Origin of the sequence: Amycolatopsis solani, from assembly GCF_033441515.1 — a bacterium.
GTDB classification, from domain to species: Bacteria; Actinomycetota; Actinomycetes; order Mycobacteriales; family Pseudonocardiaceae; genus Amycolatopsis; species Amycolatopsis solani.
Genome location: NZ_JAWQJT010000001.1, coordinates 4,260,588 through 4,316,073, shown reverse-complemented (window position 1 = coordinate 4,316,073; position 55,486 = coordinate 4,260,588). Strand labels below are relative to the sequence as shown.

General features: G+C 70.7%; 58 protein-coding genes and 1 tRNA gene (2 of these 59 only partly in view). 20 read left to right on the top strand and 39 right to left on the bottom strand.

What is annotated here, in order from left to right; genetic code table 11:
- Both SD460_RS20025 and SD460_RS20020 read right to left on the bottom strand, forming a co-directional pair.
- Nucleotides 1-1,936, bottom strand: partial view of a heavy metal translocating P-type ATPase gene (locus SD460_RS20025; protein ID WP_290056100.1) — the 5' portion only. The gene continues 269 nt to the left of window position 1, outside the view; the window shows 1,936 of its 2,205 coding nt (coding positions 1-1,936); it begins with the start codon at nucleotides 1,934-1,936; its stop codon lies off the left edge, out of view.
- Between the two features lie 18 nt (nucleotides 1,937-1,954).
- Nucleotides 1,955-2,794, bottom strand: coding sequence for a DUF8832 domain-containing protein (locus SD460_RS20020; protein WP_290056099.1), 840 nt, complete (start codon nucleotides 2,792-2,794; stop codon nucleotides 1,955-1,957).
- A 226-nt stretch (nucleotides 2,795-3,020) separates the two neighbouring features.
- Between SD460_RS20020 and SD460_RS20015 the strand changes: the two genes are divergently transcribed.
- Nucleotides 3,021-3,470: a DUF1931 family protein gene (locus SD460_RS20015; protein ID WP_290056098.1), complete on the top strand. Its 450-nt coding sequence runs from the start codon at nucleotides 3,021-3,023 to the stop codon at nucleotides 3,468-3,470.
- Here SD460_RS20015 and SD460_RS20010 read toward each other — a convergent pair.
- The 8 genes from SD460_RS20010 to SD460_RS19975 all read right to left on the bottom strand — a co-directional run bounded on the left by SD460_RS20010 (nucleotide 3,463) and on the right by SD460_RS19975 (nucleotide 10,021).
- On the bottom strand, nucleotides 3,463-4,254 hold the full coding sequence (locus SD460_RS20010; protein WP_318306501.1) for a 2-keto-4-pentenoate hydratase: 792 nt from the start codon (nucleotides 4,252-4,254) through the stop codon (nucleotides 3,463-3,465). The two genes, SD460_RS20015 and SD460_RS20010, sit on opposite strands and share 8 nt — an antisense overlap.
- A gap of 45 nt (nucleotides 4,255-4,299) precedes the next feature.
- A complete protein-coding gene (locus SD460_RS20005) occupies nucleotides 4,300-4,851 on the bottom strand; it encodes a flavin reductase family protein (protein WP_318306500.1) in 552 nt (183 codons plus the stop codon).
- 23 nt (nucleotides 4,852-4,874) lie between these two features.
- Complete coding sequence (locus SD460_RS20000; RefSeq protein WP_318306499.1) at nucleotides 4,875-6,662, bottom strand: electron transfer flavoprotein; 1,788 nt, start codon at nucleotides 6,660-6,662, stop codon at nucleotides 4,875-4,877.
- Complete coding sequence (locus SD460_RS19995; protein WP_290057902.1) at nucleotides 6,659-6,916, bottom strand: rubredoxin; 258 nt, start codon at nucleotides 6,914-6,916, stop codon at nucleotides 6,659-6,661. The genes SD460_RS20000 and SD460_RS19995 overlap by 4 nt, the downstream gene beginning before the upstream one ends.
- An 85-nt stretch (nucleotides 6,917-7,001) precedes the next feature.
- A complete protein-coding gene (hcaB, locus tag SD460_RS19990) occupies nucleotides 7,002-7,817 on the bottom strand; it encodes a 3-(cis-5,6-dihydroxycyclohexa-1,3-dien-1-yl)propanoate dehydrogenase (RefSeq protein ID WP_290057903.1) in 816 nt (271 codons plus the stop codon).
- A 5-nt stretch (nucleotides 7,818-7,822) separates the two neighbouring features.
- The gene (locus SD460_RS19985) at nucleotides 7,823-8,095 is read right to left on the bottom strand and encodes a dihydrodiol dehydrogenase (protein WP_290057904.1); all 273 of its coding nucleotides are present in this window, start codon (nucleotides 8,093-8,095) and stop codon (nucleotides 7,823-7,825) included.
- Between the two features lie 13 nt (nucleotides 8,096-8,108).
- Nucleotides 8,109-8,627 carry an aromatic-ring-hydroxylating dioxygenase subunit beta gene (locus SD460_RS19980; protein ID WP_290057905.1) on the bottom strand — a complete coding sequence of 173 codons (519 nt, stop codon included), beginning with the start codon at nucleotides 8,625-8,627 and terminating at the stop codon, nucleotides 8,109-8,111.
- A gap of 5 nt (nucleotides 8,628-8,632) precedes the next feature.
- Nucleotides 8,633-10,021: an aromatic ring-hydroxylating dioxygenase subunit alpha gene (locus SD460_RS19975; protein WP_290057906.1), complete on the bottom strand. Its 1,389-nt coding sequence runs from the start codon at nucleotides 10,019-10,021 to the stop codon at nucleotides 8,633-8,635.
- Nucleotides 10,022-10,189: 168 nt separating this feature from the next.
- Between SD460_RS19975 and SD460_RS19970 the strand changes: the two genes are divergently transcribed.
- The 8 genes from SD460_RS19970 to SD460_RS19935 all read left to right on the top strand — a co-directional run bounded on the left by SD460_RS19970 (nucleotide 10,190) and on the right by SD460_RS19935 (nucleotide 17,133).
- Nucleotides 10,190-10,588 carry an SCP2 sterol-binding domain-containing protein gene (locus SD460_RS19970; RefSeq protein ID WP_290057907.1) on the top strand — a complete coding sequence of 133 codons (399 nt, stop codon included), beginning with the start codon at nucleotides 10,190-10,192 and terminating at the stop codon, nucleotides 10,586-10,588.
- 224 nt (nucleotides 10,589-10,812) lie between these two features.
- The gene (locus SD460_RS19965) at nucleotides 10,813-11,442 is read left to right on the top strand and encodes a GntR family transcriptional regulator (RefSeq protein WP_290057908.1); all 630 of its coding nucleotides are present in this window, start codon (nucleotides 10,813-10,815) and stop codon (nucleotides 11,440-11,442) included.
- A 140-nt stretch (nucleotides 11,443-11,582) separates the two neighbouring features.
- A complete protein-coding gene (locus SD460_RS19960) occupies nucleotides 11,583-12,440 on the top strand; it encodes an alpha/beta fold hydrolase (RefSeq protein WP_290057909.1) in 858 nt (285 codons plus the stop codon).
- Nucleotides 12,440-13,918, top strand: a complete 1,479-nt coding sequence (locus SD460_RS19955; protein WP_290057910.1) for a 4-hydroxyphenylacetate 3-hydroxylase family protein — start codon at nucleotides 12,440-12,442, stop codon at nucleotides 13,916-13,918. Before SD460_RS19960 ends, SD460_RS19955 begins: the two co-directional genes overlap by 1 nt.
- Nucleotides 13,915-14,679 carry an SDR family oxidoreductase gene (locus tag SD460_RS19950; protein WP_318306498.1) on the top strand — a complete coding sequence of 255 codons (765 nt, stop codon included), beginning with the start codon at nucleotides 13,915-13,917 and terminating at the stop codon, nucleotides 14,677-14,679. The genes SD460_RS19955 and SD460_RS19950 overlap by 4 nt, the downstream gene beginning before the upstream one ends.
- A 10-nt stretch (nucleotides 14,680-14,689) precedes the next feature.
- Complete coding sequence (locus tag SD460_RS19945) at nucleotides 14,690-15,166, top strand: cupin domain-containing protein (RefSeq protein WP_290057912.1); 477 nt, start codon at nucleotides 14,690-14,692, stop codon at nucleotides 15,164-15,166.
- A gap of 7 nt (nucleotides 15,167-15,173) precedes the next feature.
- On the top strand, nucleotides 15,174-16,049 hold the full coding sequence (locus tag SD460_RS19940) for a VOC family protein (RefSeq protein WP_318306497.1): 876 nt from the start codon (nucleotides 15,174-15,176) through the stop codon (nucleotides 16,047-16,049).
- Nucleotides 16,050-16,143: 94 nt separating this feature from the next.
- Nucleotides 16,144-17,133 carry a dihydrodipicolinate synthase family protein gene (locus tag SD460_RS19935; RefSeq protein ID WP_290057914.1) on the top strand — a complete coding sequence of 330 codons (990 nt, stop codon included), beginning with the start codon at nucleotides 16,144-16,146 and terminating at the stop codon, nucleotides 17,131-17,133.
- Nucleotides 17,134-17,236: 103 nt separating this feature from the next.
- On the opposite strand, the gene SD460_RS19930 is transcribed toward SD460_RS19935, so the two are convergent.
- A complete protein-coding gene (locus tag SD460_RS19930) occupies nucleotides 17,237-18,364 on the bottom strand; it encodes a lytic transglycosylase domain-containing protein (protein ID WP_318306496.1) in 1,128 nt (375 codons plus the stop codon).
- Nucleotides 18,365-18,468: 104 nt separating this feature from the next.
- Between SD460_RS19930 and SD460_RS19925 the strand changes: the two genes are divergently transcribed.
- A complete protein-coding gene (locus SD460_RS19925) occupies nucleotides 18,469-19,413 on the top strand; it encodes a 3-carboxyethylcatechol 2,3-dioxygenase (RefSeq protein ID WP_290063103.1) in 945 nt (314 codons plus the stop codon).
- Nucleotides 19,414-19,504: 91 nt separating this feature from the next.
- Nucleotides 19,505-20,647: a LuxR C-terminal-related transcriptional regulator gene (locus SD460_RS19920; RefSeq protein ID WP_318306495.1), complete on the top strand. Its 1,143-nt coding sequence runs from the start codon at nucleotides 19,505-19,507 to the stop codon at nucleotides 20,645-20,647.
- 60 nt (nucleotides 20,648-20,707) lie between these two features.
- Here SD460_RS19920 and SD460_RS19915 read toward each other — a convergent pair whose 3' ends face one another.
- The 14 genes from SD460_RS19915 to SD460_RS19850 form a co-directional block, all read right to left on the bottom strand.
- Nucleotides 20,708-20,917 (bottom strand): hypothetical protein, encoded by a 210-nt coding sequence (locus tag SD460_RS19915; protein ID WP_195007574.1) that lies wholly within the window; start codon nucleotides 20,915-20,917, stop codon nucleotides 20,708-20,710.
- Nucleotides 20,914-22,032, bottom strand: a complete 1,119-nt coding sequence (locus tag SD460_RS19910; protein ID WP_290059688.1) for a peptidylprolyl isomerase — start codon at nucleotides 22,030-22,032, stop codon at nucleotides 20,914-20,916. The genes SD460_RS19915 and SD460_RS19910 overlap by 4 nt, the downstream gene beginning before the upstream one ends.
- Nucleotides 22,029-24,296, bottom strand: a complete 2,268-nt coding sequence (locus tag SD460_RS19905; protein ID WP_318306494.1) for an MMPL family transporter — start codon at nucleotides 24,294-24,296, stop codon at nucleotides 22,029-22,031. The genes SD460_RS19910 and SD460_RS19905 overlap by 4 nt, the downstream gene beginning before the upstream one ends.
- Nucleotides 24,293-25,591, bottom strand: a complete 1,299-nt coding sequence (locus SD460_RS19900) for an MlaD family protein (RefSeq protein WP_290059690.1) — start codon at nucleotides 25,589-25,591, stop codon at nucleotides 24,293-24,295. Before SD460_RS19900 ends, SD460_RS19905 begins: the two co-directional genes overlap by 4 nt.
- Nucleotides 25,592-25,605: 14 nt before the next feature.
- A complete protein-coding gene (locus tag SD460_RS19895) occupies nucleotides 25,606-26,865 on the bottom strand; it encodes an MlaD family protein (RefSeq protein WP_290059691.1) in 1,260 nt (419 codons plus the stop codon).
- A complete protein-coding gene (locus SD460_RS19890; RefSeq protein WP_290059693.1) occupies nucleotides 26,862-28,196 on the bottom strand; it encodes an MlaD family protein in 1,335 nt (444 codons plus the stop codon). The genes SD460_RS19895 and SD460_RS19890 overlap by 4 nt, the downstream gene beginning before the upstream one ends.
- Nucleotides 28,193-29,470 (bottom strand): MlaD family protein, encoded by a 1,278-nt coding sequence (locus tag SD460_RS19885; protein WP_318306493.1) that lies wholly within the window; start codon nucleotides 29,468-29,470, stop codon nucleotides 28,193-28,195. Before SD460_RS19885 ends, SD460_RS19890 begins: the two co-directional genes overlap by 4 nt.
- On the bottom strand, nucleotides 29,470-30,828 hold the full coding sequence (locus tag SD460_RS19880) for an MlaD family protein (protein WP_290059695.1): 1,359 nt from the start codon (nucleotides 30,826-30,828) through the stop codon (nucleotides 29,470-29,472). Before SD460_RS19880 ends, SD460_RS19885 begins: the two co-directional genes overlap by 1 nt.
- Entirely contained in the window at nucleotides 30,825-32,036 is a 1,212-nt protein-coding gene (locus tag SD460_RS19875; protein WP_290059697.1) for an MlaD family protein, read from the bottom strand. Before SD460_RS19875 ends, SD460_RS19880 begins: the two co-directional genes overlap by 4 nt.
- A 22-nt stretch (nucleotides 32,037-32,058) precedes the next feature.
- Nucleotides 32,059-32,862, bottom strand: coding sequence for an ABC transporter ATP-binding protein (locus SD460_RS19870; protein WP_290059700.1), 804 nt, complete (start codon nucleotides 32,860-32,862; stop codon nucleotides 32,059-32,061).
- 13 nt (nucleotides 32,863-32,875) lie between these two features.
- Nucleotides 32,876-33,715 (bottom strand): ABC transporter permease, encoded by an 840-nt coding sequence (locus tag SD460_RS19865; RefSeq protein WP_290059702.1) that lies wholly within the window; start codon nucleotides 33,713-33,715, stop codon nucleotides 32,876-32,878.
- Between the two features lie 11 nt (nucleotides 33,716-33,726).
- Nucleotides 33,727-34,539 (bottom strand): MlaE family ABC transporter permease, encoded by an 813-nt coding sequence (locus SD460_RS19860; protein WP_290059704.1) that lies wholly within the window; start codon nucleotides 34,537-34,539, stop codon nucleotides 33,727-33,729.
- Complete coding sequence (locus SD460_RS19855; RefSeq protein ID WP_290059706.1) at nucleotides 34,536-34,907, bottom strand: hypothetical protein; 372 nt, start codon at nucleotides 34,905-34,907, stop codon at nucleotides 34,536-34,538. Before SD460_RS19855 ends, SD460_RS19860 begins: the two co-directional genes overlap by 4 nt.
- A gap of 214 nt (nucleotides 34,908-35,121) precedes the next feature.
- Nucleotides 35,122-35,793: a response regulator transcription factor gene (locus SD460_RS19850; RefSeq protein WP_290059708.1), complete on the bottom strand. Its 672-nt coding sequence runs from the start codon at nucleotides 35,791-35,793 to the stop codon at nucleotides 35,122-35,124.
- A 54-nt stretch (nucleotides 35,794-35,847) separates the two neighbouring features.
- On the opposite strand from SD460_RS19850, the gene SD460_RS19845 reads away from it, so the two are divergent.
- Together SD460_RS19845 and SD460_RS19840 are read left to right on the top strand one after the other, a co-directional pair.
- Nucleotides 35,848-37,122, top strand: coding sequence for a sensor histidine kinase (locus SD460_RS19845; protein ID WP_318306492.1), 1,275 nt, complete (start codon nucleotides 35,848-35,850; stop codon nucleotides 37,120-37,122).
- A 112-nt stretch (nucleotides 37,123-37,234) separates the two neighbouring features.
- Nucleotides 37,235-38,230, top strand: coding sequence for a R2-like ligand-binding oxidase (locus SD460_RS19840; protein ID WP_290059712.1), 996 nt, complete (start codon nucleotides 37,235-37,237; stop codon nucleotides 38,228-38,230).
- A gap of 72 nt (nucleotides 38,231-38,302) precedes the next feature.
- Here SD460_RS19840 and SD460_RS19835 read toward each other — a convergent pair whose 3' ends face one another.
- The 3 genes from SD460_RS19835 to SD460_RS19825 all read right to left on the bottom strand — a co-directional run bounded on the left by SD460_RS19835 (nucleotide 38,303) and on the right by SD460_RS19825 (nucleotide 40,032).
- Nucleotides 38,303-38,602, bottom strand: a complete 300-nt coding sequence (locus tag SD460_RS19835; protein ID WP_290059714.1) for a hypothetical protein — start codon at nucleotides 38,600-38,602, stop codon at nucleotides 38,303-38,305.
- Nucleotides 38,603-39,237: 635 nt separating this feature from the next.
- On the bottom strand, nucleotides 39,238-39,588 hold the full coding sequence (locus tag SD460_RS19830; RefSeq protein ID WP_290062246.1) for a hypothetical protein: 351 nt from the start codon (nucleotides 39,586-39,588) through the stop codon (nucleotides 39,238-39,240).
- A 15-nt stretch (nucleotides 39,589-39,603) separates the two neighbouring features.
- Entirely contained in the window at nucleotides 39,604-40,032 is a 429-nt protein-coding gene (locus SD460_RS19825) for a hypothetical protein (protein ID WP_318306491.1), read from the bottom strand.
- A 447-nt stretch (nucleotides 40,033-40,479) separates the two neighbouring features.
- On the opposite strand from SD460_RS19825, the gene SD460_RS19820 reads away from it, so the two are divergent.
- The 3 genes from SD460_RS19820 (at nucleotide 40,480) to SD460_RS19810 (ending at nucleotide 43,499) form a co-directional block, all read left to right on the top strand.
- Nucleotides 40,480-41,589 carry a Shedu immune nuclease family protein gene (locus SD460_RS19820; protein ID WP_290062244.1) on the top strand — a complete coding sequence of 370 codons (1,110 nt, stop codon included), beginning with the start codon at nucleotides 40,480-40,482 and terminating at the stop codon, nucleotides 41,587-41,589.
- Between the two features lie 124 nt (nucleotides 41,590-41,713).
- Nucleotides 41,714-42,253: a hypothetical protein gene (locus tag SD460_RS19815; RefSeq protein ID WP_290062243.1), complete on the top strand. Its 540-nt coding sequence runs from the start codon at nucleotides 41,714-41,716 to the stop codon at nucleotides 42,251-42,253.
- 76 nt (nucleotides 42,254-42,329) lie between these two features.
- On the top strand, nucleotides 42,330-43,499 hold the full coding sequence (locus SD460_RS19810) for a restriction endonuclease (RefSeq protein WP_290062242.1): 1,170 nt from the start codon (nucleotides 42,330-42,332) through the stop codon (nucleotides 43,497-43,499).
- A 22-nt stretch (nucleotides 43,500-43,521) separates the two neighbouring features.
- Here the strand turns inward: SD460_RS19810 and SD460_RS19805 are convergent, their stop codons facing one another.
- The 3 genes from SD460_RS19805 to SD460_RS19795 form a co-directional block, all read right to left on the bottom strand.
- Nucleotides 43,522-43,728: a hypothetical protein gene (locus SD460_RS19805; protein WP_290062241.1), complete on the bottom strand. Its 207-nt coding sequence runs from the start codon at nucleotides 43,726-43,728 to the stop codon at nucleotides 43,522-43,524.
- A gap of 175 nt (nucleotides 43,729-43,903) precedes the next feature.
- A complete protein-coding gene (locus SD460_RS19800; protein ID WP_290062240.1) occupies nucleotides 43,904-44,518 on the bottom strand; it encodes a hypothetical protein in 615 nt (204 codons plus the stop codon).
- A gap of 268 nt (nucleotides 44,519-44,786) precedes the next feature.
- A tRNA-Asn gene (locus SD460_RS19795) sits at nucleotides 44,787-44,859 on the bottom strand.
- A 167-nt stretch (nucleotides 44,860-45,026) separates the two neighbouring features.
- On the opposite strand from SD460_RS19795, the gene SD460_RS19790 reads away from it, so the two are divergent.
- Nucleotides 45,027-45,197: a hypothetical protein gene (locus tag SD460_RS19790; RefSeq protein ID WP_166641722.1), complete on the top strand. Its 171-nt coding sequence runs from the start codon at nucleotides 45,027-45,029 to the stop codon at nucleotides 45,195-45,197.
- On the opposite strand, the gene SD460_RS19785 is transcribed toward SD460_RS19790, so the two are convergent.
- The 3 genes from SD460_RS19785 to dnaG are packed head-to-tail and all read right to left on the bottom strand — an operon-like array spanning nucleotide 45,194 to nucleotide 48,436.
- Nucleotides 45,194-45,955: a trans-aconitate 2-methyltransferase gene (locus tag SD460_RS19785; RefSeq protein ID WP_290062239.1), complete on the bottom strand. Its 762-nt coding sequence runs from the start codon at nucleotides 45,953-45,955 to the stop codon at nucleotides 45,194-45,196. The two genes, SD460_RS19790 and SD460_RS19785, sit on opposite strands and share 4 nt — an antisense overlap.
- Before the next feature lie 47 nt (nucleotides 45,956-46,002).
- Entirely contained in the window at nucleotides 46,003-46,524 is a 522-nt protein-coding gene (locus SD460_RS19780) for a hypothetical protein (protein WP_318306490.1), read from the bottom strand.
- 1 nt (nucleotide 46,525) lies between these two features.
- Nucleotides 46,526-48,436, bottom strand: a complete 1,911-nt coding sequence (gene dnaG, locus SD460_RS19775; RefSeq protein WP_498371869.1) for a DNA primase — start codon at nucleotides 48,434-48,436, stop codon at nucleotides 46,526-46,528.
- Between the two features lie 41 nt (nucleotides 48,437-48,477).
- On the opposite strand from dnaG, the gene SD460_RS19770 reads away from it, so the two are divergent.
- The gene (locus SD460_RS19770) at nucleotides 48,478-49,431 is read left to right on the top strand and encodes a sigma-70 family RNA polymerase sigma factor (RefSeq protein ID WP_290059258.1); all 954 of its coding nucleotides are present in this window, start codon (nucleotides 48,478-48,480) and stop codon (nucleotides 49,429-49,431) included.
- Here the strand turns inward: SD460_RS19770 and SD460_RS19765 are convergent.
- The 3 genes from SD460_RS19765 to SD460_RS19755 all read right to left on the bottom strand — a co-directional run bounded on the left by SD460_RS19765 (nucleotide 49,403) and on the right by SD460_RS19755 (nucleotide 52,182).
- Nucleotides 49,403-50,173 carry a hypothetical protein gene (locus SD460_RS19765; RefSeq protein ID WP_318306488.1) on the bottom strand — a complete coding sequence of 257 codons (771 nt, stop codon included), beginning with the start codon at nucleotides 50,171-50,173 and terminating at the stop codon, nucleotides 49,403-49,405. The genes SD460_RS19770 and SD460_RS19765 overlap by 29 nt on opposite strands.
- A gap of 62 nt (nucleotides 50,174-50,235) precedes the next feature.
- Complete coding sequence (locus SD460_RS19760) at nucleotides 50,236-50,802, bottom strand: carboxymuconolactone decarboxylase family protein (protein WP_290059260.1); 567 nt, start codon at nucleotides 50,800-50,802, stop codon at nucleotides 50,236-50,238.
- A gap of 21 nt (nucleotides 50,803-50,823) precedes the next feature.
- A complete protein-coding gene (locus tag SD460_RS19755) occupies nucleotides 50,824-52,182 on the bottom strand; it encodes an MFS transporter (protein WP_318306487.1) in 1,359 nt (452 codons plus the stop codon).
- Between the two features lie 24 nt (nucleotides 52,183-52,206).
- Here SD460_RS19755 and SD460_RS19750 point away from each other — a divergent pair, with 24 nt between their 5' ends.
- Together SD460_RS19750 and SD460_RS19745 are read left to right on the top strand one after the other, a co-directional pair.
- A complete protein-coding gene (locus SD460_RS19750; RefSeq protein ID WP_290059262.1) occupies nucleotides 52,207-52,656 on the top strand; it encodes a MarR family winged helix-turn-helix transcriptional regulator in 450 nt (149 codons plus the stop codon).
- A 72-nt stretch (nucleotides 52,657-52,728) separates the two neighbouring features.
- The gene (locus SD460_RS19745) at nucleotides 52,729-54,132 is read left to right on the top strand and encodes a serine/threonine-protein kinase (RefSeq protein WP_318306486.1); all 1,404 of its coding nucleotides are present in this window, start codon (nucleotides 52,729-52,731) and stop codon (nucleotides 54,130-54,132) included.
- Between the two features lies 1 nt (nucleotide 54,133).
- On the opposite strand, the gene SD460_RS19740 is transcribed toward SD460_RS19745, so the two are convergent.
- Both SD460_RS19740 and SD460_RS19735 read right to left on the bottom strand, forming a co-directional pair.
- Nucleotides 54,134-54,673 carry a DinB family protein gene (locus SD460_RS19740; protein ID WP_290059264.1) on the bottom strand — a complete coding sequence of 180 codons (540 nt, stop codon included), beginning with the start codon at nucleotides 54,671-54,673 and terminating at the stop codon, nucleotides 54,134-54,136.
- Between the two features lie 72 nt (nucleotides 54,674-54,745).
- Nucleotides 54,746-55,486: the 3' portion of a glycosyl transferase gene (locus SD460_RS19735; protein ID WP_318306485.1), read on the bottom strand. Its footprint extends 1,071 nt past the window's final position; the window shows 741 of its 1,812 coding nt (coding positions 1,072-1,812); its start codon lies beyond the right edge, outside the window — the gene reads right to left on this strand; it ends in the stop codon at nucleotides 54,746-54,748.

Sequence of the window (55,486 nt, the reverse complement as noted above, 5' to 3'; positions counted from 1 at the left end):
CGACGTCCGTCCCGGAGCCCATGGCCAGCCCGAGGTCGGCCTGCGCCAGCGCCGGTGCGTCGTTCACGCCGTCGCCGACCATGGCGACGACCTTGCCCTCGTCCTGCAGCCGCTTGACGACGTCGAGCTTGTCCGCGGGCAGCACCTCGGCGATCACCTCGTCGATGCCGACTTCCGCCGCCACCGCCCGGGCCACGGCCGCGTTGTCACCGGTCAGCAACACCGGCGTCAGCCCCAGCGCCCGCAGCCGGCCGATCGCTTCGGCCGACGTCGGCTTGACCGCGTCGGCGACCACCAGCACCCCTCGCGCGGCGCCGTCCCAGGCCACCGCGACCGCGGTGTGCCCGCGTTCCTCGGCCGCCGCCTTCGCCGCGGCGAGGTCCGCGGGAAGTGGCTGACTCCAGTCCTCCAGCAGGGCCGGGCGGCCGACCAGCACCGCGTGCCCGTCGACGATCCCCCGCACGCCAAGGCCTTCGACGTTCGTGAAGTCCTCGACCGCGGGCAGGTCCCGGGCTCCGCGGGTGATCGCGGCGGCGATCGGGTGCTCGGACGCGTCCTCGAGCGCGCCGGCCAGCCGCAGCAGCTCGGCCTCGTCGACGCCCTCGGCGACGTGCACGGCGGTGAGCGTCATCCGCCCCTCGGTCACCGTGCCGGTCTTGTCCAGCACCACGGTGTCGACGCGGCGGGTGGACTCCAGCACCTCCGGGCCCTTGATCAGGATCCCGAGCTGGGCGCCGCGGCCGGTGCCGACGAGCAGCGCCGTCGGCGTCGCCAGGCCCAGCGCGCACGGGCAGGCGATGATCAGCACCGCGACCGCCGCGGTGAACGCGGCCGCCGTGCCGGCGCCGCTGCCGAGCCAGAACCCCAGGGTGGCGACGGCCAGCCCGATCACGATGGGCACGAACACGCCGGACACGCGGTCGGCCAGGCGCTGGACCTCGGCCTTGCCGCTCTGGGCGTCCTCGACCAGCTCGGCCATCCGCGCCAGCTGCGTGCCGGCCCCGACCCGGGTGGCCCGCACGACCAGCCGCCCACCCGCGTTGACCGTCGCGCCGGTGACCGCGTCGCCTTCTCCGACCTCGACGGGTACCGATTCGCCGGTGAGCATCGAGGCGTCGACGGCGGACCTGCCCTCTTCGACGACGCCGTCAGTGGCGATCTTCTCGCCCGGCCGCACGACGAACCGGTCCCCCACCACCAGTTCGGCCGTCGGGATCCGCATCTCGGCGCCGCCCCGCAGCACGGCGACGTCCTTCGCGCCGAGTTCGAGCAACGCCCGCAGCGCGGCGCCGGCGCGGCGCTTGGACCGCGCCTCGAAGTAGCGACCGGCCAGGATGAACGTGGTGACGCCCGCGGCGACCTCGAGGTAGATGTTCCCCGCGCCGTCCGACGGCGCGACCGTCAGCTCGAACGGGTGCACCATCCCGGGCATCCCGGCGGTGCCGAACAGCAAGGCCCACGACGACCACGCGAACGCGGCGAGGACGCCCATCGACACCAGCGTGTCCATGGTCGCGGCGCCGTGACGCAGGTTCGTCCACGCCGCCCGGTGGAACGGCCACGCGCCCCAGGTGACCACCGGCGCGGCCAGCGTCAGCGAAATCCACTGCCAGTAGGTGAACTGCAGTGCCGGCACCATCGCGAGGAGGATCACCGGCACCGCGAGCACCGCGCTCGTGATCAGCCGTTGCCGCAGCGGGTCGTTTCCGGCCGGTTCGGGTTCTTCCGCCCGCGGCAGCGTCGCCCGGTACCCGGCGGCTTCGACCGCGGCCACCAGCGTGGCCGGGTCGAGGCCTTCGGGAACGTGCACCCGCGCTTTTTCGGTGGCGTAGTTGACCGACGCGGTGACGCCGTCGAGCTTGGTGAGCTTGCGCTCGATGCGGTGGGCGCACGACGCGCAGGTCATCCCCCCGATCGCGAGTTCGATCTCGGTCATGATCGGCTCCTTCCGCGGTCAGTGGCCGGTGGTGAGGGTGAATTCGGCGGTCCGCACGACGTCGCCGTGGCGGAAGTCGAGGAACAGCCGGTAGGTCCCGGCGCTGGGCACCTCGGCGGCGAACTTCACCTGCGGGCCGGCGCCGGGGGCGGTGTCCGGGTGGACGTGCAGGTAGGCGAGGTCGCCTTCGCGCAACGCGACCAGGTGCCCGTACGCGCCGAGGTAGGGCTGCAGGCCGGTGACCGGGACGCCGTCGCGGCTGACGCTCAGCGTCAACGGCGACGTCTTCCCCGCGGTCAGGTCGCCGTCGAGCTCGACGGTGTAGCCGTCGACCCGGGCCGTGCGGCCGGGCGCGAAGGTCGCGGGCCGGTAGTCCCCGGCGACGGACAGGTCGGTGCCGAGCGTCACCGGCTTCCCGCCGGTGGGCGCGAAGTCGGCGAAGGCGCGGTAGGACCCGGCCGCGGGCAGCGTCAACGGGACGCTCCAGGTGCCGTCCGGAGTCAGCTCGGGGTGGACGTGCCGGAACCCCGAGGTGTCCCGGCGAACCACGATCAGGTGCAGCTTCTTCTCGTGCTCGACGTCGAACGCGGTGACGGGCTCGCCGTCCGGGCCGGTGATGGTGAACGTGAACCGGTCTGGCGTCAGCTTCGCGTCGGCGAACGTGTAGCCGTCCATGCTGGACGCGAACCCACCGGGCAGGGAGTCCACCTCGGCGTTTTCGTTGTGCGCTCCACCGTGGCTGACGTTCTCACCGGCGGCAGCGGCTTCCGGTCCCGCCGCCTTCCCGACGACGAACCCACCGGCCGCGAGCACGGCAAGCGCTCCACCGAAGAGGGCAAGACGTACTGAAGTGTTCATGGTCGATTTCCCCCGATGAGGGCCGGCGGGCTCGTGGTGGTTCGGCTCATTCTCAGAAGGTACCCCTAGGGGGTACCCGTATCAAGTGACCGCCGTCTCGCCGCACCGCCTGCCGCCGCGGCGTCGTCCTGCCGGGTCGATCGGTCACGCGAATTTCGACCTGCCAGGCGCACGCGCGGGGACGGCCGCCCTTGCCACTGTGGGTGGTGGCCCGAGAGGAGGCCTGATGCCGGTCATGGGTGCGGCGAGGTTCGAACGGTTCTTCCGGACGGCCGCGAGCCTGGACGTCGACAAGAGCGATCTGAAACGGTACGACGAGTTCCTCGACCGCAAGATCTACGACCTGTTCGTGGTCGCCAAGGCCACGGCCAAGGCCAACGGGCGGGACGTCATCGAGCCGAGGGACCTGCCGATCACCAAAGGACTGCAGGAGCGCATGCACGAGTTCCTCAAGCTGGACGAGGACCTCGAAGTCGCGCCGCTGCTCGATCAGCTCCTGGCGCGCCCGCCGCTCGGGATCGCGCTCTCCGAAGACACCGAGGCGCGGCTCCCGGCCGTCGCCGGCGGGCTCAGCGTGGCGCTCGCCCAGGCGTTCAAGATCGCCGACCCGCGTGTCAAGAACCCCGGCTCCGACGAATGGGACCAGGTCTTCCGGATGTTCGACCTGCTCATCTGAACGCGGGCGCGAAGCCGACCCGCACCGAACCGAGTCCGGAGATCTCGGCGCGGAAGACGTCGCCCGGTGCGACGGGGACCATCGGGCCGAGCGCGCCGGTCAGCACGATGTCCCCCGCCCGCAACGGATCCCCGCGGCGGGCCAGCGTGGACGCCAGCCAGCGCGCGGCGGCGAGCGGGCTGCCGAGGCAGTCGGCCCCGCTGCCCGCCGAGACCACCGTGCCGTGGCGGGACAACGTCATCGTCACCGTTCGCAGGTCCACGCGGTCGAGCGGCACCCGGGTGCCGCCCAGCACGAACAGGCCGGAAGACGCGTTGTCCGCGACCGTGTCCACGATGGAGATGTCCCAGTCGGTGATCCGGCTGTCCACGATCTCCAGCGCGGGCACCGCGAAACCGGTGGCGCGCACCACGTCCGCCGCGGTGCAGTCCGGATCCGGCAGGTCGTCGCTCAGCACCAGCGCGACCTCGGCCTCGACCTTGGGCTGCAGCAGCCGGCCGGCCGGCACGGTCCCGCCGTCGGCCACGGCCATGTCGGCGAACAAGGTGCCGAAGTCGGGCTGGGCGACACCCAGCTGGCGCTGCACGGCCGGCGAGGTCAGGCCGATCTTGCGGCCGGCGAGCCGCCGGCCCGCGGCCAGGGCGTGCTCGGTGTTCAGCCGTTGCACCGCGTAGGCGGACTCGATGTCGCCGAAGGTGAACAGGTCGCGGATCGGCAGGCACGGCTTGCCGGCGCCGACGGCGTTCCGCAGCAGCTCCGCGGCTTCGCGGACGGCGGGGTTCACGGCAGCCACCGGGTCGGGCGGGTGCGCATGCGGTACCTCCAGGGGTCAGGCGCCGAACGGATCCAGGCAGAAGCCGGACCAGGCGTCGGAGTACTCCGGGTCCGCCGCGGGGCTCAGCAGGTGCCGGTAGCGGCCGGCGTGGAACACCAGCGGCTCGCCCGCGCCGTCGGCCAGGTGGCGGACCTGGCCGACGAACAACGTGTGGTCGCCGGCGGGGTGTGCCTCGACGATCTCCGCGGCCACCTGGGCCAGCGCCCCGGCCACGAGGGGCACCCCGGCGTGGTCGTCGAACCGCGGCCGCAGGTCCGGGTCCGGCCGGCCGCTGAAGTGCGTGCTGACAGCCTCCTGGTCCGCGGCGAGGACGCTGACGCCGTAGACGCCGCTGGCCAGGAGGAGGTCGTGCATCTTCGCGCGTTCGGCGATGGACACCACGACCAGGGCGGGCACCAGGGACACCGACATGAAACCGTTGGCGGTCATGCAGTGCGGTCCTGCCGGGGTCGGCGTGCTGATGATCGTGATGCCGGTGGCGAACCGGCCCATGGCGTCACGGAACCGCCTGGGGTCGACGCTCGCCGCCGGCGCGGCGGTACTCATGGTCCTCCTCGGGATTCGGGTTTTCAGCTGGCGACCGCGCCCGCCGTCGCCAGCAGCAGATCCAGCAGGACCCCCTCGACGTTCGCGGTGACGACGGTGTCGACGAGACCGGTGAAGGCGTCGAGCCAGGCGCCCGGGTCGACGACGACGATCCGGCCGGCGGCCTTGACCGCGTGGAGCGTGCCGAGGTCGTGCCGCCCGAACCCGAGGTAGACGGCGGGCGCGATGCTGCGGGCCAGCGGGCCGATCTCGAGCTGCGGAGGTGCCTCCCCCGCGGCGACCGCGGCGGCCGTCGCGACGAGCGCGATGCCCGGCGTCTCGGCGACGCGTCCGGCGACGCGGCGGGCCCCGGTACCCAGGCCCGGCCCGAGCCCGATGACCAGCCGGGCCGCGGCGAGCCGCGGGCCGTCCGGGCGCTCGATCCGGCGCTCGACCGCGGTGTACGAGGCGTCACCGGTCGCGGTACCACCGGCGAACTCGACGTCCGGCTCCCGCTGGTCGCGCACCGCTCGCGCGGTGAAGGAACCGGGCCGCAGCGTGCCCATCGACGGCGTCGAGTGCGCGATCACCGGCGCGACCACGTCCGCCGACAGGGCCGGCTTGAGCCAGAGCAGGTCGGGCTCGTCGGTGTCGGCGTCACGGACTTCCAGGGCGGTGAAGTCCCCGGTCAGGCCGAGCCCGAGCCGGGCGGCGACGCGCGGGGCGTAGTCGCGGCCACGGGCGCTGAAGGGCGCGATCACCGCGAACGGCGTGTGCGCGGCGATGGCCGTGCTCAGTGCGTCGGTGACCAGGTCCGTGCGGTAGTCCGCCGGCTCGGTGCCCCGCAGCACCAGCACCCGGTCGGCCCCGTGCGCGTAGAGCACGCGCGGGAGGTCGTGCGGCTGGTCGCACGGCAGCACCGCGACGATCGTGGCCTGCAGGTCGCCGGCGACCGAGCGGGCGCAGGCCAGCGCTTCGAGACTCGCCGGGTGGAGGCCACCGCCGGGCAGCGGCTCGGCGACCGTCCAGATCTCGCGCGACGGGGCGGCCACGACGACTTCGGCCTCGGGCTCGAGCGGCGCGAAGGCCGTCTCCAGCAGGGCCGCGGTGTCGAACCCCGCCCCGACGTACTCGGCCCGGCGTTCGCGCGCCTCGTGCCGGATCTCGGCCACGAAGGTCGGCGAACCCCGGGTGCCGAAGTCCTTCGGCCCTCCGCCGAGGTCCTCGGCGGTGAGGGTTTCGACGGCCGACGGGTTCGCTTCGGTCACCCACGGCGGTTCGGTACCCCGCCCGACGGCGACCACCGCGGGCAGCGCGACGGTCCAGGCTTCCCGGCCGACGTCGGTTTCGACGTCGGCGGCGAGCACCCCGTCGCCGATCCGCAGGTTCGTGGCCTGCGTCAGCTGCGGGAGCCCGGCCAGCTCCGCGACCTGCGGGCCGACCTGGGCGGTGCCCCCGTCGAGCGTCCACCGGCCGGTGAGGACCAAGTCCGGCCGCTCCCGGTCGACGAGCCGGGCGAGCGTGCGGGCCGTCGCCAGGGTGTCGGCGCCGGCGAAGCGGCGGTCGACCAGGTGCACGGCCCGGTCGGCACCGCGGCGCAGGGCGTCGAGCAGGGTCTCCGCGGCCGCGGGCGGGCCCATCGTCACGGCCACCACCTCCCAGCCGGTCTCCGCCCGCAGGGACAGCGCGTGCGCCAGCGCGTGCAGGTCCGGCGGGTTGGTGACGACCTGGTCGTCGTCCCGGCGGATCCGTTTCGTGCGTTCGTCGAAGACACCCCGGCCCGGCACCGGGACCTGCTTGAGGCAGACGAGGACGCGGCCCGGCGTGCTCACCCCTGCGCTCCCGCGTAAGCGTCGTCCTCGACGTCGTACTCTTCGCCCGGCGCGAGCATCCGGAACTCCTTCTTGCGCGCCCCGCACACCGGGCAGACCCAGTCGTCCGGGATGTCGGCGAACGACGTGCCGGGCTCGATCCCGCCCTCGGGGTCGCCGAGGCGGGGGTCGTACACGTCCTGGCAGACGTCGCAGATCCACAGCGCGGTGTCCGGATCGGCCTGGGTTTCTTCGGTAGCCACCAGCGTCTTCATCGACGCCTCCTTTCGAGGTGGACAGGAGACGGCCCCGGAACTCGGGGTTTCCGAGGCCGTCTCCTCGCTTGGTGCGGCGGGCGGATCAGGGCTCGAGCCCCGCCATGCGCGTCATCCCGCGCACGCCCAGCCCGCCGTCGCTGTGGATGATCGTGCCGGTGACCGCGGGCGCGCGTTCCTTCGCGGCGAGGAACGCGTAAGCCCAGGAGTGGTCCTCCGGCTGGGCGACGACGCCCAGGGGGTTGATCCCCTTGATCAGGCCTTCGATGTCCGGGACGTCCTTCAGCGACTGGCCTTCGCTGGCCAGCGCGGGAATCCCGCGCAGGTCCGTGATCGTGCCGCCGGGAGCCACGCCGTTGACCCGCACGTGCGGCGAAAGCTCGTACGCCAGCTCGGTCACCAGACCGCGGACGGCGAACTTCGACGACACGTAGAGCGGACCGCCGCCACCGGGGTAGAACCCGGCGTTGGAAATGGTGAGGATGACCTGGCCGCGGTTCTCGATCAGCTGGTCCAGCGCCGCCTTCACGGTCAGCAGGTTGCTCTTCACGTTGACGGCGAAGAGCTGGTCGAACGCCTCACCGATCTTGTCCTTCGGCAGCTGCGGGAGCTCCGTGAAGTAGTCGAACACGCCGACCGCGCAGACCACGGTGGTGAGCGAGCCGAACGCTTCCGTCACGTCCGCGACCGCGCGTTCGTTGTCCCACATGGAAGTCGCGTCGCCTTGGGTCACGACGACGGCGTCCGCGGGCAGTTTCTCCTGCAGGTCCCGCGCCTTCTCCGGCGAGATCTCGAGGATGCCGACCTTCGCGCCCTCTCGCACGTAGAGGTCGACCACGGCCCGGCCGATGCCGGATCCCCCGCCGGTGACCAGTGCGACCTTCCCGTCCAGGAAACCCATGGGAATCAGTCCTTTCCGAGCAGAGCCGACAGCGGGCGCGCGTTGAGCTCCGTCCCGGGGCCGTACGGGGTGTCGAGCAGCTTCGAGAACGTTTCGGGTGGCTGCCAGGTGAGGCTTTCCAGCTGCAGCGGGTCGAGCAGGGTCTGGAACCCGAGCCGGGGCGAGCTGACGAGGAGGCGTTCCCGCTGGCCGGTGCTGGTGTAGCTGACCTGGATCACCGTGAATTCGTTGGCGATCTGGATGATCGGGTCCTGGCCCTCGTTGTGGATGATGGTCACCGAACTGCCTCCGTCACATGATCAGGGCGAGGTTGTGCGTCATGATGGTGGTCTGGTCGAGCACGACCACCCGCTTGGCGAGCCGGTAGCCACCGGCCACCCGGCGGAGCACGTCGTGGCGCTCGCCGGAGAGGATGTCGAACGTCGCGACGTCGCCGCGGGTGCGGTAGAGCAGCAGGTTCGACTTCACGGCCACCTCGTCCGCCGTTTCGCCGGCGGCGACCCGGACGTTGGTCACGAAGTGCCGGGAGCGCGACGGCGGGTCCTCCGCCCACGCGTACTCGGTTTCCAGGCGCAGCACGCGCATTTCCATCGAGTCCCAGTCGTCGTCCATCAGGGTCATCCCCTCGACGATGTCCGTGTCGGCTTCACGCTCACGCGTGACCCGCAGCGGCACGACGTACGACAGGTCCTCGGCCACCAGGTCGAGCCACTCGCGGTACTTGCCCGCGTCGAGCAGTTCGGCTTCGGTGAACAGCCACTCGGTGACTTCGCGGACCGTGGCGTCGGTGATTTCCGTTGCAGTGGTCATGGTCGCTACGCCTCCGCCCGGGTGAGCGCTTCGGCCGCGGCGGCGTCGGAGACTTTGCCGTTTTTGTTGTGTGGCGCCGGGTCCGTCACCATCAGCTGCATCCAGTACTCCATGAAGTTGCGCTGGTTGGCTTCGGCGTAGTCCATCGGGAACGCCTTGCCGGGACCGGGCCAGTCGGGGTCGGGCTCGTAGACGCCGCGGCCCATCTGGTAGTTGAGCTCCATCTTCTTGGCGTACTGGGCACCCAGCACCCGGGTGATGCTGCGCCAGTTCTCGGCGTCGTCCTGTTCGAACGCACCGGAAATCCCGAACGTGCGCACGTAGGCCTGGTAGCTCTCCTCCTTGTACCAGTCCGGCGCTTCCTTCTCGACGAGGAAGAAGGACATGATCTCCATCTTGTCCGGGCCGAGCGGGTGCCACAGGCGGAGCGTGAGGAACGACGTCGGCGGCGAGACGTGGTCCTTCGACATCAGGAAGTTGCCAATCGACAGGTTCGGGAACACGGTGCCGTGGATGAACGCGACCGGCCGGAACACCTCGACCTGCTCCGGCGAAAGCCGGCGCTGCAACTGCTCGACGATGTTCTCCGGCATGCCCAGGAACTCGGGCAGCGGGATGCCCGGCGGCGGGCCGATGATGCCGAGGCCGTGGCCGTGCTCGGTGTGCACGTGCTCGCCGTAGAGCGCGAACTTCGGGTCCGGCGGGGCCAGCCCGAGTTCCACCATGGACCGGTGGGTCATCATCGTGTGGTAGGCGTCGCCGATGAAGTTGTCGGCGCCGAGCTTCCAGTTCGCGTCGACGACCCAGCGCTGCGGGGCGCCGACGACCTGCAGGCCGGCGTCACTGCGGTCCAGCACGATGTCGAGGTAGAACTTCATGTCCCCGAGGTAGTCGTCGAGGGACTGGGCGTCCGGGTCGAGGCAGCCGAAGATCAGCCCCTTGTAGGTGTCCAGCTTCGGGACGGGCTTGAGCTGCCACAGGGACTTGTCCAGCTTGTTGCCGTACGCCTCGCGCCCGGCGGGCACGCCGACGAGACTGCCTTTGTTGTTGTAGGTCCACCCGTGGTACGGGCAGCGGAAGTGGGACGCGTTCCCCATTTCGGCGCGGCAGACCTGCATGCCGCGGTGGCGGCAGCTGTTCAGGTGCCCGCGGACCTCGCCGTCCTCGTCACGGCAGACGATGAACTGGTCTTCCGAGATGTACCGGACGACGTAGTCGCCGCGCTCCGGGATTTCGCTTTCGTGGGCGAGGAAAACCCACGAGCGGCCGAAGACGCGCTCGCGCTCGGCGTCGTGCATCTCCGGGTCGTTGATGATCGCGGCCGGAACGGTCCAGTCGGCCTCTACGTCGTGCAAACCCTTCTCGAGGATCTGCCGGAGTTCATTCCTCAACATGTGACCGCCTTGGCATCGGACATCTTTGTCTCCTCCGAAGAATCGCGGGCCCACAATGAGCCGGGCCGCGGCGACTGCTTGACTGGATTTCTAAGATACTAGTATCTTCAGCCTCGTTGTCAAACCCCAAGTTGTCCGCCGCGGAGGCGAACCGAAGGAGAGCGCACCATGGGAACACCCGTCCTGTCGCCGGAGTGGATGAAGTCCTACGCCGAGCTCTGGAACACCACGGACGCCACACGTGAGGGCCTCAAGAAGCTGAGCATGGTCGTCGAATACCGGCTCGCGGAGGACGAGAGCCGCGCGGGCCAGATCGAGGTGAACGCCGGCGAGGTCGTGCGGGCCGGCGTCCCGGCCGAAGGCGTGAAGCCGGACTTCGTGCTGACGGCCAAGGTGGAGACCTGGCAGCGCCTCGGCGAGGGTGAGCTGCCCGCCGCCAAGGCGATGGTCACCCGGAAGGTCAAGTTCCGCGGCTCCATGTCGGTGGCGCTGGCCAACCTGCCCGGGCTCGAAGCCGCCATGAAGATGTTCGGTCAGATCGACGACACCGACTGGTCGGTGGACTGACCACGGCCGCGGGCACCTGAAGCCGGAGCGGGCGCCCGCTCCGGCTTCAGCACTGCCCCGGACGGCGCGAACCCCTGCTCCACCCGGCCCAATGAGCCGGTCACCGCGCGACAGCCTTCGCTTCGGTGCGCCACAGCTCGTCACTGACACGCTAGAATCTCGGCGTGATCACCAGTACGTCCGCACCGACCTTCCCGCACCGAAGGGCCGGATAGTCCATGCCCATGACCGCGTCAGTCACCAAGACGGATCAGATCTACCAGGCGCTCCTCGGCCAGCTGCTCGAGGGACGCCACCAGTTCGGCGAGATCCTCAGCACCTACGACCTCGCCACGGAATTCGGCGTGAGCCGCAGGCCGGTGATGGACGCGGTGATGCGACTGGCCTCGGCCGGGTTCATCTCGGTCATCCCGCAGGTCGGCTGCCAGGTGGCGGTCCCGGACGAACGCAAGGTGCGCGACCACTTCGCGGTGGCGGGCATCCTCGAAGGAGCGGGCGCGCGGCTGGCGGCCCTCACCGCCACCGACGCCCAGCTGGCCGAGATCGACGACATGCTGGTGCGCGGCACCGGCCCGGCCAAGCGGAACGACGCACTGGCCTTCGCCGGGGCCAACCGCGACTTCCACTCCGCCGTGCTGGCCGCGTCCGGCAACCAGCGGCTGGCCGAACTGGCCATGGACACCTGGGACCTCAACGACTTCTACCTCCAGAAGAACCGGTTGAGCACGGACCTGAAGCAAGCGCAGGGCGAGCACACCGCGATCGCGGAGGCGATCGAGCGCCGGGACGCCGAGCGGGCCGGCCGGCTCATGGAGGAACACGTCTCGCGGTTCTGGAAGTTCGTGGAAGTGTAGCCACTTTCACCTGAACGGGTGTCATGCCACTGGCCATGACGCCCGTTTTCTTTTTCCGTCAATGGGTGACATCTCCATCCGCTTGCCTCTGAGATTCTAGTATGCCAACATAGGAGGATGCCGCGACAGGAAGGAACGCTGTGGAGCAGCACATAAGCATCTGGGGTGATTTGGCGGGCGTCGAACTGCGCCAGCGGACCGTGGACGCGGCCGGCGTCGCCACGCGGGTGGTGGAAGCGGGCACCGGGCCGGCCCTGGTCATGGTGCACGGCACGGGAGGGCACCTGGAGGCGTACGCCCGCAACATCCGCGACCTGGCGAAAGAATTCCGGATCGTCGTCTACGACATGGCGGGACACGGCCATTCGGCCAAGCCCGACCGGCCCTACACGATCGATTACCTGAGCGACCACCTGATCGCGGTCCTGGACGCGCTGGGCATCGAAAAGGCCCACCTCTCCGGCGAATCGCTCGGTGGCTGGGTGGCGGCGTGGGCCGCGGCGCACCACCCCGAACGCGTCGACCGGCTGGTGCTCAACACGCCCGGCAACATCACGAACAAGCCGGAAGTGATGGCCGGGCTCAAGGAATCGAGCATGAAGGCGGTCCGCGAGGCGAGCCGGCAGAGCGTGCGCACCCGGGTCGAGTGGCTCTTCCACGACAAGAGCCTCGTCACCGACGAGCTCGTCGACCTGCGGCTGCGGATCTACACCCAGCCCGGCTTCGAGACCGCCATGCGCAACATCCTCGCGGTGCAGGACTGGGAACACCGGCGGCCGTACGTCTGGTCGCCGGAGTGGTGCGGCCGCATCACCGCCCCGACCCTGCTGCTGTGGACCGACCACGACCCGACGGCTTCGGTCGAAGAAGCCGCGCTCCTGGAGGAGCTGATCCCCGGAAGCCGCCTCGAGGTCATCGAGGGCGCGGGCCACTGGCCGCAGTGGGAGAAGCCGGACCAGTTCACCGAGACCCACATCAGGTTCTTGAAAGGAAAGTGATGACCGCACGAAACGGCGCCGCGTACCTCGACCGGCTGCGCACCCACAGCCCGGAGCTGTGGGTCGGGGCCGAGAAGATCACCGACGTGGCCGGGCACCAGGCGACGTCCGGCGCCGCGGCCGAAATCGCCCGCCTCTACGACCTGCAGTCCAAAACGGACCGCCTGCTCTTCGCACCCGAAGACGGGGACGGCAAGGCGGGTGTGCAGTTCCTGATGCCCCGCACGGCAGAAGACCTCGAGCTCCGCCGCGTCATGCACAAGCAGTGGGCCGACTCCACCCTCGGCATGATGGGGCGCAGCACGGACTTCGTCAGCGCGATGCTGGTGGCGTGGAACGCCAACGCCGAGTTCTTCGGCGAGGGGGCCGACCGGGTGCGCGCGTACTACAAGTACGTGCGGGACAACGACCTCTTCCTGTCCCACGCCTTGGCGGACCCGCCGGTCGACCGTTCGAAGCCGCCGTCGCAGCAGCCCGACCCCTTCACCTACCTCGGGGTCAAGCGCGAAACCCCGGACGGCATCATCGTGAGCGGCGCGAAGATGCTCGCCACGGCGGCGCCCTACTCCGACGAGATCCTCGTCTGGCCGTTCTCGCTCCGGAAGTACGGGGCCGAGGAAAAGCCGTACGCCATCGCGTTCGCCATCCCGGCCGACGCCCCGGGTGTCCGGCTGATCTGCCGCGAGCCGTTCGGTGGCGGGAACGGCTTCGACCACCCGCTCTCCAGCCGGTTCGACGAGATGGACGCCGTGGTCGTGTTCGACGACGTGCTCGTGCCCTGGGAACGGGTCTTCATCAACCAGGACTTCGAGCGGGTCAACAACATCTGGGCGATCAACTCCAACGCCTTCACCGGCGTCCAGACCTCGGTCCGGCTGCTGGCGAAGCTCCAGTTCGTCGCGGGCATCGCCAAGCGGGCGACGGAGATCGTCAAGACCGACCAGTTCCCGCAGGTCCGCGACGCGCTCGGGGAGATCACCACCTACATCGAGCTGACCAGGGCCGCCGTCCTCGCCGCCGAAGCCGGCGCGCAGCCCAACGACGACGGCATCCTGTTCCCCGACGTCCGGCCGCTGTACGCGGTCCGCAACTCCGCGAACCGCTGGTACCCGCGCGTCCGCGAGATCCTGCAGCAGATCCTCGCCGGCGGCCTGCTCTACCAGCCGGCCGACGTGAGCGCGTTCGACTCGCCGATCGCCGCGGACATCGCCCGGTTCTACCGCGGTCCCGACACGAACAGCCTGGACCGCATCGCGATCTACAAGGTCGCCGCCGATCTCGCGGTCTCCGCCTTCGGCGGCCGGCACGAGCTCTACGAGCGGTTCTACGCGGGCGATCCGCTGTTCCTCCGCATCAACACCCAGTTCAACCAGTACGACTGGACCGAGCCGCTGGGCCTGATCGACGGACTGCTGGCCACCTCGATCAAGGACTCCGGTCTCCTGCCCGGTGGTACCGGGGAGGGTGCGGCGGCATGACGGCCTACGGCCGCCGGGCACTGGTGACCGCCGGGTCGAGCGGGCTCGGCACGGCGATCGCGACGTCGTTGCGCGCGGACGGCGCCGAAGTCTTCATCACGGGAACCGGACCGCACACCGGCGAGGTGGCCCGGAAGATCGGGGCGGCGGGCTGGGCGATCGCGGACTTCACCCGACCCGGCGCCGCGGCCGCGGCGGTCGACGCCGCGCGGGAAACCCTCGGGGACATCGACATCCTGGTGTCGAACACCGGCGGTACCCGCGCGGCGAAGGCCACCGAACTGTCCACTCAGGACTGGGAACAGGCCTACCGGCTCGTGCTGGACAGCGCGATCTCGCTGACCAGCGCCGTGTTGCCAGCGATGTGTGCCGCGGGGTGGGGACGGCTGATCTACGTCACTTCGGTCGGCGTGGTGAAGCCGTTGCCGCTGCTGCACCTGTCCAACGTGATGCGGGCGGGGGTGGCCGGGCTCGCGCGGTCGCTGGCCGCCGAGGTGGCACCGCACGGCGTCACCACGCACGTCATCGCCCCGGCGCACATCGACACGCCGCGGCGGCGTTCGCTCGCCGCGGCGCGCGCGGCCGCCGCGGGCGTGCCGGCCGAAGAACTGGAGCGACGGCAGCTCGCGAACGAACTGCCGGTCGGCCGGTGGGGACACCCCGAGGAGATCGGCGAGCTCGTGGCCCACCTCTGCTCGGAGCACTCGGGGTTCCAGACCGGGCAGACCCACGTCGTCGACGGCGGGATGACCTCGACCTGACGGGAGAAGCGTGACGAATTTCGACCAGTGGATGGACAAGCTCCACGAAATGAAGGACTACGACCCGGAGCGGTCGATGCCCGAGCACCTGGTCACCCGCCCGGCGAGTGCCCGGTGGCTCGGGGAGGACGTGACCGGCAACCCCAGCCGGGTCGGCGTCCTCGCGGACGTGCCGGCGAAGGCGATGGAGTTCTACCTGCAGGAGATCCCGGCCGGTACCGCGACGGACCTCCAGCGCCACCTGCACGAGTCCGTGCACTGCGTGACCGAGGGCAGCGGCTACTCCGAGATCGGGCCGGAAACCCTGCGGTGGTCGGCCGGGGACTTCGTCTACACCCCGCCGTGGGTGTGGCACCGGCACTACAACGACGGCACCGGGCCCGTCCGCATGATCCTCGTCGAGAACTCGCGGCAGCTCGACGCGCTCGGCATCAACCGGCGGGAAAGCGCCGGGAACATCCCCTACGACAAGATGGACAGGAGCTGACCCACCGATGGGTATTTCTCAGGTGGCCCACGCCGAACTCGCCGTGGCCGATCTCGACGAAGCCGTCGGCTTCCACACCGACGTCCTGGGCATGCGGGAACTCGGCCGTGCCGACGGCGCGGTGCGGCTTTCCGTCGGCATCGACGGCGGCTGCGACCTGGTGCTGACCGCCGGCGGGACCGGGGTCCGGCGGTTCGCCCTGCGGGTCGACGACGTCACCGACCTCGACCGCTACGCCAAGCGGCTCGCCGAAGCCGGCGTCGCGACCGAGACCCGCACCGACGAACACCCCGGCGTGGTCCAGGCCCTGCGGTTCCAGGCGCCGTCGGGACACGCGATGGAGCTCGCGGTGCTTTCGACCGGGCCGCAGTACATCCACGCGTCGAAGGCCCCGCACCGTGGCGGCATCCGTGCGCTGGACTTCGACCACATCACCGTGCAGGCCCAGGACCCCAAGCCGCTGGTCGACTTCCTGGTGGAGCTGCTGGACTTCCAGGTGTCCGACATCTTCGCCCCGGCGCCCGGGGTGATCGGCGCGGCCTGGTGCCGGGCCAGCACCCTGCACCACGACATCGCGATCATCTCCACGCCCGAAGCCGGGAAGTCGCTGCACCACTACGCGCTCGGGATGGAGTCGTTCGACCACCTCAAGGTGGCCGCCGACGAACTCGCCCGCCACGGCGTGCCGATCGAGGTCGGGCCGGGCCGCCACGGCGTGGGCGGCAACGTCTACACCTACTTCTGGGCCGCGGGCAACCGCTACGAGCTGTCGGCCGAGATGCCGCGGGTGCGGCGCAACGACCCGGTCGTGTGGGACGACTTCCCGAAGGCGTTCAGCCCGTGGGGCCTGCTGCCGCCCGAGTCGTTCGGCCACGCTTCCTGACCCTCCCCTGAACCGGTTCGCCCGGCGGGCAGGGCAACCCCCCACCTGACCCGCCGGGCGGGCCACCTATTCCCCTTCGAACACGAGGAGATCCGTGGTGCAGAAGTTCGGTGTCGACGACCTGCGCGGCGTCATCGCCGTCACGCCGACCCCGGCGCTGCCCGGCGCGGCCGCCCTCACCGCACGGGACACCGTGGACCTCGACGAATCCGACCGCATGATCCGTGCGCTCGTCGCCGACGGCGTGGACGGGATCATCACCAACGGGACCCTCGGCGAGATGGCGACCCTCACGCTGGCCGAGTGGCAGGCCTTCGCCGCGTGCGTCGCCGACGCGGTTTCGGACACCGCGCCGGATCTGCCGTTGTTCGTCGGCGCGACCGCCCCCAACACGCGCGACACGGTCGACCGGATCCGCTTCCTGCGGGACCTCGGCGTGCGCGGCGTCATCCTCGGCCGTCCGATGTGGAGCGAACTCGGCGCCGACACGCTGCTCGCGTTCTACCGCGGCGTCGCGGGGCTGTTCCCGGACATGGCGATCGTCCTCTACGACAACCCCGAAGCGTTCAAGGGCCCGATCCCGTCGGCCGCCTACGCCGAACTCTCCCGCGTCCCCCAGATCATCGGCGCGAAGTACATCGCGATCACGCCGAAGTTCGGCGCCGACGTGGCGGCGGTCGGCGACCGGCTCCGGTTGCTCCCGCTGGAGAGCGACTGGCTCGCGGCGCACACGCTGCACCCCGAAACGGCGCTCGGCTGCTGGAGCAGCAGCGCCCTGTGCGGCCCGGAGCCCGTGCTCGCGTTGCGCGACGCGATCCAGGCCGGAGACGTCGACACGGCGCGGCACCTCACCCGCCGCATCGAGTGGACGTACGAACCGTTCCTCGCCAGGACGAACTTCCGCGAGTTCTCCAAGTACAACATCACCCTCGAGAAGCTCCGCTTCGACGAGGCCGGCTACGTCACCGCCGGGCCGGCGCGCCCGCCGTACCACGTCGTTCCCGCCCCCTACGCCGATGGCGCGCGGGAGAACGGGCGGCGCTGGCGCCGGCTCGTCGGCGAAGTCCGTGACCGGAACTCCTGAGATCCGCCCGGCACCGCGCTTGTGTGTGGCGCGGCCGGGCCCGCGGAAAACTGATGGCGCCGCCCCCACCAGCCGGGGCGGCGCCATCAGTCGTCACCGGACTTCAGTGCCCACCGAGGGAGCCGAGCAGCCCGCCCACCGCCTGCCCGGCGGTCGCGACGACGCCGTCCAGCGGCGCGGGCACACTGATCGGCAACCCGGCGACCGGCGCCGGGGCAGGTGCCGGCGCAGGTGCCGGTCGCGCGGGCGGGTCGGCCGGCGCGGGGGCCGGCTTGGCCGGTGCGGGCTTGGCCGGCGCGTCACCCGTCGCCGGCGGTCGCGGCGCCGCCGGACGGGCCGGAACGGAGGCCACGCTTTCGTCGTAGGTCGGATCTTCGCCGGGATAACCGGGTTCGTCCGGCACGGCGAACGAACCCGCGGAATAAGTGCGCGTCCACGCCATTACCTTGTTCAGGTAATCCTCGGAGTTGTTGTAACTGAGAATGGCGCTCCGCAGTCCGGTTCCGGTGTTCAGATCGCGATCGGCGGCGCAGAGGTACCGGCCGGCCGACTCCGTGGAATCGTAGACGTTCTGCACGTCCACCTGGCCGTCACCGGATCCGTCCGCGCCCCATTTCTGCCAGGTCGACGGAATGAACTGCATCGGGCCTGCCGCACGCGCCCATTGCCCGCTGCGCGCGTCGACCATCCTGGCGAAGCCCGGCGAACCGTCCAGGGCGGGACCGTAGACCGGCCGGACCATCGTCCCCCGCGCGTCCACGTCGCCGTGGCGGGCGTGGTTCGACTCGATCTTGCCGATGCCCGCGAGCAACGCCCAGCTCAAGTGACACCCCGGGGCCGAGCGGCCGAGCGAGCCCTCGGCGCGACGATAGGCGTCGAGCACCGTGGCCGGAATCCCTGTCTCCGCACCGGATCCGGTGGCGCCGCCGAGCCGGTGGCCCGCCGGAGCCGCGAGCGGGGCCGGCAGCGGCACACTGGGCAGCGTCGCCGGGAGTCCGGCTCCGGGCACGGACGGCCACGCCGGTTTCGCCTGCTCCGGCGGCCTCGCCGGCGCGGCGGCGGGAAAGGGCCGCCCGTCGGCCACGGGTTCGACCAGCAGGACCCCACCGCCGACCACGACCGCGCTCGTGAGCGCGACCGCGGTGCACGCGGTCTTGGCGACCCGGTGACGTTTCCTCTTTCGCACTGCCCGGTGACTGCCTTCGCTGCGATTCCCGATCGGCGCTGTCATGCCAGGTCCCTTTCCGTCGCGTCATCGAAACCGAGGACTGGTATGCTAAGATTCTAGCATGTTTGTGGCTGTGAGAAAGCCCTCGAAGAAAGGGTGGTGGGTCGATGCCCGTTGCCGTGTGCGCCCTGTCCCATTCGCCGCTGATGGGGTTCAACAAGCCGGCGAAAGCCGTTGAAGAGCGGGTCGAGAAGGCTTTCGACCACGCGCGGCGCTTCATCGCCGAGTTCGACCCGGACCTCGTGGTGCTCTTCGCGCCCGACCACTACAACGGCTTCTTCTACGACATGATGCCGCCGTTCTGCATCGGGACGCGGGCCACCGCGCTCGGGGACTACGACACCCCGGCCGGCGAGCTCTCGGTGGCCAAGTCCGCGCGGACGCTGGCCAAGGACGTGCTGGCGGCCGGGATCGATGTCGCGGTGTCCGAACGGATGTACGTCGACCACGGGTTCTCCCAGCCGCTGCAGCTCCTGTTCGGCGGCCTCGACCGCGTGCCCGTCGTCCCCGTCTTCATCAACTCCGTCGCCGCGCCGCTCTGCCCGGTCGGCCGCGTCCGGCAGCTCGGCACGGCGATCGGCCACGCGAGCACGCACCTCGACGAGCAGCGCGTGCTGTTCCTCGGTTCCGGTGGGCTCTCGCACGACCCGCCGGTGCCCCAGCTGGAAAACGCCACGGCGGAGGTCGCGGCCCGGCTGATCGACGGCCGCAACCCGACCCCCGAAGAGCGCGCCCGGCGGCAGGCCCGCGTGATCGCGTCCGGCCTCGACCTGGCCGCGGGCACGTCGTCGATGCGGCCGATCAACCCGGAGTGGGACCAGCAGTTCCTCGACGTGGTTTCGGCGGGCGAACTCCGGCTCGTCGACGGCTGGAGCACCGAGTGGTTCGCCGAGCAGGCCGGCCACTCCTCGCACGAGGTCCGCACCTGGATCGCCGCGTACGCCGCGATGGCGGCCCGCGGGAAGTACGTGATGAACTACCGGTTCTACCAGCCGGTGCCCGAGTGGGTGGCGGGTTTCGCCGTCACCACCGCCGTTTCCGCCGACGCCTGATCCTCCGAGCGCGCCGCCGGACCTCCTCCGACGAGCGGGTCCGGCGCCCGCGTTCCCCCGCCCGGCTTGAGAGGAAACCATGAAGTCAACGGTGACTCCGCCCCGGAACGGCTGCGGGCACCCCGTTCCCCACGCCGTCCTGCGCGAGGTCCGGGCGGTCGCCGTCCGAGCCCGGTCCGTGCTCGGCGGCGACCCCGGCCCGGACGTGCCCGACGACTTCCCGGCCGCGGAAGCGGCCTTGGCCGAGCTCGCCGGCGAGCTCGCCGCGGCCGGCCGCGCCGGCGCCGTCCTCGATCTGTTCATCGAGGTTTCCGAGGTCCGCGAACGGCTGCGCCAGGCCCGCCTCGACCTCCGGGTGCGCGTCCACACCGAGGTCCAGGAGGCACTGACCCGGCTGCAGGACGCGCGTTCGGTCGCCCGGCTCGCCGAGTGCGTGCCGGAAGCGGTGTGCCGCCTCGGTTTCGACCGCGCGCTGTATTCGGAGGTTCGTGAGTCGGTGTGGGTGCCGCAGTCGTGCACCGTCTCGGGTGACGCCGGCTGGGCGGCGGAGATCCTGCGGATCGGCCGCGCGGAGTCCCCGGTCCTGGACCGCACGGTCGTCGAGACCGAAGCCGTGCGCAGGCGGCGCGCGTTGCTCGTCACCGACGCACAACGCGAAGCGCGGGGGCTCCCCTGCCTGGTCGAGGCCGCCCGGCTGGAGTCCTATGTGGTCGCGCCCGTGGTCGGCGACGACGGCGTGCTCGGGCTGGTGCACGCGGACCGGTACGTCCAGGGGCGGCAGGTCGACGAGTTCGACCGCGAGGTGCTCGGCGCTTTCGCCCAGGGGCTCGGCATCGCGTTCCGGCGGACCCTGCTGGTCGAACGCCTGCACTCGCTGCGCACGGAGATCGGCCGGTTCACGATGAACATCGCCGACGCCATGGACCGCATCCTCAGCAACGGCCACCCGGCGGCGGCCCCGGTCATCGGCGACCCGGTGGTCCCGCCGCCCGGGCCGGTGCCGGTCCGGTCCTTCGTGGAATCGGCGCTGACCCCGCGTCAGCTGGAGGTCCTCCGCCTGATGGGCGACGGCCGCACCAACGCCGCGATCGCCACCCGGCTGACGATCTCGGAGGACACGGCGAAGTCCCACGTCAAGCAGATCCTGCGCAAGCTCGGCGCCGCGAACCGCGCGGAAGCGGTCTCGTTGTACCTGCGGACCCAGCAGGGCCGGGCCACCCCCGAGTCCGCCTGAGGCTCGCTGTTCCTGCGGACCCGGCCGGGCCCGCGCCATCCCCCGAGTCCGCCCGACCCATCACCAAAGGCTCCACACCGCGGCGAGCGCGAACACGACGCCCACGACCTGGAGCGCGTGTCCGCTCCCCCGCAGCTTCCCGATCCGGCGCAGGCGCTCGGGTTCCGGCAGGGCCGGGCTGACCCGCCCGGCCGCCGCGCGGCAGCCCCACCGTCCGATCGCGACCAGCGCGGCGCCCGCCACCGCGAGCGCCGCGAAGTCCGCGATCACCGCGACGGCCGCGGCTGCCCAGGCACCTGGCCCGGCACCGGTTCCCCAGGCACCTGACCCGGCGCCGGCGACCACCCCGGGGCCTCCTGCGGCGGCGCGGCGGGGTCGGCCGGCCGGTAGGCGTCGGCGTACCGCACGTTCGCGCCCGCGAGCTGGGTCCCGAGCCACCCGCGCCACGTGGCAAGGGCCTTCTCCAGGGTCAGCTGCTGCTTGAGCTGGTCCTTCACCTGCTCGAACACCGCCGGCTGCGGGGGCAGGACCTGCCGGACCCGGCCGACGTTCCAGCCGTGCGCGGTCTGCACGGGCCCGAACAGCCCACCGACGGGCGCCGCGAAGGCCGCCTTGGCATATGCGTCCTCGAGCTGCGCCGCCGTCACCTGGCCGAGGTCGCCGCCCTTGTCCCGCGTCGCGCCGTCCAGGCTCCGCTGGGCCACCACGGTTTCGAACGGGGTCCCGGCCTCGAGATCGCCGCGCACCCGGTCGGCGTCCTCCTTGGTCCGGACCACGATGTTGCCGAGCTGCCGCCGTTCCGGCGTGTCCAGCTGCGCCTTCCGCTTCGCGAATGCGTCCGTGACCTCGCCGTCGCCGACCGCGCTGCCCGCGGTGACCGAGTCGAACAGCTGCGAGACCGCGAGCTGGCGCTTGATCTCGTCCAGCACCGCGTCCTCGGACGTGCCCGTGGTGCCGAGCGCCTGCACGAACTTGCTCCGGGCGTCCGGCCCTTCGCCGATCTGCTGGGAGATGAACCGGGTCAGCACGTCCCGCGCCGCCTTGTCGGCGATGACGATCCCGCGGTCGTGCGCCGCCTGGTCGAGCACCATCCCGACGGCGACCGCCTTCGCGGTGTCCCGGCGGAACGCGTCGGACTTCGCGGTGTCCTGCGCATCCGGTGGCTGCACGCCGTAGAGCGCCTTCAACGTCTGGATCCGCTCCTGCAGTTGGGCCACCGTCTCGATCCGGTCGCCATAAGCGAAGACGGCGTCGCCGGGCAGGTCGTCGGCGCGCGCCGACCACCAAGCGAGGCCGGTCCCGCCCAGCAGCACGACGAGGACGAGCAGGGTCATGATCCGGCTGCGGGGCAGCCGGACCTTGCCGGGCCATGCGGTGAGCTTCATGAGGTGACTCCTACGAGTGTGTCGGGCGCCGGGCTGGTTACCGGAGCGGAGGCGGGCCGGCCGGGCGCGAGCCAGACGACGAGCCGGGCGGCGGCCATCGACAGCACGACAGCCGCGGCGAGCAGCAGGCCGAACTGCCGGATGGCGTCGAGCCGCGAAAGCGCCAGTGCGAGGTAGCCGACGGTCGAAACCACGCCGACCAGCAGCACGGATCTGCGCAACGCGTGATCGCGGCGGCGGCCGGCCTCGGCCAGCAGCACCGCGAACTCGCAGCCGACGGCGGCGATCAGGGACCCGAGCGCCATGGTGATCGGCGTCAGCGAAATCCCCGCCAACCAGATCGCAAGCAGGCCCACCCCAGTCGCGACGAGAGCGGTGGCGACCGCGCGCCCAGCGTCCCTCCGCCGGGCGAGCACGACGGCCAGCACGAGCCCGGCCACGGCGATGCCGACCCCGTTGGTCCAGAACCGGTTGCCGGACACCAGTTCGTACCCGCGCGCCGCGACGATCGGCAGCCCGGTCAGCTCGGCGCGGTACCCCGGCGGCGCCGGCGGCAGCTGGTCCATCAGGTCGTCGCGCAGGGCGGCCAAGCTTTCGACGTCGTCGAGCCGCACCCCGAACGAGAGCACGGACTCCTGCCCGTCGGCGCGCAGCACCGAGCCGGTCAGGTAGGGCGGCAGCAGCCGCACGGCCGCGGTGATCTCGTCCTTCGTGGGCGTGGGCCCGAGGAAGTTCAGCAGCGTCGGCAGGGAAACGACGGGCCGGAGCCGGTCACCGTGCCGGGCGATGGTCACGTCCTGAGCCTGGCGCGCCCACGCCAGCGCCTGCGGAGAAGTGACGTCCGGGCCGTGCAGGACGACGTCGACCTCGCCGGACGAGCCGATGACCTGCTCGACGTGCTCAGCGTCGTCGAACGCGGGCAGTCCGTGCGCGAAGCTCTCGATGTCGCTCTGCAGAGGCAGCCCGGGCAACGTGGCCCAGCCGCCGGCCGCCAGCGCGGCGACCGCCAGTCCCACGCCCAGCCGCACGGGCAGGCTCGCCGGGCGTCCACTGTAGACCTTCACGGGGGCGGGCTCCGCCACCGCCGGCCGGAACAGCAGGCCCACGGCGAAGGCGACCAGCACCCCGATCCCGAGCGCGATCCCGAGGTCCCGCACGAACGGCAGCGGCGCGAAGGCCAGCGCGCCGAACGCGGCCGCGGTGGCGGCGGCGACCGCGAACACGACCCGCCGGTCCGCCCGCCGCGCCAGGTAGGTCGGGAAGTCGCTGCCGACACCGAGCAGCACCGGCAGGAAGGCCACCACCCCGAGCGACAGCGGCCGGCCGAGCCAGCCGAACAGGGCGACCGTCACCGCCGTGGCCACGAGCGAACCGGCCAGCGGCAGCAGCCGGTGCCGGCGGCGGTGCCACGGCACCAGCAGGAAACAGAGGGCCACCGCGACCAGCGCGGCGCCGCCGAGCAGGGGAAGTTCCGCGCGGACCTCGTCGGCGAGGGCACCCGCGATCGCGGGGACGCCGGACACGGTCACCTTCGCCCCGTCGACGGCGGCCGCGCCGACCGCGTCCCGCACGCCCCGGACCAACCGCTCGGTGGCGGACTGGTCGAGGTTCTGCCGCGGCCGGACCAGGATCGCGACCGCCTTCGCCGACGGCACGACGAAGTGCCACTGCGGCCGGGGTTTCCCGTCCGCGCCGAAGACGACCGAAGTGACGAACGCCTGGTTCTTCAGCGTCGGCAGGCCCGCGGGCAGGGCCTGGACGAGCAGCTTGCCGTACCGCTGGTCGAACGCGGCCACCGCGTTGTCGGCGGCGTGGCCGGCCGCGCGATCGGACGCGCCACGCTGCTTGGCCTCGGCCTGTGCCTGCGAACGCAGGCGGTCACGGCGGCCGGAGAGCTCGGCCATCAGGTCCTGGGCCCGGGCGGCGGCCTGGTTCAGGACGGTCCCGGGCCCGTACACGGCGGCGACGTCGGGCAGCTTCGCGACTTCACCCTCCAGCTTGACCAGCGACGGCAGGTGCGGCTGGTCGAGCAGCAGACCCGGTTGCGCCGATTCGAGCAGCACGACGACGGGGTCGCCGCCGAACGACCGGCTCAGCTCGTCGAACCGCGCCACCGCGGGATCGTCGCCGGGCAGGAACGAGCTGACCCCGGTCTCGATGCGGGTCTTGGCCAGCCCGGTGCCGGCGAACCCGGCGAGGACGACGGCGACCGCCGTCATCGCCAGCACCCGGCGGGACGGCCGCCGCAGCTTGAGGCCCCTCACTTCGGCGGGTCCTGCTCGACTCGGGGGTAGGTCCCGGTGAACGGTCCCGGGTTCGCCGACTGCCCGGGCGCCGGGTAGGGGTTGTTCTTCTTCAGCGGACCGACGTCGATGTTGAGCGGCAAGCCCTTCACGCTCTGCTCGTTGAAGACCATGAACAGCCGGATCGCGTTGCCGTTGGCGTCACCCCGCGCCGTCACCTGCCCGATGTTGGTGAAGAACGCGGCGACGTCGCGGCCGTAGGGCACCAGGTAGGACAGCATGGGGTTCACGTCGCCCAGTGCCACGTTCAGCGTCGGCAGGAACTTCGACGCGTCCGCGGCCACCGCGGGCACCCGCTGCAGGGTTCCGGGCGCCGCGTCGAGCACGCCGTTCAGCGACGGCAGCAGGCCCCGCAGATCGGCCGAGGTGGCCGGCAGCTCCCGCAGCGCCGCGTCGAGGTCGGGGGCGGCCGCGTTGAGCCCACCCGCGACCGGGGCCAGCGCGGGCGAAAGCCGGCTCAGCCCGCCGCTGGCGTTCTTCGCGGTGTCCATCAGGCCGGGCAGCCGCCGCAGGACCTCGCGGAGTTCGGTGTCGCTGCCCGCGGTCGCCTGGGTGAGCTTGTCGGCGTCGGTCACCAGGTCGGCGATCTGCCCCTGCCGGGTGTCGAGCGCCGCGAGCAGTTTCGCCGTGTTGCCGGTCAGCTGCTGCAGGTCCCCGGACTGGGCCGCGAGGGCCGCCAGCGCGCCGTGGCCCTCCCTGCCGAGGTCGCCGAGTCCCTGCAGGGCCTGGGAAACGCCCTGCTTGGTGTCCTTCGTCCCGGCGCCGAGCGAGCGGACCAGCGTGCCCAGCGACTCCTTCGTCGGCTGGTCGAGGCTCGTGAGCACGTCGTCGAGCTCGACCGCCTCCTGGCCCGCCGACGGCGGCAGCACGGTGCCACTGGCCAGCTCCGGGCCGTGGCCGTCGGTGATCTCGAGGTAGGTCTCCTCGATGAGGGTCTTGTTCCGGACCTGGACGGTCGCCCCCTCGTGCAGCGGCGCGTTGCGGTCGAGCCGCATCGTGACGTGCGCGAGGTCGCCTTCGGTGCGCAGCGCCTCGACCTTGCCGACCTTGACCCCGGCGATGGTGATGTCCGAGTCGTAGACGAGGTTCGACGCGGTGCGGAACTGGACTTCGGCGGTGTAGCCCGCCCGGGAGATCCCGGGCAGCCGGCCACCGGAGTTGAGCCACAGGTAGCCGAACAGGCCGGCGCAGGCGGCGATGAACACGGTCAGCACCACGGTCCGGATGTGCGGGACCAGCCGACTGGGAATCCTCATGGGACAGTCACTTCCTATCGCGCGGCGGCTTGCAGGGCGGGCAGCAGCGGCAGCAGGCCCGTGACGCTCTCCGGCGAGAGCTGGGCGATGGCGCGGTACGCCCCACCGGTTCCGTCGCGCAGGCTCGTGATCGACCGCGAGTTCGTGACGAACGCGGCCAGGTCGTTCAGGTACGGCAGCACCGCGGTGGTGATCGGGCCCAGCCGTCCGGTGACGTCGTGCAGGTCGCCGAGCGAGGCGTCGAGGTCGCCGACGAACGGGCGCAGGTCGCGGACCACGGGGAGCGCTTTGTCGACCACCGGCCGGGCGGTGTCGACCGTCTGGCCGAGCTGGTCGACCGTGCCGGTGAACTTCTCCAGCGAGCCGGGCAGGGTCCCGCTCGCCTCCTTCAGCTTGTCCAGGACCGGGTCCAGCTGGGCGCTCAGCGCGCCGATGCTGCCGGTGGCCTGCTCGAGCTGGTGGGTGAAGTCCGGCAGCTGGGCCAGCGCGGCGTCGAAGTCGCCGTTGCGCTGCCCCACCGTCTCCAGGGTCTTCTGGAGGGAGCCGGCCAGCTCGCTGAGCCGCCGGTCGTCGCCGCCGGTCGCCGACGCGATCTGCCCCAGCGACGTGACGAGCTTCTGCAGCGTCTCCTTGCGGGTCTGCAGCGCGGTCGCGACCGGGCGCAGGTCCCGCACGACCTGGTCGGTCGCCTCGAGCCCCTTCGGGAGGTGGCCCGGCGCGCCGGCCAGCGCGACGTCCGATTCGGACAGCAGCGTGGTCAGTGCGGCCCGGGTGTTGGTGTCCAGGTGCCCGAGCGCTTCGTCGACCTGCACCGGCCGCACCGAGTTGGCGACGGGCAGGACCCCGTCCTCGGGCAGCGGCTTCCCCGGTGGGCCACCGGGGTTCAGCTCGACGTACATCTCGTTCAGCGGGCTCTTCGGGCGCAGCAGGACCCGGGCGTTGTCGTAGACCTGGTGGCCCTGGTCGATCGCCAGCTCGAGCCGTGCGTGCCCGCGGTCGTCGACGCTCGCCGCGCGGATGTCGCCGACGGCCACGCCCGCGATCCGCACTTCCTGCCGGCTCGACGGGTTGATCGCCGGCGCCGACTCGAAGGTGACCGAGAAGTGGGCCTTGCCGTCCCAGGGCACGCGGACCTGCTGCATCGTCAGGATGTAGCCACCGGCCACCAGGCCCGCGGTCACGAGGGCGGCCACGGCCAGGACGTTGCGCTTGAGCCGCGGTTCGCTGGAGATCCGCTGCCAGGTCCGCCGGACCCGGCCCGGGTGCGCGTTCATCGGCCGCTCCTGTTCTCCGGGGTGGCGCCCTGCAGGTGGGCGAGCGTGTTCATCAGCTGCTCGAAGTTGATCGGGGTGCCGGCGATGCTGCCGCCGCCGAAGCCCGGCTGGAGACCCACGGCCACGCCGTTCGGGTCGGTGAGCGAGGACGCGCGGTCCATGGTCGAGAACATGTAGCCGACCTCTTTGTAGAACGGCTGGTCCGAGCCGCCGCCGGCGTAGATGCCGGTGCCCTTGAAGGGCGAGAGCACCATGTTCATGATCGGGCCGTTGACGCGGTCCAGCACCGGCCCGCGGACGTCGTCGAACACCTTCGTGGTGCCCTGCGCGGCCGGGACGAGCTGCTCGACCAGCGGCTGCGCGTCGGTGAGCAGGCCGCGCACGTCGCTCAGCAGCGGGCGGGTCTTGGTGAGCACCGGATCGGCGTGCGCCAGGAACGCGTCGAGCTCGCGCGCGACCGGGCGCGCGGGGTCCGCGGTGTCCCGCAGCTTGCCGAGCGTGACGCCGAGGTGGGCCAGTCCGTCGTCCGCGTTGTCCAGGGTCCCGGGCAGTTCGGCGATGGCGGTGGCGATGTCGGTCCGCCGGTGGTCGAGCGTCGAGGTGACCTGCTGCAGGTTCCGCACGATGGAGTCGAGCTGGCCCGGCTGCTCGGTCAGCACGCGCGCGGTCGACTCGAAGCCGTGCACGAGGTCGGGCAGGTCGGTGCGCGGGTCCGTGCCCTGCAGGCCCTGCAGGACTGGTGTCGTCGCGTCGAGCGTGTCCGGCGCGTCGGCGAGCAGGTCCTCGATCGCCGACTTGCCGCCGGCGTGCAGGGTGTCGTCGAAGTTCCGCGTCGCGGAGCGGATGCCCTTCACCGCGTCGGGCTGCAGGGCGTCCGCGAGCTGCTGCAGCTCCACCGGCGTCTGGGTCCGTTCGACCGGGATGGTGCCGGCGAACGTGGTCCGGCCGCCGCCCGGGACGAGCTCCACGTAGTACTTGCCGCCGAGGATCGTGGTCGGGCGCAGGGCGGCGCTCGGCGTGGTGCCGAGCTTGCCGGTGACGCCGTCGTCGACCTTCAGCTCGACCAGTGCCGAGCCGTCGCCGGCCCGGTCGACCGAGGACACCACGCCCACCGGCACCCCGGCCACCTTGACCTGCGAGACGAACGGCTGGAGGTGGTAGTCCTGGGCGAACTGGACGCGGACGAGGTCACCGGGCCGCAACGCCGTCGCGACGCGGTCCTTTTCGAGCAGCGCGTAGCCGGCCAGCAAGGTCACCACGAGGACGACGACGCCGAGCTTGAACGCGGACACCGGCTGCCGGTGCCGGGTGCGGGAACGAAGCGCCTTCACCGGTTGCCTCCTGGGATCTTCCGGGCGTCGTGTGCCGCCTCACCCGGTGCGGGATAGGGGTTCCGGGCGACCAGCGGGTCCCGAAGACCGCCCTGGCCGAGCACGGACTCCTCGCTGAACAGCAGGTACAGCCGCAGGAAATGGCCGTTGGCGTCGCCGTGCGAGAGCGCGGCGGCCCAGTTCGTGAACCACCCGCTGACTTCCGGGGCGTACGGCGCCAGCACCCGCAGGAACTGGTCGGCACTGCCGAAGGTCTGCGTCAGCCGCGGGGCCAGCGGCCGCGCGTCGTCGACGGTCTTCGTCAGGTCGGTCAGCGCGGGCTCGGCCTGCTTGCCGACGTCCGGCACCTTTCCCAGTGGCGGCACCGCTTCCCTCAGCACGCCGCGCAGGTCCGGAGTCGCCTGGCCGAGCGCACGCGCGCCGGGCACGAGCTGGGCCATACCGGCGTGCAGGTCCTTGAGCGGGGCCTGCAGCGACTGCAGGCCGGCTCGGGCCGCCTGCAGCGTGCCGGGAGCGCGCTGCACGACCTCGTCGAGCGGTTTCCCTTCGTCCACCGCGACGGCTCGCATCGTCGTGTCCAGCCGGCCGAGCAGTTCCGATACTTGTTCCTGGCGCCCGGCGAACCGGGCTGACAGCCGGTCGGCCGTGGTCAGCAGCGCGGTCAGGTCGGCGCCGTCGTTCGCGGACAGGGCTTTCGAGACAGTCGCGAGGTCAGGAAGCATCTGCGGCGCGGCCTTGAGCGCGTCCTGCAGGTCCTGCGCGTGCCCGCCGGCTCCGCCGCCCACTTCGCGGACGGTCGAGCCGAGTGCGTCCCGGGTGGGCGCGTCGAGCACGTCCAGCAGGTCGCTCAGCTCCTGCGAGCCGGCGGTCCGCTTGGGCGGGATCACCTCCGCCGGGCCGAGCTTCCCCGCGCCGGGCGTACCCGGCGTCAGCGCGATGTACTTCTGCCCCAGCGCGGACCGCGAAGCCACCGTGATGCTCTTGGCCTCCGCCGCCGCGTCCCGGTAGACCTCCCGCGTGCCGTCGAGCTGGAGCGTCACCCGCGGGGTGCCGCCGACCAGCCGGACGTCCTTGACGCGGCCGACCCGGACGCTGGCGACGCGGACGTCGTCACCGGGGCGGAGCGCGCCGACGTCCGAAACATCGGCGTCGACGAGGGTGTAGGTCGCTCCCGGCAACCCCTTCTCCGCCGTGAGCGCGAGCTGCAGCGCGAGGGCGAACACCACCAGCACCACGGCGCCCGTGGACACCGAGCGGAACTTGCGCTTGCCCATCAGGAACCTCCGAGCAGGAACTGGAGAACGCCGCTCTCCTGGCGCTCGTTGAGCCCGGTCACGCCGCCGTCCGGCGCGACGAGGGACTTCGTGTCGAGCAGGCCCGACGAGCCGAGCGCGCCGGGGAGCCCGGGAATCGGCGACGACTTGCCCGCGCCGGGAATCGTGGGCGGCGGAGGCGTCCCGGTCAGCGACGGCAGGAGCCCGGTGATCTCCTCGGGGTGGATGATCGCCTGGCCGCGGAAGTAGTGCGAAAGCCCGTCCCAGCCGTTGGTCGACATCGCCCAGAACCGGAAGAAGTTCAGGACGTTTTCGAGGTTGCCGGTCAGCTGCGCGGTGAGCGGATTCGCTCCGGCCACGGTGCCACGCAGGCCCGGGCCCGCCTTCCGGAGCTCCTCGACGACCGGGCGGGCCGCGTCCATCAGCTTCTCGGCGCGCTCGAGGACGGGCTTGGCGCTCGTCAAAGCCGGGTCCGCCGACTCGCTGAACTTCCGCAGTTCGTCGCTGACGGCGGAAAGGTTGTCGGTCGCCGGCCGCATCCCCTCGAGCACGGGCGTGGTGGCCTTGGCCGTGCCGGTGAGCTCGGCGAGGGTGTCGCGCGCCGCGGCCAGGGTTCCCGGCAGTTCGGCGAGCGAGGCGTCGAGGCCCTCCTGGTTCTTGGCCGTGACACCGAGCACCTGGCGTGCGGAGTCGACCAGGCCGTCCAGGGTCTTGCCGTTGTCGGCGGCCAGCGCGCCCGCCACCGGCTGCACGTGGTCGACGAGGTCGGTGAGCAGCTGGTTCTGCTGCCCGAGCAGCTTCACCAGCCCGTCGGTGTCCTGCATGGACGACGCGAGCGCCTTGATCGAGGCCTGCGCGTGGGCGCCGTTGCCCTGCATGCCCTGGCCCAGCATCGTGACCAGCGCGGCGAGCGACTGGCCGGTCGGGTCGTCGATGGTGTTGAGCACCTGGTCGAGGTCGGTCGCCTGGCCGGTCTGCTGGATCGGCAGCACGTCGCCGTCCTTCAGCAGCGGCGCGGACGCGGTGCCGCGGTCGAGGTCGACGAAGCGCTCGCCCAGCAGGCTGACCGGCTTCACCGTGGCGCGGGCGTCCTTGTGCAGCGGCAGCGCCGAGCCGTCGAGCTTGAGGGTGACGATCGCCTTGGCGTCGCGGACGCTCATGTCGGCCACTTCGCCGACGGTGACGCCCTTGACCTTCACGTCGTTGCCGACGACCAGCGGGCTCGCGTCGGCGAACTCCGCCGCGACGGTCAGTTTTTCCGGCTGCGCGCCGGAATCGGTGTTGGTCACCGCGGCGCCGGCGACCACGGCCGCGACGGCGGTCGTGACCAGCACGACCCGGATCTTCGACCGGCTCATCGGACACCACTCCCGAACGCGTCGGTCCACGGCTGCCCGGCGATCGCACCGGGTGCCGGGAAGGGATCGCTGGTCATCCCGGGCGGCATGACGCCGGGGTTGTTGTCGAAACTCGTGAGCCCGGCGGGGATGTTGACGCGCATGTAGTGACCGTTGCTGTCGTAGTTGGCGGCCGAGGAGCCCCAGTTCGACAGCCACCCGACCACTTCGGGCGTGTAGGGCCGCAAGAAGCTCAGCGCGGGCGTCAGCGACGACACCGCCGAGTTCGTGCCGGGCAGGGCACCGTGAGCGCTGTCGAGCAGCCCCGGGGTGAACTGCAGCAGCGTGCCGAGCGAAGCCAGGGTGGGCCGCAGCTGCGCCACGGTCGGGCGGAGGTCGGCGAGCACCGGGCGCAGGGTGCGGGCCACGGCGGGCAGGCGGTCGGTCGCCGGGCGCAGATCCTCCAGCAGCGGTACCGCTTTGTCGACCGTGCCGGGCACGTCGGCCAGCGTCCGGTCCGCGGTCCCGAGGGTGCCGGGCAGTTTCCGCAGCGCCGCACGCAGCTGCTCGCGCTGCTGGGCGGCCGCTTCGGTCGCGCCGGCCAGCCCGGACACGATGGCCCGCACCTGCTGGTCGCGGTTCACCAGCGTGGTGACCATGCCGTTCAGCTGCCCGGCCAGCTCCTTGATCGCCGGCCCGTCCGAGCCGACGGCGCGCAGCACCCCACCGAGCGCTTCCACCGTCGGGCCCGCCTTCCGCAGGGTCTGCCGCAGGTCGGTCTCGTTGCCCGCGACGGTGTCGTCGAGGCCCCGCACCAGGGAGCTGAGGTGAGCGCGGGTGGTGGGATCGAGCGCGGCCAGCACCTTGTCCATCTCGACCGGGTCGGACACCTTGCCGTCCAGGGTGCCGCCCGGCGGGATGACCGGGTTCGTCTTCGGGCCGTCCCGGACGTCGAGCTGCCGCTCACCGAGCACGGCCTTCCACACGATGCCCGCGGACGCGCCGGAGTGCAGCGGCGCGAAGTCCTTGCTCAGGCTCATGGTGACCTGCGCGCGTCCGTCCTTGATGGACACGTCGTCGACCTGCCCGGCGTCGAAACCGTTCACGAGGACCTTGCTGCCGGCGATCAAGCCGGTCGCCGACGGCAGCACGACGTTCGCCGGGTAGTCGTCGTCGCCCGGGGCGATCAGCAGCGCGGCGGCGGCCACCGCGGCCAACCCCAGGACCACCAAAAAAATTCTGCGCATGGTCTCAGTCCATTCCCAGCGGGCCGGCGGAGTCGCCGGAGAGGAACTGGCGGACGAAGGGGTCCGGCGAGTTGAACGCCTCCTCGGTCGGTCCGTAGTGGACGACCTGGCCCTTCCAGATGACCCCGACGTAGTCGCTGACCTTGCGTGCGGTGCGGATGTCGTGGGTCACCAGCAGGTAGGTCCCGCGGTACTCCTGGTGCATGTCGAGGATCAGGTCGTTGAGCAAGCTGGTGCGGACCGGGTCGAGGCCCGAGTCGGGCTCGTCGAACAGGACGATGTCGGGGTTCATCACCAGCGCCCGCGCGAAGCCGGCGCGCTTGCGCATGCCGCCGGAGACCTCGTTGGGGTACTTGTAGGACGACCGCTCCAGGCCGACCTCCTTGAGCCGCTGGTTGACGATCGCCTCGATTTCGTCCTCGCTCTTGTCGGTGTGCTTGCGCAGCGGGAACGCGGTGTTGTCGAAGATGTTCATCGACCCGAACAGCGCGCCGTCCTGGAACAGGACGCCGAACCGCTTGCGCAGTTCGTAGCGCTCCCGTTCGCCGATCTTCCAGATGTCGCGCCCGAAGATCATCACCTCGCCCTGGTCCGGCTCGAGCAGGCCGACGAGGTGCTTGATGAGCACGCTCTTGCCGGTCCCGGACGGGCCGAGAATGGTGGTGATCGCGTTGTCGGCGAATTCCAGGTTGAGCCCCTTCAGCACGTCGAAGCTGCCGAAGGACTTGTGGACGTTGCGCACCTCCATCGTGTGCACCCGCTCCGGTGAGCCGATCGCGGCGGCCGTCCCGTTCATCCCGGTGACCATGAGTTCTCCTTGTTCAGTTGCCGATCGGCATGTTCGGGTAGGAGCCCCAGAAGAACCACGTGCCGAGCAACCCGACGACGTGGATGAGCACCATGTTGAGCATCATCGATTTCGCCGTGTTTCTCCCCACCCCGACCGGACCGCCCGAAGCGTTGTAGCCGTAGTAACACCCGACGAAGATGATGATCGTGCCCATGGCGATCATCTTCGAAATCGCGGCCATCAGGTCGTAGGGGTTCTGGAACAGCCAGAAGACGAAGGAATAGCCACCACTGGAAACGGTGCCCAGCTGGTAGACCGTGACCAGGTGCATCGAGATGAACATCAGGCCGAGCCCGACGATGTACAGGAAAGGCATGCAAAGCCAGGCGGCGGCGATCCGGGTGCCGACGAGGTAGCTGCGCGACTTGATGCCCAGCACTTCCAGCGCGTCGATCTCCTCGGCGATGCGCATCGAACCGATTTCCGCGACCAGCCCGCACCCGACCTTCGCCGCGAAGATGTAAGCCCACATGTACACCGACATCTCGCGCAGGCCGCAGACGTCGTTGAACACCGCGGAATAGATCGGCGCGCCGACCTGCTTGAGGGTGTAGCTGGCTTCGGTCGCGCACATCGTGCCGACGACGAACTGCATCAGCCAGACGATGATGCCGCTCGACAGGATCAGGATTCCCGCCTGGGCGAACACTTCCGTGACGTGGTGGCGCAGGTCCGGCAGGCTGCGCACCGTGCGGCCGGCGAACTTCATGATGTCGCCGCCGGCCGCGACGCCGTCGCGCAGTTTCCCCGCCATGCTGCCGAACGTGATGACGACGTCGGGTTGTTTCGTGCGGCCCGTCGGTGTGGTCATTTCCGCATCCCTCACTTGAAGACCTGCATGTCGGGGTTCAGTCCGAGGAGCGCGGACGTGTAGACGTAGTTGAAGATCCAGATCGAGGCGAACGAGATGACTACCGCCTGGTTGACCGCGCGGCCGACGCCGATCGGGCCACCCTGGGCGTTCAATCCCTTGTAGCAGCAGACGACCGACAGGATCAGTCCGAACGCGAGGGTCTTCACGATGCTGCCCCACATGTCCGTGGTCGTCGCGTTGGACCAGAAGTTGCCGATGAAGGCCGCGCCGGTGGCCCCGAAGATCGGCACCGCCGCGATGTACCCGCCGATCACGCCGCACACGAGCGCGAACACCTCGAGCAGGCCGGTCATCAGGGTGACCGCGATGATCCGCGGCAGCACGAGGGTCCGGACGGGATCGACGCCGAGGACCTGCATGGCGTCGATCTCCTCGCGGATCCGCCGCGCGCCGAGGTCGGCGGCGATGGCCGTGCCCATCACCCCGGCGACGATCATCGCGTCGATCCACGGCGCGAACTCGCGGACGCTGGCCATCAGCAGGAAGGACCCGAGGCGGTCGGGAATGCCGAGCACGCTGTAGAGGCTGCCGCCCTGCATGCCCGGGCCGGCGAAACCGAGCGCGGTCGTGGAGATGATGACCGGCAGCCAGCACCGGCGCAGCGTCTCGAACATCAGGTCGCGGACTTCGCCCCAGTACCCGAAGGGGTGGCGGACCGCGAGCCAGAGGACCCGGCCGAGCAGGTGGACGATTTCGCCGGCTTCGACCAGCGGCCGCTGCACACCGGTGCTCCACTGGCGTGCGGGTTTCGTTGTGGTCACGCCTTTTCGCCTCGCTTCCCGCGAGTGCGCCCGGCGAAGCCCGCCAATCCACCGACGGCGACGGCGACCGCCGCGGTGGCCAGTACCTGCTGCGGCTCGACCGCCCCGGAAGCGACGAAAGTCAGGGGCAGCACGAAAACGTAGCTGCCGGCCGCGGTCACGGCACCCTGGAGGATCGGGCGGTCCGCGTCACCCGTGCGAAAACCGGCGAAGGTGAACGCCACCACGGCGGTGATCAGCAGGAAACTCGCCCCGACGGCCGGAGCGACGGCCGCGGCGATCGGCTGCAGCAGCGCACCGATCACCAGGATCACGAAGCCACGCCAGATACCCCGGCCGCACGCCTTGGTGTCGATTCCCCGTGACATCGTCACCCGGGTGCCGGACCGGGCGACCGGCCCGACTCGTGATCGGCTCACCATTCCACCCAACTCCTTCTCCGGGCGTGACCGTGCTTCCGGTCAGGCCGCGTCGCGGGACTGCGATGGTCGGTAATGATGCGGCGCGCGGAACCGGGCGCGCATCACCACCTGGCGGCAACCGGATACCCCGTTGGGGTGGGTGCTCCCGGAGCGAAGACCTCTACTGTGGACGGTCCGCCGGGTCGTGGTCGAGCAGGCCGTAGGCGCCGGCGAGGCCGGCGGCTTCGACCCGGTTGGCCGCGCCGATGCGGTTCAGCAACGAGGCGACCATGCGCTTGGCCGTGCGCTCGGAGACCAGCATCCGGGTGGCGATGTCCTGCGTTTCCAGGCCGCGGGCGAGCAGCGCCCACAGCCGCAGGTCCTGGGAGTCGAGCGTGTCCAGCAGGGTCTCCGGCGGCTTGCGGGTCGTGGTCAGCAGCACGTCGAGCAGTTCGCCTTCGAGGACCCGGAACCCGGCGGCGACAGCCAGCAACGGCGCGACGAGGACCTCCGGGTCGGCCGACTTGGCGAGGTAGCCGTCCGCTCCGGCGCGCAGCGCCTGTTCGGCGAGTTCCAGATCGTCCGATCCGGACAGCGCGAGCACGCGGGTGGCCGGGTGGCGCCGCTTGATCTGGCGGATCGCGGCCGCGCCGCCGAGGGGCGGCATGGCCAGATCGACGAGCGCGAGGTCGGCCGCACAGGACTCGACCAGCGCGGGCGCCTCCTCCACGTGCGTGGTGGTCCCACCCACCTCGAACCGGTCGCCGGCGTTGGTCGTCAGCAGCAGCGCCAGCCCCCTGGCGAACAGGTCGTGATCGTCCACGATCACGACCACCAGGCGCTGATCATCCACGGGCCTAGTATTGCAGGAACGTTCCGATCACAGCGAGTCACGAGGAGGACCGGCATGCCGGCCGACGGGCGAACCGCGCGGGGCGCGCTGCCCGTCGCCCGGGTGATGGTGGCCGTGCGGCTCGCGGTCGCGCTGTCGGTGGTCCTGCTGCTGGTCGCCGACGACGACGCCCGCCGGCACCTTCCCCTGGTCGTCGTGACTCTGTCCGTCGCCTCCGTTTACGCGATCGTGGTCGCGGCGAACCCCCATTGGGAGCTGTACGCCTCGCCGGCGGCCTGGCTGCTCACCGCGCTCGACGCGACGTTCACCCTGCTCACGATCGCCACGACCGGCGCGGCGGCCAGCCCGGCGGTGGCAATCCTGGTGCTGGTCGTCACCGCGGCGGCGATCCGCCTGCCCCTCGGCCCCACCGTGGCCCTCGCCGTCGGGCTCGGCGTCACCTATCTCGCGGTGGCGGTGCTCGTCGACCCGGAGTTCACCTCGCGGCAGGAGCGCTGGCTGCAGGGTCTCTGGTGGACGGGCTACCTGCTGCTCACCGGCCTGCTCGGCGCGAGCCTGTCCCGGCTGGTCGAGCGCGAGCGGGAGGCCGGGATCGCCGCCCGGGTCGAGGCGATGGCCGAGCACGCCGCGGCCGGGGAGGAACGCGACCTGCGGCGGCGGCTCCTCGAGTCGTACCAGTCCCAGCAGGACGGCCTCGCGATCGTGCTGCACGAATTCCGCACCCCCGTGCTCTCACTCCGCGTGCTGGCCCGGGAGCTCGCCGCGGACGGCACGCTCGCCCCGGCCGACCGCGAAGCCGGCAGCCGGCTGATCGCCGAACACGCGAACCACCTCTCCGACATGCTCGACGCCCTGGGCGACGTCGCGGCCAGCCGCCGTCCGGCCTTCGGCACCGGCCGGTCCCGCCCGGTGGAGCTGCGGGCCCTGGTACTGGCCTCCGCGGACGCGGCCGGGCTCCGGCCGCCGCGGCTGCGGGTGCGCTTCGACGACGAGCTGGCCGTCACCACCGACCCCCAGCGGTTCCGCCGCGTGCTCACGAACCTCCTCGAGAACGCCGCCCGCCACGGCGAAGGCAAGCCCGTCGACGTCGAGGCCGAAGTCACCGGTGGCCGGCTCGTGCTGCGCGTGCTCGACCGCGGGTCTGGAGTGGACGCGGGCAACCTCGCGAAGCTGACCGGCAAGTTCACCGCGGCCGGGTCGAACCGCGGCACGGCGGGCCTCGGCCTCTGGATCGTCGAGCAGATCGTGCAGGCACTCGGCGGCCGCGTCGGCTTCCGGAACCGTCCCGGCGGCGGGCTGGTCGCCGAGGTCGAGGTCCCGGTGGACTGAGCGGGTGCGGAAGTTGGCCCGCGCGGGCCAGCCGTGGCGCGCGCGGACCATTCCCACAGCGCGCCCGCCGGGTAATCCTGACGGCCCGATCACCCGGACACCTGGAGCGGCCATGTCCCTCACCCGCGATATCGGGCCCGGCCACCGCGGGTTCGGCGGCGTCCGCACCGGGCACCGGCCGGACCCGGTCCCCCGCCGGCTCCTGCGCGACGGCAACGCGGCGTTCTGGAACCCCGACGACATCGACCTCACCAGGGACGCCGCCGACTTCGCCACGCTGTCCCCCCGCGAGCGGCGCCTGACCTGCCTCTTCGTGGCAAACCTGATCTCGGCCGGCGAATCGGCCCCCCAGGACCTCCAGCAGTTCGTGACGGCGATGGCCACCGAAAACCGGCGCGACGACGCGACCTACCTGACGCAGCTCGTGTTCGAGGAAGCCCAGCACGCCCAGGCCCTCCGAACGTGGCTCGACGCGGTCGGCATGAGCGACGCCCTCCCATGGTTCGCCGAGAGCGGCGACGTCCACCGCCGCACGTTCCTGGAAGAACTGTCCTGGTCGCTGTACGCCCTCACCGACGACCATTCACCCGCAGCGCAAATCCGCGCCGCGGTGACCCACCACCACATCCTCGAAGGCTGCCTCGCCTTGACGTGCCACACGGCGGCGGCCGGAATCTGCCGAACCCGCGCAATCCTCCCGGGCCTCCTCAGCATCATCGACCGCATCGCGGCGGACGAACGCCGCCACGTCGCGTGGGGCACGTTCACGTGCCGCCGCCACGTCGCAGCCGACGACGCGAACTGGCCGATCGTCCTGCACCGCACGCAGGAACTGCTGCCCCTCGCGACCGAGATGCTGGGCGAAATGCTGGCACCGTTCGGCCCGGGAGCCCCGTTCGGCATCAGCATGCAGGGCCTGATGAGCACCGCCCTCAACGACGTCGGCCGCCGCCTGGACTCGATCGCTCAGGCGCGTGGCCGCCAGGCGGAGGACATCGACCGCGACCACGCACCGATGCGCCTGGAGAGCGAGATCGAGTGGGCCGGGAGCGGCCCGCGCGACGAGGACGACCGCCGGACGGTCCTGACGCTCAGACGCCCGGTGTGAGCGGCGCACCCGACACCGTCCGCGCCGTGCAGGAACCTGCTGTTCTCACCGACGAAGCCGACAACTGACTGATCAGGACAGCCGCTGGGAGATGTACACCGGAACGTCGTCAAGTTTCACTTCATCGTCGAACCGGCCGTCCTGACTCTCGAACGCCGCAACAGTGAGGTCTTCAGCCACCAGCGCCTGGAAATCGGTGCCATCGACCTCCAAGGAGATCAACCAGTTCCACGAAGTCTCGGGTGCAGGCTCCGAACCGGGATCGAGTTCGAGCGTGACCTGACTGCGCGCCGGGAGCATCCGCTCGATTTCCGTTGCCCAGTGCGAACACCGGGCCAGCATCGACGGATGCTCCCGCTGCCATCTACTCATCCCGCTCACTTCTCCTTGAAGCTCGTGTGACCGTGGAAGTTCGAGACCGTTCACCCAGGAGATCACCTGCGCGGACCCGGGTCACGGCGCCGACGAGGGTACTGAACCAGCCATGGCCATCGAGGTCGAGGCGGCAGACGGGATCGCCGGCCTCCAGAACCATAAACCGGCAAGCACTCAGACGCATGCGTCATCGATCCTGCGCTCAGCCGCGTTCGGCGGTGCAACCTCGCGCTGCGGTGGACCGGCGTCGATGGCGGGCCCATCCTTGGACGATCATCAACGCAGGCACGAACTCGACCCCGGACAGCAAAAAAGCCCAGGTCGTAGACCTGGGCTTTGCTCCCCCGCTTGGACTCGAACCAAGAACCCTCCGGATTATTGGTTCGAGTCGTTTCGGGTCGACGTCAGTCGATCTACCTGGGATGTTTGCAATCGTTCATGCTCTCAGTCGACGTCAGTCGACCTGGTTCGACCTGCAATTTCGCCCTTAAATCGCCCCTAGTTCGACAGCCAGGCCGCCGCGCGCATGTTCTGGCCGTCGTAACTAGTTCGTGCCTCCGCGGCGGGTTGCACGACTGGGGAACTGCACCGTTGACTCGCAATCGTGCAGTTCCCCAGTACGACGTCACGCCCTACGCGAGCTCGTCCCCCTCGTGGAACACGTCAAGACGGACCTTCGCCGTCGTCTCGTTGTCCAACCAGCGCAACTCGAACTGCTCGCCATACCAGTCGAGCCGCGCCGTCTCCAGTTCCTCCTGGGCACTTTCCGTCCCCGGATCTGCGCGATCCTCGTATCGCCAATGTTCCGGCTCATCCGGATCCCGTCGCGCGAACACCATGTCGACATAAGTGGCACCGTCGGCACGAGCGCTCTTGACGAGCTCCGGGACCGTGACGTGGAGGTATCCCTCGAACCGCGTCCCGTCCATCACTTCGGCGATCCGGTCGGCGAACGCGAAGTCGTTCGACGTGTCACGCGTCATGACACCTCCTGCCACTCAGTGTCGTACATGGTAGTTGTTGGTGTACTTTTTATCGACGCGGCCGGACTCGAAGTTGGACTGCCAACCACGCCGTCCCTTGTTCTCCGGAGAGCGATACTGACGTTTCCCGTTACGGGAGACCCAGCGGACGCTGCCGCGTTTCGTGACCGTCTTCTTGGCGAGGGGACCGACCCAGATTCGTCCGGCCACCCGGGACTGGCGGAAGGTCGCCTTGACGCCCTTGTACACGAACCCTTGTGAACGTCGAGCGGCCTTGAGGATCGTGCCGACGCCGCGGGCGAACTCGACGGCCTTGTAAGCACCGATCGCCGCGCCGACCGCCGCCGTGCCGATCCGAGCGGTGAGGACACCTGCGAGGGCCTGCGCGCCGTACTGAAACGCCGCTCCCCAATTCCCCTGGATGGCGTTTCCTGCCGCAGCCACCCCACTTACGACCGTTCCGATCGGTCCGGGGATCCACGAGGCCACCGACGGCCGCCGCAGTTCCCGACGTCTCCATGACCGCACTGACAGCCCCGCCGATCTCGACGCTTGTCGCGGTGGCCGTGGTGGTCGCCGCGATCTACGGTGCTGCGGCTGGTCCGCCTCGCCCCGACAGCGACGGATGTTCCGCCGCTCCGCTCAGGCGGTTCCGGAAGAACACGCCATCTCGCGGTGCCACGTCCGCTGGTACACGATCACCATGGTCTTCCTGGCCTTCGACAACCCCGGCTCCGACACAACGCCGCAAAGAAGGCGACGCCGGACAGGTGCCCGAACTGCACCAAGTCGCGATCAGCTGCGTCACTCCCCGATCTCGAGTTCGTCACGTCCTGAAACATCGAGCGATCCGATCGCGACCTACGGTCACCGAGCACAGGGAGGATCAAGGTGACGAAGCCGGGCTACATCCAGGTCACGAGCACCAGCAGCACGACAGCCGACGTCACGCCGGTGGTGCTCCGGGACGGCCAACGTAAACGCCTGGTCTTCACCCCCGTACTGGTCGACAACGAGGGCGAGCCCGCCGCGACTGTTCGCGGCGAGCTGTCGTACTTCTCGAAAAACGCGGCCGATGAGTGGGAACGAGACAAGCCTTTCGACCTCCGGACGCTGGCCGCCGGCGAGAGCATCCGCCTCGACTTGAGTAGTCGTGAGCTGCTGAAAATGTTCAACTGCGTGGCCGCGCTGTACGAGTTCATGGCGGACACCGGGTTCGAATATGGGACCAAACGCTTGCTGTCCGTTGACGCTGGCACCGACCTGGCCGAGATTCTGGACTCGATCTCCGCGATCGGACAGGACCAGCACGTGAAGCGCGTCCTCGGCTGGATGTCGCGCCAGGATTCCGAGCAGCTGGCCCACGCGTTGCAGGACGCCGAGCCCGAGATCTCCACGCGGATCGTGATCGCGACCGGGCTGGCGAAACTACGCGGGTTCATCGAGGAAGCCAGTGCGGAACTAGAGAGCGCGGACGAGAAGCTCTGGCAAGGAATCATCGAACGGAACGCCTGGGCGATCGGCCAGGTCTTCTCCCACCCGCTGGTCGTCGTGAAGAGGGAGGCGTACCTCGGCGGGAAGTCGGTGCACAACACCGGCGGCAACAACGCAGACTTCCTCCTGCGCAACCAAGTGACCGGCAACGCGCTCATCGTCGAACTGAAGACGCCGGCGACGTCGTTGACCGCCCAAACGCCCTACCGGAACAACGCCTACCCGCCAAGCAAAGAGCTCGCCGGGGCGGTCCAGCAGGTACTCCAAGACCACTACTCGTTGCGCCAGAACTACTCGGCGCTCGCAGGGGACAAACCGCCAGACTTCCGGGTGTTCAAGCCGAAGCTGCTGCTGATCGTCGGGAATCTGGCCCGCGAAGACGATATCGACCGAGTCCGAAGCTTCGAGCTCTACCGGAACAGCATTCCGGACGTGGAGATCGTCACGTTCGACGAACTCGTAGAGAAAGCGAAGCTTCTACTCGACCTCTTCGAAGACTCGGTCTGACCAGTCGCACCCATCGCTACCCTGACCTACCGTCCGCTTGACGTTAGAAGCCAACCCAGCGTGGCCCGCTTACAGACCGGTGTCCGACACCTCTAGTTCAGGTCCCGCGCTTTCCGGAGGACACGTGGCGGCGGGCGCGCACGGTGAAGCTGCCGTGGTTTCTGGAGTCGTCGCCGGCGAGGACCGCGACCAAGAGAATCTTCTCTTATTGCGACCGTTCCAGGACTTCGCGGTGAATAATGGCAGCATGCCTGTTTGGTTGCAGATAACCCTGCCGATCGTCACCGCACTGCTCGGAGGCGGTGTCGGCTTCGGATTCGGACGCCTGGGGAAGGCGCTCGATCGTCGCCAAGATCAAAAGGATGCCGAGGCTGTCCGTGTGCAGGCCGAGCAAGCGCGCCGACCTGCCTTCGCTGTCGAGCACGTGAGGGGTGCGCTGTATCGACTGGTGAACATCGGAGAAGCCGACGCCACGCGCGTACAATTCTCCGATCGGGACGAGTCGTACGCCCAGATCCAATACCGCCCTGAGCGAATCTCACTCGGCATCGGCGCCGCGCACGAGTTCGGCATCCTCACGGCCGACGCGATGCCGCTTCCCGGCCGGGTCATGGTCATGTCCGACCAGTTCGACGAACCTGAATCGGCCCGGGTGCCGCTATAGATCGCAGGTGGGCGACGCCGCTCCGCGCTCCGTGTCGCAGCGAAGGTGGGCGCTGCTCATCTGTAACACTTCCATCGTGGAGCTCGACGACCTGCTCAACGCTATGGACCGAACGGCGGCGAACGTCGCGAAGCTCGAGGACGTCTGGCGCCGGGCCGAGACGTTCATCCCGACCGGACCGGCACGAGGCTCACACCCCGAGTACGACGACCTCCGACGCGCATGGTCAGACCTCCTGGCGGGCCTGCCCGAGATCGATGGCTGGACCATCACTGCCGGACTGCCCGATATCGACGAAATCGGTGCGATTTTCGTCGACTGCTTCGAGATCGACGTGCCGCCGCTCGAAGCCTACGAAGTCGGAGAACAACCTTCGAAGGATTTAGCCGAGTATCGGTACCGGCTCAACCGTGCCCGTCGCCGCGCCGCCCGCCAGCGACTCGATGAGCTGACGTCGACCATCGACGTCTTGCTGGCCGCTCTGCTCGCCGATGTAGCCCGTGACTCCTCAACGAAGCTGGAAGGCCCAGAAACAGAGAAGATCAGGGCCGCAGTCGACGAGATCGAGCGGCTCTTGGGAGACACAGCCGAGCGCAAGGGCCGTTGGAGCGACCTCCGCCGGCACCTACGTTTCAGCGAAGGCCACGATTGGTACGACATCGCCGAGTTGGATTGGCCGAGCGTGCGCTCCGACATCGAAGCCAGTGCGCTCGCCGACTCCGATCCGTTGCCCGTTCCAGCCGTTGATCTCGGTCAGGCCGCAGCCGGAAGCCTGACCGGGGCCGCCACGATCGCTCTTCCATGGGACCGCCTCGATGACGGCGGTTTCGAGCGCCTGCTGTACGACCTGCTGCGAAGCTTCCCCGAGCACGAGAACGTCCAATGGCTCATGCAGACCCGAGCGCCCGATCGAGGACGAGATCTTTCGCTGGACCGCGTCCTTCGTGACGGCACCGGCGGCGTGCGTAACGAGCGGGTGATCGTCCAAGCCAAACACTGGCGCTCGCGTTCTGTTCGCCCCACTGATGTGTCGGACACCGTCGCCACGGTCAAGCTGTGGGAGCCGCCCCTGGTTCGCGGTCTCATCATCGCCACTACCGGCCGCTTCACAGCCGATGCCGTGAGCTGGGCAGAGAAACACAACGAGACGGGAGCTTCACCCCTCATCGAACTCTGGCCCGACAGCAGGCTGGAGACGCTTCTCGCCCAGAAGCCTCACATCGCGGCCGGCCACGGCCTTCGATGAGCTGCCGAGTTCTCGACCGCTTTCAGCGCGAACTCGATTGCCGCCGATGCGAGGGCGAATGCCTTATCGGACCCGATGGCGGAAGAACCATGTCGAGCTTGTCGAGGCCGTCGCCGCCCAGGTTGTCGACGACGTGCCGAACAGTTTTCAGGTAGGCGCGATACTTCAGGTAGCTGAAGGCCGGCACGGCCACGCCCGGCAACGCGGCAGTAAGGATGTTCAAGAGCATGCTTGCAGGACCCTCCAGGGGATGGTCCTGGTGCTCATCTCCAAGCGGCTACGGCCGGCGCTCTCCTGTGACAGCTGGGGCGCTCAGACGCCAACGGCCCGGGCAGGCCTCGTTTGTAGCTCGAGCAGGCGATCTTGGGTTGTGGTCATCACTATACCGAACCTGGCTCCCCCAGTTAGGTCCGCGCAGACCAGTCCGTGTCGGACGCGATGATCGTTCGGCGGGCATACCCGCGTTGGATGGCCATCTCGTAGTGGTTCAGCCAACCCTCCGTCGGCGACGACGGCGGAAAGTCCAAAGCCTCGATCATCCCCTGCAGAAGCCCGATGTCGATGCGCGCGGTCCCGTGTCTGCAACTCGTCGTCATGAACTCCTTCGAGCCGCGACCCCCATCCCACGCCCAGTTGACAATTGCAGCCGAGTTCTGGCCGGCATGAGCCCGAGCCAGCCAGACATACTGAATCCTTGCCTTCGGGTCCCCCTGCCGGAAGACGCGGCCTAGCAGGCAGCCTCTCATCGGACACCGGATCACGAAGGCAGTCAGCCGCTTCTGCGTCACCGGGTGAAGATCCGAAAACCACACCGCGAGCCGCTCCGGCTCCTCCTGCCAGTTCCGACGGTTCTCCCGCGTCCGCATCGGCTGTCCGTCGCGGTTGCGCACGTTGACAGGATCAGCTTCGTCCCGCCGCACGAACTCACGCGTGCGGGCACCCTGAGGAGACTCCCTGAATTTGACCCGTTCGCGGCGGGGACCTCGGCCCATGAACGACAGCTTGCCCGCTTGGGGCATCCGAGGCACGTCCGTCGCCGTCAGCCCCGGTCAGTGGCCAGCCCGGCTTCAGGATCATCGAACTACCCAAACGACCCCAGGCATCGCGACAGTATCGCCGACGGGACACCGCGCAGGGCGCCAAGGCACAAGTCGGCAGCACCGTCCCACGCACCCCTGTGAACCGGCGTCGGTGGCCGACCCCATCCTTGGACGATCGTCAAGATAGACACTATCCTACCCCTGCTCCCGGACAGCAAAAAAGCCCAGGTCGTAGACCTGGGCTTTGCTCCCCCGCTTGGACTCGAACCAAGAACCCTCCGGTTAACAGCCGAATGCTCTGCCAGTTGAGCTACAGGGGAATGTCGCTCACTTCCGGTGCCGGTCTCTCCGACCGACAAGAGAAACCTTAGCCCATGCCCCCAAGCCCCTTTGCAGCACCCCCCACTTGGCGCAACCGGCCCCAGGGGCGCGGTTTTCCTGGACAATGGACAGTCGGACGACCTACCGACGGAAGGCGTGGAAGCGGATGAAGAAGTTCCTGCTGGGTGCGGGCCTGGGGTACGTGCTGGGCGCCAAGGCAGGCCGGGGGCGGTACGAGCAGCTCGTGCGCACCTACCGCCGGGTCGTCGACCACCCCATGGTTCAAGGGGCCGCCGGGGTGGCGCGGGCCAAGATCAGTGAGAAGGTGCGGCGCTAGACCTGGGCCACGAAGAACACCCGGCGGAACTCGAACCACGTGACGCCGTCGGCTCGGGTCGGGTACGCCGCGGCCAGGAGCGGGGCCAGTTCGGTGCGGAACCGGTCCCACTCGTCGTCCGCCAATGCCGCGCGGACCGGGCGCAACGCCGTTCCGGTGATCCACTCCAGCACCGGGTTCTCGCCCCGCAGCGGCTGCACGTACGTCGTCTCCCAGGCGTCGACGGCGCAGCCCGCGTCGGCCAGGAGGTTCGCGTATTCCAGGGGGCTCGAGACCGCGTCGTCCTCGCGCAGGACGACCTCGGCCAGCCGGGACGCCCACGCCGGGGACGCTGCCAGTTGCCGCGTCAGCGCGTGCGACGGGGCGGTGAAGTTGCCCGGGACCTGAATCGCCAGGTAAGCACCCGCCGGCAGCGAAGAAACCCACTGGCGCAGCAGAGCCTCGTGGTCCGGGACCCACTGCAGGACGGCGTTCGACACCACGACGTCGGTGTCCGGCGCCGGTGTCCAGTCGCGGACGTCGAGGACCGTGGCGTCCAGGCCGCGGGCGCGAGCGGCGGTCACCATTTCGGGTGAACTATCGCCGCACTCCAGCACGGCTGAGGGCCAGCGCTCCCGGAGGGAAACGGTCAGGTTGCCGGGTCCGCAGCCGAGGTCCACCACGCGCCGGGGCGACGACGCCCCGATGCGCGAGACGAGGTCGTAGAACGGCCGGGCCCGCAGGTCGGCGTAGTCGAGGTACTTGCCGGGATCCCACACGGTCGCCTCCGATAAACAGTACGCCTGTACTGAGTACGAGCGTACTGCTATTCGGCGGGGTTGACCAGCTTCGCGGCGGCCTGCTCGGCGATGGCCGCCACCAGCGCGGCGTCGGTGCCGGCGTCCGGGCGGACCTGCAGCACACTGCCGTCGCGACCGGGCACCTTGCGCTGGACGAACCACGCTCCGCCGGACCCGATCTCCTGCCGGTGCCGCGATCGGATCGAGCCCTCGACGCGCTGGTAGGCCTCGCGCGGCACCTTGCCCGGCTCCGGCAGCCGGAACCGGACCGGGGGCAGGTCGGCCAGCAGGACGGCCGCGCCCGCGGTGCCCACCTCGGCCGACTCGGTCAGCGTGAACACGCCGTCGGACCAGGCCGCCTTGCCGATCAGGTGCCAGCCGACGCGCCGCGCGCCGTCTTCGGAAGGGACCCACAGGCCCAAGGCCGTCACGACCAGGTACCCGCCGCCCTCCACCGGGGCGCTGTCGACGACGTCTTCGCCCGGTGCGAGCGCGCCGGAGAAGTCGGACGGCGTGCGGTCGCCGAGCAACCGGCGCAGGAACCCCATCTCAGCCCCACGCGCCGGCGGCGGCCTGCTCGCCCAGCGACTTCTTGTACTGCTCCAGCGCGACGAGGTCACCGAACAGCGCGCGGTAGTCGTCCGGCGCTTCGACCGGCGACAGTCGCTGCAGCTTGCCCTTGATCTCCGCGATCTGCCGCCCGACGAGGCTCTCCTGCACCCGCGCGAGGATCGACGAGATGTACCGCGAGTCGACTTCGTCCTTGGCCTGCAACGGTTCCACGGCCAGCTCCGAGAGCACGCGCCGGACCGTCCCTTCCGGACAGTGCGGGGCCGCCGCGTCCAGCAGCGCCGGGCCGGTCAGGCCCGAACCCGCGCCGCCGGCCTTCAAAACCGCTTCGTGGACGGCCACGTACACCGGGTGCGTGAACGCCTCCAGCGGGAGGGCGTCGTACTCCGGCCCGGCGATCGCCGGCTGCTGCAACGCCGCCTTCAGCGCCTCGCGCTGGACCGCGAACCGCGGGTCCTTCGGCGCCGGGCGAGCGACGTCGGAAGGCGCCGAAGCCGCCGGGGCCGCCTGCTGCGCGCGCCCCGGCTGGCGCAGCGGCGCACCACCGCGCTTGTCGGTCGCGCCCGCGCTGCCGCGGACCCGGTTGACCACCTGCGCGACGTCCTGCCAGCCCACCCACCAGGCGAGCTTCGACGCGTAGCCGTCGCGGGCCGCGCGGTCCTTGATCGACGCCACCATCGGCACCGTCTTCTGCAGCGCCGCGACCTGGCCGTCGACCGAGTCGAGGTCGTAGTTCTTGAGCGTGCTGCGGATGACGAACTCGAACAGCGGGGTCCGCCGCGCCACCAGGTCCTTCACCGCGCTGTCGCCCTTGGCCAGGCGCAGCTCGCACGGGTCCATGCCGTCCGGCGCGACCGCGATGTACGTCTGGCCGGCGAACGTCTGGTCGCCCTCGAACGCCTTCAACGCGGCCTTCTGGCCCGCTTCGTCGCCGTCGAACGTGAAGATCACTTCGCCGCGGAAGGCGTCGTCGTCCATCATCAGCCGGCGCAGCACCTTCATGTGGTCCTCGCCGAACGCCGTGCCGGACGACGCGACCGCCGTCGGCACGCCCGCCGCGTGCATCGCCATCACGTCGGTGTAGCCCTCGACCACGACGACCTGGTGCTTCTTCGCGATCTCGCGCTTGGCCAGGTCGAGGCCGAACATGACCTGCGACTTCTTGTAGATCGGCGACTCGGCGGTGTTGAGGTACTTCGCGGAGATCCGGTCGTCGTCGAACAGCCGCCGCGCGCCGAAGCCGACGACGTCGTTGCCGACGTCCCGGATCGGCCAGACCAGCCGCCGGTGGAAGCGGTCCATCGGGCCGCGCTGGCCCTCCTTGGACAGCCCCGCCGTCAGCAGTTCCTTGACCTCGAAGCCGCGGTTGAGCAGGAACTTCGTCAGCTTGTCCCAGCCGCCGGGCGCGTACCCGCAGCCGAACGTCTTGGCCATGGCGGCGTCGAACCCGCGCTCGGACAGGAAGTCCCGCGCCGCGCGCGCTTCGTCGGTGACCAGCTGCTCCGCGTAGAACTCCTGCGCGGCGCGGTGCGCCTCGACCAGCCGGGTGCGGCTGCCGCGGTCGCGCTGGATCGTCGCGCCGCCGCCTTCGTAGGTGAGCCGGATGCCGACCCGGTCGGCCAGCCGCTCGACGGCCTCCACGAACGAGATCAGGTCGATCTTCTGGATGAACTTGATCACGTCGCCGCCCTCGCCACAGCCGAAGCAGTGGAAGGTGCCGTGCGTCGGGCGGACGTTGAACGACGGGGTCTTCTCGTTGTGGAACGGGCAGAGGCCCTTCAGGCTGCCCCCACCGGCGCGGCGCAGTGCCACGTACTCCCCGACGACCTCGTCGATCCGGTTCCGCTCGCGCACCTCCGCGATGTCGCTCTCCCGAATCCGTCCTGCCACGCCGCCCACTCTAGTCCCGCCGTTTGCGGCACACTCGGGGCATGGCCGCCACGCCCACCGCCCAGGACGCCCTCGCCGCCGAATTCGCCGAGCACCGCAGTCACCTCATCGGGGTGGCCTACCGGCTGACCGGCACGCGCGCCGACGCCGAGGACGCGGTCCAGGAGTCCTGGCTGCGGCTGGCCGGGCTCGACGACGCCGGCCGCGCGGCCATCCGCGAGCTGCGGGGCTGGCTGACCACCGTCGTCGGCCGGATCTGCCTCGACCGGCTGAAGTCGGCCGCCGCGCAGCGGGAGAAGTACGTCGGCAACTGGCTCCCGGAACCGGTCGTCACGCCGTTCGGGCGGCCGGTGAGCGAGGACCCGCTCGACGTCGCGGTCCGCGACGACGGGCTGCGGATGGCCGCACTGGTCGTGCTCGACAAGCTGACCCCGGAGCAGCGCGTCGCCTTCGTGCTGCACGACGCCTTCTCGGTGCCGTTCGCCGAGATCGCCGACGCGCTCGGCGTCTCGGTCGAGGCCGCGCGCCAGCACGCCTCCCGCGGCCGCAAGGCCCTCGCCGACGCCGACCCGGCGCCGCGCGTCCCGCTGGACGACCAGGCGAAGATCCTCGAAAAGTTCGTCGTCGCCCTGCAGGCCGGGGACATCCGGGCGATGACCGAGCTGCTGGCCCCGGACGTCGTGCTCGTCGGCGACTCGAACGGAAAGGGCCGGACCACGCGCCAGCTCATCGTCGGCGCGGACAAGATCGTCCGGTTCTTCGTGGGCCTCACGAGCAAGTACCCGCCCGGTGCGCTCACCCGTGGCACGCCGGTGCTCGTCAACGGCGATCTGGGGGTGTACCTCGCGCCGCAGCCGGGCCAGGACGGCTTCTTCGCCCTCGACGAGCACGTGCAGGCGATGACGGTCCGCGACGGCAAGATCGTGGCGATCTACGACGTGGTCAACCCGGACAAGCTGGCCCGCATCACGCGTCCCGCCGCTTCGCCGTCGTGATCCCGGCGGCCAGCACCGCCACCACGAACGCCGCGAAGTAGGCCAGCGCCCAGCCCGGGGCGAGCGGCGAGTCGGACAGCGCGGCCGCGTTGCCGCCGTCGCGCCCGCCGCTGGCGCCACCGGTGCCGCTGAGGAACTTCGTGACGACGTTGAGCGGCAGCCAGCGGTGGATCGCCGGGCCGGCACCGGGGATCACCTCGACGAGGTTCTCGACCAGCAACGGGTACACGAGCAGCAGCGCCACCGCACCCGCGGTGTGGCGGACCAGGAGCCCGACGCCGACCGCGCACACCACGCCCAGCGCGAACACGACCCCGGTGCCCGCGACGATCGTCCAGTCGGCGGCGCTGTCGAGCGCCAGGTCCGCGTCCGGCGCGACCAGCCGCGCCACCAGCCAGGCCCCGAACGCGGCGGCCTCGCCGAGGGCGAACGCGTACCCGCCGGCGAGCGCGGCCTTGGCCAGCAGCACCGGGGTCCGGGACGGCACGGCCTGGAAGGAGCCGTGGATCGTCCCGGTCTGGTACTCGCTGGTCACCGACAACGCGCCCATGACCAGGACGGCGACCAGGCCGAACAGGAAGCCGAACTGGGTGCTCGCGACGGTCGGCGGCAGCCGCGACTCGGAGGCGTTGGCGGCCACCAGCCCGGCCGGGACGACGAGCCCGGTGACCGCGACCGTCCCGCACACGACGGGGGTGCTGATGCTGAAGAACTTGATCCGCTCGGCGGCAATGAGGTGCATGCGGGAACGCTCCCGCGGGGGACCCCGGTGGCGCGTCCCACCGGAGTCCGATTCCCGGGGTCCTACGGCAGCGGGACCCGGCAGGCGTCACCGGAGGTGAAACCCTGGTCGACGATGCCGAGCGCGCTGTTCATCCGGGCGCGCGAATTCTCCAGCGCGATCTGGTAGGTCAGCTCGATAACGCCTTCGCGGCCGAACTCGCGCTCGAGTTCGGCGACCTGTTCGTCGGTGACCGTGACCTGCGCCGCGGACATCGCGTCGGCGTAGGCGAGCGCGAGCCGTTCCTGGTGGCTGAACGCGGGTGAGGTCGCGTAGTCGTCGATCTTCTTCAGCCGTTCGATGTCGAGGCCGTCGTGCTTCTGCAGCATGGTGCCGAAGTCGACGCACCACGAGCAGCCGATCCGGGTCGCGACCCGGTAGACGGCGAGCTCGCGGACGTTCACCGGCAGCCGTTTGGAGGCGCGCTCGACCAGCAGTTCGTGCGCCAGGTTCGCGCGCAGCAGGCCGGGGTGGTGCGCGACGACGGCCATCGGCTCCGGCACGGCGCCGTAGCGGCGGCCGGCCATCCGGTAGACCAGCTTGAGGACCGGTCCGGCCTCGGTGCTCTTCTTCGCGGTGATGCGCGGCATGTCCGTTCTCCTTCGTCTCGGTCACGAGGGGGACGAGACGGCTTCCGAAGACGTGACGGCGGGCGAGGTGAGCCAGGCCACCAGCATGACCGCGGCCGCGCCCGCGAACACGACGGTCAGGCCCGGCGCGGCCAGCCCGCCGGTCGTGACCAGCGCCAGCCAGCCGAACACCGCGGCGCCGGCCAGGCCGCCCGCCTGCCGGGCGAAGGTCAGCGACCCCAGCGTGACGCCCAGCAGAGTGCGATCCGCGCGTGTCTGGCCCAGCACGGTGGAGGCGGACGTGCAGACCGCGAAGGCGGCGCCGATCGCGAACAGCCCCGGGACGAGGAGCCACGGTTCGCCGTCGAACGCGGCCGCGGCGGCGATCGCGGCGAGCCCCGCCGTGCCGAGCAGGCAGCCGAAGCGGCCCCACGCCGTCATCTCCGGGCGCCGGCGCGCCAAGGCGGCGAACGACGCGGAGAGCGCGAGCTGCCCGGCGGTCATCGCGACGAGCAGCAGCCCGGTGCCGGCCGCGCCGGACCCGAGCGCGGCGGCCAGCGCGACGTAGGTGAAGGTGCCGTAGAGCGCGGCGCCGGCCAGGCCGTTGACCACCACCGCGCGCTTGAGGACGGCGTCGGCGAAGACCTTCGGCGAGATCAGCGGGCTCGGCGTGCGGCGCTGCCGCCGGACGAACAGGAACCCGGCGGCGAGGGCGGCCACGACCAGCAGCGGCGTCCACAGTGGACTGCGCGCGAGGTTCTCGAACGTGCCGAGCGCGACCACCGCGGCCCCCGCGGCGGCCAGCAGCGCACTGCCGGGCACGTCGAACTTCTCCTTGGCGCCACGGGGTTTCGCGGGCAGTCCCCGCAGCCCGAGCAGCAGGGCGGGCACGCACAGCGGCAGGTTGACCAGGAAGATCCACCGCCAGCCGGGACCGGCCGCGAGCAGCCCGCCCAGCGGAGGGCCGCCGAGGGTCGCGGCCGCGAAGACGGCGGTCTGCCAGCCTTGACGGCGCAGCAGCTCGTCGCGGTCGAACAGCTCGCCGAGCGCGCTCATCGCCGTGACGACCAGGCCGCTCCCGCCCAGCCCTTGCAGCGCACGGGCGGCGATCAGCGAACCGACGTCGGGCGCGGCGGCGCACCACGCGGAGGCGGCGGCGAACACGAGGACCGACGCGGCGAAGGACGTGCGCCGGCCGTAGAGGTCGCCGAGCCTGCCGTGCAGCGGGGTCGCGACGGTCAGGGTCAGCAGGCCGGCGGCGGTCACCGCGACCAGGCCGGTGCGGGCGTGCAAGTCAGCGCCAATGGAAGGCAGCGCTGCCGTGACGATCAGGCCGTCGAGCTGGGCCATGGCCATGCCGAGCAGGAGCCCGGCGAACGCGAGGTTCCGAGATGCGTGCATAAAGCACACGTTATAGCGTGCCTTGTGCACACATCAAGCGACGGCGGCCCCGCTCTCTTCCGCCTGGTCCGCCACTGGGCCCGCCAGTGGGCCCCGGACGTCGTCGAGCGCTTCGCCGCCGACGCACCGCCGACGTGGACGGTGCCGAACCTGTTCGTCATCCAGGCGATCGACGGCGCGGCGGGCGACGAGGTCACCGTCGCGGACGTGGCCCGCCAGCTGGGCATCGACCGCTCGGTGGCCAGCCGGATGACGACCGAAGCGGCCCGCGACGGCTTCGTGACGCGCTCGACGTCGACCCGCGACGCCCGCCGCGCGGTGCTGACGCTCACCGATTCCGCGCGCGAATTCCTCGCGGCTTCGCAGGCCCACCAGCGGCAAGCTTTCGAAGCGCTGGTCGGGCAGTGGCCGGCCGAGGACCGCGAGCGGTTCGCGGGCTACCTGAGCCGGCTGGCGGGCGAAGTCCTGGGCTGACGGCGACCGAGGTGTAACGCGGTGCCGGTCGCGCCGCGACTTCGGGGGGTATTCCTCCGCCGAAGGAGCCACGTGAACCCGGAATTCGGGCCGTACCGCATCGAACGGCCGATCGCGCGCGGCGGCATGGGCGAAGTCCTGCGCGCCCGCGACACCCGGCTCGACCGGGTCGTGGCGCTGAAGGTGCTGCCGCCCCACCTCGCCGCCGACGAGGAGTTCCGCGAACGCTTCCGCCGCGAAGCGCACGCGGCGGCCCGGCTGCGCGAGCCGCACGTCGTGCCGATTCACTCGTTCGGGGAAATCGACGGCCGCCTGTACCTGGACATGCAGCTCGTCGAAGGCGAAGACCTCGCGACGCGGCTGAGCACGCGCGGGCCGATGGACGCGGCCGAAGCCGTCGACGTCGTCGGCCAGATCGCCCAGGCCCTCACCGCCGCGCACGCCGAAGGGCTGGTCCACCGGGACGTCAAGCCGTCGAACATCCTGCTGACCGGTACCGGCTTCGCCTACCTGGTGGACTTCGGGATCGCGCGGTCGCAGGAGGCGACGTCCGGGCTGACCGGCGCGGGCGCGGCGATCGGGACGCTCGACTACATGGCGCCCGAGCGGTTCACCGGCGCCCGGCCCGACCTGCGCGTCGACGTCTACGCGCTGGCGTGCGTGCTGCACCAGTGCCTGACCGCCACCAAGCCGTTCGCCGCGACGACGGCCGCGTCCCTCCTGCACGCCCACCTCAACCAGGCGCCACCGCGGCCGAGCCTGCTGCGCGCGGGCGTCCCCACGGCACTCGACGGCGTCGTGGCCCGGGGCATGGCGAAGAGCCCGGACGACCGGTACCCGACCGCCGCGGCGCTCGCGGCCGGCGCGAAGGCCGCTCTCGGTACGCCTCCCCCGCCGGCCGTGACCCGGGCGTTCACCAGGGTCGAGCCGGAGGCCCCGCCGCGGCGCCGGACCGGGCTGCTGGTCGCGCTCATCGCCGTCACGGTCCTCCTGCTCGGCGGGGTGGGCACGCTGTTCGCGCTGCCGGCCCTGCTGGCGCGAACCCCGGCCGTGACGCCGACGTCGGCACCGCTGGCCGCACCGGTTCCGGTCCCGGTCCGCACGACCACGCCGGCCGTGGCGACGACCGTGCCCGTCGCGGTCACCACGGCCAGTGCGAACCGGCCGGACCCGGGCGACCTCGCCGGATTCGTCGTCCACTACTACGGGCTGATGCCCGACACCGCCGCCGGCTGGGAGCTGATCGGGCCGAACCTGCGGCTGCGGACGCGGGACAGCTACGACAAGTTCTGGAGCGGGTTCAGCGGGGCCGAGGTCGTCGGGACGCCCGCGGTCGCGGGCAGCACGGTGACCGCGCGGATCCGGCTGCACCACCGCGACGGCCGTCCGGACAGCACCGAAACGCACGTCCTCGGGCTCGCTCTGCGCGACGGCGAGCTGTGCATCGACTCGGACTCCCTCGCCAAGAACCGCTGAGCTACTCCCCGGTGCTGCCGTCGATCGACTCGCGAAGGAAGTCGGCGTGGCCGTTGTGGCGGCTGTATTCCTCGACCAGATGGACCAGGATCCAGCGCAAGGTGGGCGTGTTGCCGTCCCGCAGCGAACGCCGGGCCCGCCGCGCCAGGCCGCCGTCCGCCAGCGCTTGCGTCACGGCCTCGCGCGACCGGTCCACCGCGTCCTGCCAGAGTCCGTGGAGCTGCTCCGGGGTGTCGTCCGCGGCGGAATCCCAGTCCCAGTCCGGGGTTGCGGCCCAGTCGACCGCGTCGAACGGCGGCATCCGGTCGTGGCCGGACCAGACGTAGGAGAACCAGTTGTCCTCCACGTAGGCCAGGTGCTTGAGCAGCCCGCCGAGGGTCATCGTGGACGGCGCCACCCTCGCGCGCAGGCCCGCCTCGTCCAGGCCCGCGCACTTCCACGCCAAGGTCGCGCGGTGGAAGTCGAGGAAGCCGAGGAGGGTCGCGGCTTCGTCACCGTCGTAGGGCGGTTCGGGCCGTCCCTGGTCGTCCACAGAAGTCACGGGAGCCGACTCTACCGAAATTGTCGGACCCCTCCGCTAGGTTCCGATCATGGCTCGATACGTACTGGTTTCTCACGGCGTCAGCGGACGCACGTCCCAGATCCACACCCCGCCGACGAACTCGGCCGGCTTGCGCAGCAGCAGTTCCACTGTGGACTTGAGGGCTTCCTGGTGCTGCCGCGGGCCGACCACGAGCACGTCCGCCTTCCAGTAGCGCAGGTCGTCCAGTGCCTGGGTGCGGTCCGCTTCGGTGACTTCCGCGGCCTGACCGGTGCGTTCGACCTCCGCGAACAGGTCCGACGTCGGCCGCGGGACGGCCCCGTACCGGCCGCGCCGGTCGTCCGGCGAGGTCGGGCCGACGAAGTAGCCCTCCGGCATCGGGTACCCGAGTCCGGCGTCGACCTGCCAGTGCAGCGGTTCGGCTTCACCGGTGCTCGGCAGCGGAACGGGCACGAGCGAACCGCCGGGCGCGATGTACTGGCGCCAGATGCCGTCGGCGAAGAACGGCGGCGACAGCGGGCGCTCCTTCGCCACCAGCTCCGTCGGCGCGATCGGCAGCAGCACGGCGACGACGGCGCCGACCCACAGCATCTTCAACGGGAAGCGAGGTTTGTCTTCGAGCGGCTGCGGCAGTTCGGCCGCCGCCGTCCAGACGCGGTGCGTCGCGATCGCCAGCAGCGCGCCGACCACGGGGATGCAGCCCATCGCGAGCCGGGACTCGATCAGCGAGTCCAGCAGCGGCAGCTGCCCCAGCCACTTCCACAGCCCCGGGACGCCGGTGTCCTGGTGCGCCACCGTGATTTCGACACCCAG

Coding starts and splice junctions, on each gene's coding strand:
- SD460_RS19930 (WP_318306496.1), bottom strand. CDS start 18,364: ATGACAGCGCCGATCGGGAATCGCAGCGAAGGCAGTCACCGGGCAGTG.
- SD460_RS19910 (WP_290059688.1), bottom strand. CDS start 22,032: ATGAAGCTCACCGCATGGCCCGGCAAGGTCCGGCTGCCCCGCAGCCGG.
- SD460_RS19855 (WP_290059706.1), bottom strand. CDS start 34,907: ATGTCACGGGGAATCGACACCAAGGCGTGCGGCCGGGGTATCTGGCGT.
- SD460_RS19780 (WP_318306490.1), bottom strand. CDS start 46,524: ATGGGGTTCCTGCGCCGGTTGCTCGGCGACCGCACGCCGTCCGACTTC.
- SD460_RS19755 (WP_318306487.1), bottom strand. CDS start 52,182: ATGCACGCATCTCGGAACCTCGCGTTCGCCGGGCTCCTGCTCGGCATG.
- SD460_RS20020 (WP_290056099.1), bottom strand. CDS start 2,794: ATGAACACTTCAGTACGTCTTGCCCTCTTCGGTGGAGCGCTTGCCGTG.
- SD460_RS19880 (WP_290059695.1), bottom strand. CDS start 30,828: ATGAGCCGGTCGAAGATCCGGGTCGTGCTGGTCACGACCGCCGTCGCG.
- SD460_RS19760 (WP_290059260.1), bottom strand. CDS start 50,802: ATGCCGCGCATCACCGCGAAGAAGAGCACCGAGGCCGGACCGGTCCTC.
- SD460_RS19800 (WP_290062240.1), bottom strand. CDS start 44,518: ATGCCCCAAGCGGGCAAGCTGTCGTTCATGGGCCGAGGTCCCCGCCGC.
- SD460_RS19845 (WP_318306492.1), top strand. CDS start 35,848: ATGCCGGCCGACGGGCGAACCGCGCGGGGCGCGCTGCCCGTCGCCCGG.
- SD460_RS19885 (WP_318306493.1), bottom strand. CDS start 29,470: ATGGGCAAGCGCAAGTTCCGCTCGGTGTCCACGGGCGCCGTGGTGCTG.
- SD460_RS19830 (WP_290062246.1), bottom strand. CDS start 39,588: ATGACGCGTGACACGTCGAACGACTTCGCGTTCGCCGACCGGATCGCC.
- SD460_RS19980 (WP_290057905.1), bottom strand. CDS start 8,627: ATGACCACTGCAACGGAAATCACCGACGCCACGGTCCGCGAAGTCACC.
- SD460_RS19975 (WP_290057906.1), bottom strand. CDS start 10,021: ATGTTGAGGAATGAACTCCGGCAGATCCTCGAGAAGGGTTTGCACGAC.
- SD460_RS19805 (WP_290062241.1), bottom strand. CDS start 43,728: ATGCTCTTGAACATCCTTACTGCCGCGTTGCCGGGCGTGGCCGTGCCG.
- SD460_RS19955 (WP_290057910.1), top strand. CDS start 12,440: ATGACCGCACGAAACGGCGCCGCGTACCTCGACCGGCTGCGCACCCAC.
- SD460_RS19965 (WP_290057908.1), top strand. CDS start 10,813: ATGACCGCGTCAGTCACCAAGACGGATCAGATCTACCAGGCGCTCCTC.
- SD460_RS19925 (WP_290063103.1), top strand. CDS start 18,469: ATGCCCGTTGCCGTGTGCGCCCTGTCCCATTCGCCGCTGATGGGGTTC.
- SD460_RS19870 (WP_290059700.1), bottom strand. CDS start 32,862: ATGGTCACCGGGATGAACGGGACGGCCGCCGCGATCGGCTCACCGGAG.
- SD460_RS19770 (WP_290059258.1), top strand. CDS start 48,478: ATGGCCGCCACGCCCACCGCCCAGGACGCCCTCGCCGCCGAATTCGCC.
- SD460_RS19765 (WP_318306488.1), bottom strand. CDS start 50,173: ATGCACCTCATTGCCGCCGAGCGGATCAAGTTCTTCAGCATCAGCACC.
- SD460_RS19950 (WP_318306498.1), top strand. CDS start 13,915: ATGACGGCCTACGGCCGCCGGGCACTGGTGACCGCCGGGTCGAGCGGG.
- SD460_RS19970 (WP_290057907.1), top strand. CDS start 10,190: ATGGGAACACCCGTCCTGTCGCCGGAGTGGATGAAGTCCTACGCCGAG.
- SD460_RS19840 (WP_290059712.1), top strand. CDS start 37,235: ATGTCCCTCACCCGCGATATCGGGCCCGGCCACCGCGGGTTCGGCGGC.
- SD460_RS19865 (WP_290059702.1), bottom strand. CDS start 33,715: ATGACCACACCGACGGGCCGCACGAAACAACCCGACGTCGTCATCACG.
- SD460_RS19900 (WP_290059690.1), bottom strand. CDS start 25,591: ATGAGGATTCCCAGTCGGCTGGTCCCGCACATCCGGACCGTGGTGCTG.
- SD460_RS20005 (WP_318306500.1), bottom strand. CDS start 4,851: ATGAGTACCGCCGCGCCGGCGGCGAGCGTCGACCCCAGGCGGTTCCGT.
- hcaB (WP_290057903.1), bottom strand. CDS start 7,817: ATGGGTTTCCTGGACGGGAAGGTCGCACTGGTCACCGGCGGGGGATCC.
- SD460_RS20015 (WP_290056098.1), top strand. CDS start 3,021: ATGCCGGTCATGGGTGCGGCGAGGTTCGAACGGTTCTTCCGGACGGCC.
- SD460_RS19790 (WP_166641722.1), top strand. CDS start 45,027: ATGAAGAAGTTCCTGCTGGGTGCGGGCCTGGGGTACGTGCTGGGCGCC.
- SD460_RS19995 (WP_290057902.1), bottom strand. CDS start 6,916: ATGAAGACGCTGGTGGCTACCGAAGAAACCCAGGCCGATCCGGACACC.
- SD460_RS19940 (WP_318306497.1), top strand. CDS start 15,174: ATGGGTATTTCTCAGGTGGCCCACGCCGAACTCGCCGTGGCCGATCTC.
- SD460_RS19835 (WP_290059714.1), bottom strand. CDS start 38,602: ATGAGTAGATGGCAGCGGGAGCATCCGTCGATGCTGGCCCGGTGTTCG.
- SD460_RS19895 (WP_290059691.1), bottom strand. CDS start 26,865: ATGAACGCGCACCCGGGCCGGGTCCGGCGGACCTGGCAGCGGATCTCC.